The 56,596-nt window shown below is 55.5% G+C and carries 58 protein-coding genes (2 of these 58 only partly in view); 36 read left to right on the forward strand and 22 right to left on the reverse strand.

The window, feature by feature from the left end:
* From ugpB to ugpQ, 5 genes are all read left to right on the forward strand, one after another.
* Positions 1–95, forward strand: the 3' end of a protein-coding gene (gene ugpB / locus F3J31_RS20655) for a sn-glycerol-3-phosphate ABC transporter substrate-binding protein UgpB (RefSeq protein ID WP_008500103.1). The gene continues 1,222 nt to the left of window position 1, outside the view; only the last 95 of its 1,317 coding nucleotides appear in the window; its start codon lies beyond the left edge, outside the window; its stop codon occupies positions 93–95.
* Between the two features lie 127 nt (positions 96–222).
* Positions 223–1,110: a sn-glycerol-3-phosphate ABC transporter permease UgpA gene (gene ugpA / locus F3J31_RS20660; protein ID WP_167215050.1), complete on the forward strand. Its 888-nt coding sequence runs from the start codon at positions 223–225 to the stop codon at positions 1,108–1,110.
* Entirely contained in the window at positions 1,107–1,952 is an 846-nt protein-coding gene (gene ugpE, locus F3J31_RS20665; protein WP_167215054.1) for a sn-glycerol-3-phosphate ABC transporter permease UgpE, read from the forward strand. Before ugpA ends, ugpE begins: the two co-directional genes overlap by 4 nt.
* Before the next feature lies 1 nt (position 1,953).
* Entirely contained in the window at positions 1,954–3,024 is a 1,071-nt protein-coding gene (locus tag F3J31_RS20670; RefSeq protein WP_045909162.1) for a sn-glycerol-3-phosphate import ATP-binding protein UgpC, read from the forward strand.
* Positions 3,021–3,767, forward strand: a complete 747-nt coding sequence (gene ugpQ / locus F3J31_RS20675; protein ID WP_167215057.1) for a glycerophosphodiester phosphodiesterase — start codon at positions 3,021–3,023, stop codon at positions 3,765–3,767. Before F3J31_RS20670 ends, ugpQ begins: the two co-directional genes overlap by 4 nt.
* Here the strand turns inward: ugpQ and F3J31_RS20680 are convergent.
* Complete coding sequence (locus tag F3J31_RS20680; RefSeq protein WP_045328887.1) at positions 3,751–4,128, reverse strand: DUF2756 family protein; 378 nt, start codon at positions 4,126–4,128, stop codon at positions 3,751–3,753. The genes ugpQ and F3J31_RS20680 overlap by 17 nt on opposite strands.
* A gap of 123 nt (positions 4,129–4,251) precedes the next feature.
* Between F3J31_RS20680 and ggt the strand changes: the two genes are divergently transcribed.
* Positions 4,252–5,997, forward strand: coding sequence for a gamma-glutamyltransferase (gene ggt, locus F3J31_RS20685; RefSeq protein ID WP_175430170.1), 1,746 nt, complete (start codon positions 4,252–4,254; stop codon positions 5,995–5,997).
* Positions 5,998–6,103: 106 nt separating this feature from the next.
* Here the strand turns inward: ggt and yhhY are convergent, their stop codons facing one another.
* On the reverse strand, positions 6,104–6,592 hold the full coding sequence (yhhY, locus tag F3J31_RS20690; protein ID WP_041911548.1) for an N-acetyltransferase: 489 nt from the start codon (positions 6,590–6,592) through the stop codon (positions 6,104–6,106).
* A 256-nt stretch (positions 6,593–6,848) separates the two neighbouring features.
* Between yhhY and F3J31_RS20695 the strand changes: the two genes are divergently transcribed.
* From F3J31_RS20695 to gntU, 5 genes are all read left to right on the forward strand, one after another.
* Positions 6,849–7,886, forward strand: coding sequence for an oxidoreductase (locus F3J31_RS20695; protein WP_167215060.1), 1,038 nt, complete (start codon positions 6,849–6,851; stop codon positions 7,884–7,886).
* 123 nt (positions 7,887–8,009) lie between these two features.
* The gene (locus tag F3J31_RS20700) at positions 8,010–8,705 is read left to right on the forward strand and encodes a pirin family protein (RefSeq protein WP_021242746.1); all 696 of its coding nucleotides are present in this window, start codon (positions 8,010–8,012) and stop codon (positions 8,703–8,705) included.
* Positions 8,706–8,806: 101 nt separating this feature from the next.
* The gene (gntR, locus tag F3J31_RS20705) at positions 8,807–9,802 is read left to right on the forward strand and encodes a gluconate operon transcriptional repressor GntR (RefSeq protein WP_021242747.1); all 996 of its coding nucleotides are present in this window, start codon (positions 8,807–8,809) and stop codon (positions 9,800–9,802) included.
* Between the two features lie 126 nt (positions 9,803–9,928).
* Complete coding sequence (gntK, locus tag F3J31_RS20710; RefSeq protein ID WP_008503362.1) at positions 9,929–10,456, forward strand: gluconokinase; 528 nt, start codon at positions 9,929–9,931, stop codon at positions 10,454–10,456.
* A 3-nt stretch (positions 10,457–10,459) separates the two neighbouring features.
* Complete coding sequence (gntU, locus tag F3J31_RS20715; protein ID WP_014833577.1) at positions 10,460–11,800, forward strand: gluconate transporter; 1,341 nt, start codon at positions 10,460–10,462, stop codon at positions 11,798–11,800.
* 104 nt (positions 11,801–11,904) lie between these two features.
* Here the strand turns inward: gntU and plsB are convergent, their stop codons facing one another.
* On the reverse strand, positions 11,905–14,325 hold the full coding sequence (gene plsB / locus F3J31_RS20720) for a glycerol-3-phosphate 1-O-acyltransferase PlsB (RefSeq protein ID WP_021242749.1): 2,421 nt from the start codon (positions 14,323–14,325) through the stop codon (positions 11,905–11,907).
* A gap of 154 nt (positions 14,326–14,479) precedes the next feature.
* Here plsB and F3J31_RS20725 point away from each other — a divergent pair, with 154 nt between their 5' ends.
* The 4 genes from F3J31_RS20725 (at position 14,480) to F3J31_RS20740 (ending at position 17,296) form a co-directional block, all read left to right on the forward strand.
* Positions 14,480–14,848, forward strand: coding sequence for a diacylglycerol kinase (locus tag F3J31_RS20725; RefSeq protein WP_021242750.1), 369 nt, complete (start codon positions 14,480–14,482; stop codon positions 14,846–14,848).
* A gap of 108 nt (positions 14,849–14,956) precedes the next feature.
* Complete coding sequence (lexA, locus tag F3J31_RS20730; RefSeq protein ID WP_045909165.1) at positions 14,957–15,565, forward strand: transcriptional repressor LexA; 609 nt, start codon at positions 14,957–14,959, stop codon at positions 15,563–15,565.
* 63 nt (positions 15,566–15,628) lie between these two features.
* The gene (dinF, locus tag F3J31_RS20735; RefSeq protein WP_167215063.1) at positions 15,629–16,966 is read left to right on the forward strand and encodes an MATE family efflux transporter DinF; all 1,338 of its coding nucleotides are present in this window, start codon (positions 15,629–15,631) and stop codon (positions 16,964–16,966) included.
* Positions 16,967–17,086: 120 nt separating this feature from the next.
* Positions 17,087–17,296, forward strand: coding sequence for a CsbD family protein (locus F3J31_RS20740; RefSeq protein ID WP_014830284.1), 210 nt, complete (start codon positions 17,087–17,089; stop codon positions 17,294–17,296).
* Between the two features lie 47 nt (positions 17,297–17,343).
* On the opposite strand, the gene zur is transcribed toward F3J31_RS20740, so the two are convergent.
* On the reverse strand, positions 17,344–17,856 hold the full coding sequence (zur, locus tag F3J31_RS20745; protein WP_008503369.1) for a zinc uptake transcriptional repressor Zur: 513 nt from the start codon (positions 17,854–17,856) through the stop codon (positions 17,344–17,346).
* A 115-nt stretch (positions 17,857–17,971) separates the two neighbouring features.
* Here zur and F3J31_RS20750 point away from each other — a divergent pair, with 115 nt between their 5' ends.
* From F3J31_RS20750 to pspG, 4 genes are all read left to right on the forward strand, one after another.
* Positions 17,972–18,460 (forward strand): cupin domain-containing protein, encoded by a 489-nt coding sequence (locus F3J31_RS20750; RefSeq protein WP_045909167.1) that lies wholly within the window; start codon positions 17,972–17,974, stop codon positions 18,458–18,460.
* Positions 18,461–18,632: 172 nt separating this feature from the next.
* Entirely contained in the window at positions 18,633–19,943 is a 1,311-nt protein-coding gene (locus F3J31_RS20755; protein ID WP_167215066.1) for a conjugal transfer protein TraF, read from the forward strand.
* 82 nt (positions 19,944–20,025) lie between these two features.
* Entirely contained in the window at positions 20,026–21,021 is a 996-nt protein-coding gene (gene dusA, locus F3J31_RS20760) for a tRNA dihydrouridine(20/20a) synthase DusA (RefSeq protein WP_167215070.1), read from the forward strand.
* Positions 21,022–21,157: 136 nt separating this feature from the next.
* Positions 21,158–21,400, forward strand: coding sequence for an envelope stress response protein PspG (gene pspG / locus F3J31_RS20765; RefSeq protein ID WP_008503373.1), 243 nt, complete (start codon positions 21,158–21,160; stop codon positions 21,398–21,400).
* 185 nt (positions 21,401–21,585) lie between these two features.
* On the opposite strand, the gene F3J31_RS20770 is transcribed toward pspG, so the two are convergent.
* Positions 21,586–22,569: a quinone oxidoreductase gene (locus F3J31_RS20770; protein ID WP_048226446.1), complete on the reverse strand. Its 984-nt coding sequence runs from the start codon at positions 22,567–22,569 to the stop codon at positions 21,586–21,588.
* A 109-nt stretch (positions 22,570–22,678) separates the two neighbouring features.
* Between F3J31_RS20770 and dnaB the strand changes: the two genes are divergently transcribed.
* Together dnaB and alr are read left to right on the forward strand one after the other, a co-directional pair.
* Positions 22,679–24,091 (forward strand): replicative DNA helicase, encoded by a 1,413-nt coding sequence (gene dnaB / locus F3J31_RS20775; protein ID WP_008503375.1) that lies wholly within the window; start codon positions 22,679–22,681, stop codon positions 24,089–24,091.
* Positions 24,092–24,107: 16 nt separating this feature from the next.
* The gene (gene alr, locus F3J31_RS20780; protein WP_111967852.1) at positions 24,108–25,187 is read left to right on the forward strand and encodes an alanine racemase; all 1,080 of its coding nucleotides are present in this window, start codon (positions 24,108–24,110) and stop codon (positions 25,185–25,187) included.
* Positions 25,188–25,238: 51 nt separating this feature from the next.
* On the opposite strand, the gene F3J31_RS20785 is transcribed toward alr, so the two are convergent.
* Entirely contained in the window at positions 25,239–26,381 is a 1,143-nt protein-coding gene (locus tag F3J31_RS20785) for an ENY2 family protein (protein WP_240152779.1), read from the reverse strand.
* Positions 26,382–26,685: 304 nt separating this feature from the next.
* Between F3J31_RS20785 and F3J31_RS23475 the strand changes: the two genes are divergently transcribed.
* Complete coding sequence (locus F3J31_RS23475; protein ID WP_240152780.1) at positions 26,686–27,279, forward strand: response regulator transcription factor; 594 nt, start codon at positions 26,686–26,688, stop codon at positions 27,277–27,279.
* A gap of 80 nt (positions 27,280–27,359) precedes the next feature.
* Here the strand turns inward: F3J31_RS23475 and F3J31_RS20795 are convergent, their stop codons facing one another.
* The 6 genes from F3J31_RS20795 to F3J31_RS20820 form a co-directional block, all read right to left on the reverse strand.
* On the reverse strand, positions 27,360–27,650 hold the full coding sequence (locus F3J31_RS20795) for a hypothetical protein (protein ID WP_111967849.1): 291 nt from the start codon (positions 27,648–27,650) through the stop codon (positions 27,360–27,362).
* Entirely contained in the window at positions 27,651–28,058 is a 408-nt protein-coding gene (locus F3J31_RS20800) for a hypothetical protein (RefSeq protein ID WP_023334172.1), read from the reverse strand.
* A gap of 65 nt (positions 28,059–28,123) precedes the next feature.
* Positions 28,124–28,606 carry a ribonuclease domain-containing protein gene (locus F3J31_RS20805; RefSeq protein WP_167215073.1) on the reverse strand — a complete coding sequence of 161 codons (483 nt, stop codon included), beginning with the start codon at positions 28,604–28,606 and terminating at the stop codon, positions 28,124–28,126.
* A gap of 18 nt (positions 28,607–28,624) precedes the next feature.
* Positions 28,625–29,074 carry a lysozyme gene (locus F3J31_RS20810; RefSeq protein WP_167215076.1) on the reverse strand — a complete coding sequence of 150 codons (450 nt, stop codon included), beginning with the start codon at positions 29,072–29,074 and terminating at the stop codon, positions 28,625–28,627.
* Positions 29,074–29,676: a DUF2589 domain-containing protein gene (locus F3J31_RS20815; protein ID WP_167215079.1), complete on the reverse strand. Its 603-nt coding sequence runs from the start codon at positions 29,674–29,676 to the stop codon at positions 29,074–29,076. Before F3J31_RS20815 ends, F3J31_RS20810 begins: the two co-directional genes overlap by 1 nt.
* 75 nt (positions 29,677–29,751) lie before the next feature.
* Positions 29,752–30,309, reverse strand: coding sequence for a DUF2589 domain-containing protein (locus F3J31_RS20820; protein WP_045335167.1), 558 nt, complete (start codon positions 30,307–30,309; stop codon positions 29,752–29,754).
* Between the two features lie 206 nt (positions 30,310–30,515).
* On the opposite strand from F3J31_RS20820, the gene tyrB reads away from it, so the two are divergent.
* The 4 genes from tyrB to F3J31_RS20840 all read left to right on the forward strand — a co-directional run bounded on the left by tyrB (position 30,516) and on the right by F3J31_RS20840 (position 33,549).
* Entirely contained in the window at positions 30,516–31,709 is a 1,194-nt protein-coding gene (tyrB, locus tag F3J31_RS20825; protein WP_048226451.1) for an aromatic amino acid transaminase, read from the forward strand.
* A 240-nt stretch (positions 31,710–31,949) separates the two neighbouring features.
* A complete protein-coding gene (aphA, locus tag F3J31_RS20830; protein WP_111967844.1) occupies positions 31,950–32,663 on the forward strand; it encodes an acid phosphatase AphA in 714 nt (237 codons plus the stop codon).
* Positions 32,664–32,776: 113 nt separating this feature from the next.
* Positions 32,777–33,193 (forward strand): secondary thiamine-phosphate synthase enzyme YjbQ, encoded by a 417-nt coding sequence (locus F3J31_RS20835; protein ID WP_045909174.1) that lies wholly within the window; start codon positions 32,777–32,779, stop codon positions 33,191–33,193.
* A 2-nt stretch (positions 33,194–33,195) separates the two neighbouring features.
* Positions 33,196–33,549: an MmcQ/YjbR family DNA-binding protein gene (locus F3J31_RS20840; protein ID WP_008503382.1), complete on the forward strand. Its 354-nt coding sequence runs from the start codon at positions 33,196–33,198 to the stop codon at positions 33,547–33,549.
* A gap of 3 nt (positions 33,550–33,552) precedes the next feature.
* On the opposite strand, the gene uvrA is transcribed toward F3J31_RS20840, so the two are convergent.
* A complete protein-coding gene (uvrA, locus tag F3J31_RS20845) occupies positions 33,553–36,375 on the reverse strand; it encodes an excinuclease ABC subunit UvrA (RefSeq protein WP_167215082.1) in 2,823 nt (940 codons plus the stop codon).
* Between the two features lie 250 nt (positions 36,376–36,625).
* Between uvrA and ssb1 the strand changes: the two genes are divergently transcribed.
* Positions 36,626–37,150, forward strand: a complete 525-nt coding sequence (gene ssb1 / locus F3J31_RS20850; protein WP_008503384.1) for a single-stranded DNA-binding protein SSB1 — start codon at positions 36,626–36,628, stop codon at positions 37,148–37,150.
* 61 nt (positions 37,151–37,211) lie between these two features.
* Here the strand turns inward: ssb1 and F3J31_RS20855 are convergent, their stop codons facing one another.
* Positions 37,212–37,493 carry a YjcB family protein gene (locus F3J31_RS20855; protein ID WP_045261050.1) on the reverse strand — a complete coding sequence of 94 codons (282 nt, stop codon included), beginning with the start codon at positions 37,491–37,493 and terminating at the stop codon, positions 37,212–37,214.
* Positions 37,494–37,984: 491 nt separating this feature from the next.
* Here F3J31_RS20855 and F3J31_RS20860 point away from each other — a divergent pair, with 491 nt between their 5' ends.
* Both F3J31_RS20860 and F3J31_RS20865 read left to right on the forward strand, forming a co-directional pair.
* Positions 37,985–39,388, forward strand: coding sequence for a sensor domain-containing diguanylate cyclase (locus tag F3J31_RS20860; protein WP_045909176.1), 1,404 nt, complete (start codon positions 37,985–37,987; stop codon positions 39,386–39,388).
* Positions 39,389–39,727: 339 nt separating this feature from the next.
* Positions 39,728–41,293, forward strand: coding sequence for an EAL domain-containing protein (locus tag F3J31_RS20865; protein WP_048030238.1), 1,566 nt, complete (start codon positions 39,728–39,730; stop codon positions 41,291–41,293).
* Between the two features lie 6 nt (positions 41,294–41,299).
* Here F3J31_RS20865 and soxS read toward each other — a convergent pair whose 3' ends face one another.
* Complete coding sequence (soxS, locus tag F3J31_RS20870) at positions 41,300–41,626, reverse strand: superoxide response transcriptional regulator SoxS (RefSeq protein WP_008503387.1); 327 nt, start codon at positions 41,624–41,626, stop codon at positions 41,300–41,302.
* Between the two features lie 98 nt (positions 41,627–41,724).
* Between soxS and soxR the strand changes: the two genes are divergently transcribed.
* The 4 genes from soxR (at position 41,725) to F3J31_RS20890 (ending at position 46,660) form a co-directional block, all read left to right on the forward strand.
* Entirely contained in the window at positions 41,725–42,183 is a 459-nt protein-coding gene (soxR, locus tag F3J31_RS20875; RefSeq protein WP_008503388.1) for a redox-sensitive transcriptional activator SoxR, read from the forward strand.
* A gap of 364 nt (positions 42,184–42,547) precedes the next feature.
* Positions 42,548–43,219 (forward strand): glutathione S-transferase, encoded by a 672-nt coding sequence (locus tag F3J31_RS20880; protein WP_167215085.1) that lies wholly within the window; start codon positions 42,548–42,550, stop codon positions 43,217–43,219.
* A gap of 294 nt (positions 43,220–43,513) precedes the next feature.
* On the forward strand, positions 43,514–44,863 hold the full coding sequence (gene ghxP / locus F3J31_RS20885; protein WP_008503390.1) for a guanine/hypoxanthine transporter GhxP: 1,350 nt from the start codon (positions 43,514–43,516) through the stop codon (positions 44,861–44,863).
* 150 nt (positions 44,864–45,013) lie between these two features.
* Complete coding sequence (locus tag F3J31_RS20890) at positions 45,014–46,660, forward strand: Na+/H+ antiporter (RefSeq protein WP_008503391.1); 1,647 nt, start codon at positions 45,014–45,016, stop codon at positions 46,658–46,660.
* An 81-nt stretch (positions 46,661–46,741) separates the two neighbouring features.
* Here F3J31_RS20890 and F3J31_RS20895 read toward each other — a convergent pair whose 3' ends face one another.
* A complete protein-coding gene (locus tag F3J31_RS20895) occupies positions 46,742–47,629 on the reverse strand; it encodes a LysR family transcriptional regulator (protein WP_024906729.1) in 888 nt (295 codons plus the stop codon).
* 102 nt (positions 47,630–47,731) lie between these two features.
* On the opposite strand from F3J31_RS20895, the gene F3J31_RS20900 reads away from it, so the two are divergent.
* Both F3J31_RS20900 and F3J31_RS20905 read left to right on the forward strand, forming a co-directional pair.
* Complete coding sequence (locus tag F3J31_RS20900; protein WP_021242769.1) at positions 47,732–48,142, forward strand: CidA/LrgA family protein; 411 nt, start codon at positions 47,732–47,734, stop codon at positions 48,140–48,142.
* Positions 48,135–48,824: an LrgB family protein gene (locus F3J31_RS20905; protein ID WP_045909180.1), complete on the forward strand. Its 690-nt coding sequence runs from the start codon at positions 48,135–48,137 to the stop codon at positions 48,822–48,824. The genes F3J31_RS20900 and F3J31_RS20905 overlap by 8 nt, the downstream gene beginning before the upstream one ends.
* 32 nt (positions 48,825–48,856) lie before the next feature.
* Here F3J31_RS20905 and actP read toward each other — a convergent pair whose 3' ends face one another.
* The 3 genes from actP to acs form a co-directional block, all read right to left on the reverse strand.
* Complete coding sequence (gene actP, locus F3J31_RS20910) at positions 48,857–50,506, reverse strand: cation/acetate symporter ActP (RefSeq protein ID WP_045909181.1); 1,650 nt, start codon at positions 50,504–50,506, stop codon at positions 48,857–48,859.
* Positions 50,503–50,817 carry a DUF485 domain-containing protein gene (locus F3J31_RS20915; RefSeq protein ID WP_008503396.1) on the reverse strand — a complete coding sequence of 105 codons (315 nt, stop codon included), beginning with the start codon at positions 50,815–50,817 and terminating at the stop codon, positions 50,503–50,505. The genes actP and F3J31_RS20915 overlap by 4 nt, the downstream gene beginning before the upstream one ends.
* Before the next feature lie 130 nt (positions 50,818–50,947).
* Positions 50,948–52,906: an acetate--CoA ligase gene (gene acs / locus F3J31_RS20920; RefSeq protein WP_045909182.1), complete on the reverse strand. Its 1,959-nt coding sequence runs from the start codon at positions 52,904–52,906 to the stop codon at positions 50,948–50,950.
* Positions 52,907–53,329: 423 nt separating this feature from the next.
* Between acs and gltP the strand changes: the two genes are divergently transcribed.
* Entirely contained in the window at positions 53,330–54,643 is a 1,314-nt protein-coding gene (gene gltP, locus F3J31_RS20925; RefSeq protein ID WP_045909183.1) for a glutamate/aspartate:proton symporter GltP, read from the forward strand.
* A gap of 80 nt (positions 54,644–54,723) precedes the next feature.
* Here the strand turns inward: gltP and F3J31_RS20930 are convergent, their stop codons facing one another.
* From F3J31_RS20930 to fdhF, 3 genes are all read right to left on the reverse strand, one after another.
* A complete protein-coding gene (locus F3J31_RS20930) occupies positions 54,724–55,398 on the reverse strand; it encodes a tetratricopeptide repeat protein (protein ID WP_167215088.1) in 675 nt (224 codons plus the stop codon).
* A gap of 121 nt (positions 55,399–55,519) precedes the next feature.
* A complete protein-coding gene (locus tag F3J31_RS20935; RefSeq protein WP_045909184.1) occupies positions 55,520–55,672 on the reverse strand; it encodes a Hok/Gef family protein in 153 nt (50 codons plus the stop codon).
* A 321-nt stretch (positions 55,673–55,993) separates the two neighbouring features.
* Positions 55,994–56,596, reverse strand: the 3' portion of a protein-coding gene (gene fdhF / locus F3J31_RS20940; RefSeq protein WP_082087749.1) for a formate dehydrogenase subunit alpha. The gene runs 1,545 nt beyond the window's last position; the window shows 603 of its 2,148 coding nt (coding positions 1,546–2,148); the start codon falls outside the window, past its right edge; it ends in the stop codon at positions 55,994–55,996.

The following is a 56,596-nucleotide window of genomic DNA, read 5'->3' on the forward strand; positions in this document are numbered from 1 at the left end:
GGACCGGGAAGAAAACGCCACAGCAGGCGCTGGATTCCGCAGTAGAGCGCGGGAATCAGCTGCTGCGCCGCTTTGAGCAGTCGACGAAATCGTAATTCAAACCTGCCCCTCACCCCGGCCCTCTCCCCAAAGGGGCGAGGGAGAAAAGACGGCTCCGTGCAGTCCCCTCTCCCCTCTGGGGAGAGGGTTAGGGTGAGGGGTGAATACCTACAGAGCTAACCTATGTCATCATCCCGTCCGGTGTTCCGTTCCCGCTGGCTGCCGTACCTGTTGGTCGCGCCTCAGCTGGTCATCACCGTTATCTTCTTTATCTGGCCTGCGGGCGAAGCGCTGTGGTACTCGATACAAAGCGTCGATCCGTTTGGGCTTTCCAGCCAGTTTGTCGGGCTGGACAACTTTACCGCGCTGTTCCATGACAGCTACTACCTGGACGCCTTCTGGACGACGATGAAGTTCAGCGCGCTGGTCACCGTCAGCGGCCTTGTCGCCTCGCTGTTTTTCGCCGCGCTGGTGGACTACGTGGTGCGCGGCAGTCGTATTTATCAGACCCTGATGCTGCTGCCGTACGCCGTGGCACCCGCCGTCGCTGCCGTACTGTGGATTTTCCTGTTTAACCCCGGTCGCGGGCTGATTACCCATTTTCTGGCAGAGTTCGGCTACGACTGGAACCACGCCCAGAACAGCGGCCAGGCCATGTTCCTGGTGGTGTTTGCCTCGGTGTGGAAGCAGATCAGCTATAACTTCCTGTTCTTCTTCGCTGCGCTGCAGTCCATCCCGCGTTCGCTGGTGGAAGCCGCCGCGATTGACGGCGCTGGGCCAATTCGTCGCTTCTTCAGGCTGTCGCTGCCGCTGATCGCCCCGGTGAGCTTCTTCCTGCTGGTGGTTAACCTCGTGTACGCCTTCTTCGACACCTTCCCGGTGATCGATGCGGCCACCGCAGGCGGTCCGGTGCAGGCGACCACGACGCTTATCTACAAGATCTACCGCGAAGGTTTCGCCGGGCTGGATCTCTCCGCCTCCGCCGCGCAGTCGGTGGTGCTGATGTTCCTCGTCATCATCCTCACGGTGGTGCAGTTCCGTTATGTCGAAAGTAAGGTGCGCTACCAATGATTGAGAACCGTCGCGGGCTGACGATTTTCAGCCATACCATGCTGATTCTGGGGATTATCGTCATCCTGTTTCCGCTGTACGTGGCCTTTGTCGCCGCCACGCTGGACACCAAAGCGGTGTTCGATACGCCGATGACGCTCATCCCAGGCTCGCATCTTTTCGAGAACATGAAAACCATCTGGACCCAGGGCGTGGGCGCCAACAGCGCGCCGTTCTGGCTGATGATGCTCAACAGCTTCATCATGGCGTTCGGCATTACGGTCGGTAAAATTACGGTGTCGATGCTCTCGGCCTTCGCCATCGTCTGGTTTCGTTTTCCGCTGCGCAACCTGTTTTTCTGGATGATTTTTATCACCCTGATGTTGCCGGTGGAGGTGCGTATCTTCCCGACGGTGGAAGTGATCGCCAACCTCAAGATGCTCGACAGCTACGCGGGCTTGACCCTGCCGCTGATGGCCTCAGCGACCGCCACCTTCCTGTTCCGCCAGTTCTTTATGACCCTGCCGGATGAGCTCATTGAAGCGGCGCGCATTGATGGCGCATCGCCGATGCGCTTCTTCCGCGACATCGTGCTGCCGCTGTCGAAAACCAACCTTGCGGCGCTGTTTGTGATCACCTTTATCTACGGCTGGAACCAGTACCTGTGGCCGCTGCTGATTATTCAGGACATCAATCTCGGCACCGCCGTGGCGGGCATCAAAGGCATGATTGCCACCGGCGAAGGCACCACTCTCTGGAACCAGGTGATGGCGGCGATGCTGCTGACCCTTATCCCACCCGTAGTCATTGTTTTAGCCATGCAGCGCGCGTTTGTCCGCGGCCTGGTCGATAGCGAGAAATAAGATGGCAGGTTTAAAACTTCAGGCAGTAACCAAAAGCTGGGACGGCAAAACCCAGGTGATTCAGCCGCTCACGCTCGACGTGGCGGACGGGGAGTTTATCGTGATGGTCGGCCCGTCCGGCTGTGGCAAATCCACCCTGTTGCGCATGGTGGCGGGGCTGGAGCGCGTGACCTCCGGGGATATCTGGATTGACCGTCAGCGCGTCACCGAGATGGAGCCGAAAGACAGAGGCATCGCGATGGTCTTCCAGAACTACGCTCTCTATCCGCACATGAGCGTGGAAGAGAACATGGCCTGGGGGCTGAAAATCCGCGGTATGGGCAAAGGCCATATCGAGGAGCGCGTGAAAGAAGCCGCCCGTATTCTGGAACTGGACGGCCTGCTCAAGCGCCGCCCGCGCGAGCTCTCCGGCGGCCAGCGCCAGCGCGTAGCGATGGGGCGCGCCATCGTGCGCGACCCGGCGGTATTTCTGTTCGACGAGCCGCTCTCTAACCTCGACGCCAAGCTGCGCGTGCAGATGCGCCTTGAGCTGCAGCAATTGCACCGTCGTCTGAAAACCACGTCGCTGTACGTTACCCACGATCAGGTCGAAGCCATGACCCTCGCCCAGCGCGTGATGGTGATGAACAAAGGCGTTGCCGAGCAGATTGGTACCCCGGTGGAAGTCTACGAGAAACCGGCCACCCGTTTCGTGGCGAGCTTTATCGGCAGCCCGGCGATGAACCTGCTGGAAGGGCGCATCAGCAGTGCGGGCTCGCACTTTGAGCTGGAAAGCGGGATGGCATTGCCGATCAACTGGTACTATCGTGGCTACGCCGGGCGTAAGATGACGCTCGGTATCCGCCCGGAACATATCGGTTTAACCACTCAGGCGGAAGGCGGCGTGCCGCTGGTCATGGACACGCTGGAGATGTTGGGTGCAGATAACCTGGCGCACGGGCGCTGGGGCGAGCAAAAAATGGTGGTGCGGCTGGCACATCAGGAGCGCCCTAAAGCAGGCAGTACGCTGTGGCTACACCTGCCGGAAAATCATCTGCACCTGTTTGACGGTGAAACAGGACAACGAGTATGAGCAACTGGCCTTATCCCCATGTCGTCGCCCACCGGGGCGGCGGTAAGCTGGCGCCGGAGAATACCCTGGCGGCGATTGACGTTGGCGCGCGCTACGGCCACACGATGATCGAGTTCGACGCCAAGCTGTCGAAAGACGGCGAGATTTTCCTGCTGCATGACGATAACCTCGAACGCACCAGCAACGGCTGGGGCGTCGCGGGCGAGCTGCCGTGGCGCGATCTGCTGAAAGTCGACGCCGGAAGCTGGTACAGCGGCGAATTCAAAGGCGAACCGCTGCCGCTGCTGGCGGAAGTGGCCGATCGCTGTCGCCAGCATGGCATGATGGCCAATATCGAAATTAAACCGACCACCGGCACCGGGCCGCTGACGGGCAACGTCATTGCCCTTGCTGCGCGCGAGCTGTGGGAGGGAATGACCGCGCCGCTGCTGTCATCATTTGAAATCGATGCGCTGGAGGCCGCACAGGCCGCAGCGCCGGAACTGCCGCGCGGGCTGCTGCTGGACGAGTGGCGCGAGGACTGGCGTGAACTGACGACGCGCTTAGCGTGTGTCTCTATTCATCTTAATCACAAGCTGCTGGATGAGGCGCGGGTGAAGATGCTGAAAGACGCGGGCCTGCATATTCTGGTTTACACCGTCAATAAACCCCAGCGTGCGGCCGAACTGCTGCGCTGGGGCGTGGACAGCATCTGTACCGATGCGATTGACCTGATCGGCCCGGACTTTAGTTCTGCGGATTAAGCATACTGCCATTCGACTGCGGCGGCAGCATATGCTGCTGTCCGCTGCCTGACGAGGTCATTCCACCTAACATTCCGCCGTTTTTATTCGGCAGCGGCTGCTCGCGCACCTGACCCTGCTGCACGCGCTGGGTGTTGGCGTTCATCTGATTTTGTAGGCTTTGTTGCTGCATCTGGGTCTGCGTTCTCAGTTGCTGATTCAGCATCCCTTTTTGCTGCTGTTGCTGGCTCATCATCTCGGTCTGCATACGCTGCTGGCTCGGGATGACATACCCCTGCTGGTTCGGGTTATTCATGGTGTTGAGTGGCTGTGCGAGCGCGGCAAAGGGGATCAGCGCCGTAAGAATCAATAAGCGTTTCATTGTCATTTCCTCCTTTTGAGGTCTCTCTTAAGTTTACCCTGATTTCACCATGACGATGATTTTTTAGGAGTTGTGAACCAGGCTTAAGCGGGGAATATGGATCCCTTCACCTGGAGAACAATAATGATGAAACCAACGTTTTTGCGCTGGGTCGCCCTCGCCGCGCTGATGGCAGGCGGTACATTTAGCGTGGCGGCCAACCCGCCCGCGGCGCCTCCGGTCTCTTACGGCGTGGAGGAAGATGTTTTTCATCCCGTGCGGGCAACCCACGGCATGGTGGCATCCGTGGATGCGCTGGCGACCCGCGTGGGCGTCGATATTCTCAGGCAGGGCGGTAACGCGGTGGATGCGGCGGTCGCCGTCGGCTACGCGCTGGCGGTGACGCACCCGCAGGCGGGGAACCTGGGCGGCGGTGGCTTTATGATGCTGCGCACCAAAGACGGGAAAACCACAGCCATCGACTTCCGTGAAATGGCGCCTTCTCAGGCGTCACGGGACATGTTCCTCGATGACCAGGGGAACCCGGACAGTAAAAAATCCCTGACCTCGCATCTCGCGTCCGGCACGCCGGGCACCGTTGCGGGCTTCTCGCTGGCGCTGGAAAAATACGGCACGATGCCGCTGAATAAGGTGGTACAGCCTGCTATCAAGCTGGCGCGGGAGGGCTTTGTGGTGAATGACGCGCTGGCAGACGACCTCAAAACCTACGGCAGCGAAGTGATTCCGAATCACGAAAACAGCAAGGCCATCTTCTGGAAAGACGGCGAGCCGCTGAAGAAGGGCGATAAGCTGGTGCAGAAGAACCTCGCCAAAAGCCTGGAGCTGATTGCGGAGCACGGTCCTGACGCTTTCTACAAAGGGGCGATTGCCGACCAGATTGCACAAGAGATGCAGAAGAACGGCGGGCTCATCACCAAAGCGGATCTGGCGGACTACAAGGCGGTAGAGCGCGAGCCGATTAGCGGCACCTACCGCGGGTACGAGGTCTTCTCCATGCCGCCACCGTCTTCCGGGGGCATTCACATCGTGCAGATCCTCAACATTCTTGAAAACTTCGATATGCACAAGTTCGGCTTCGGCAGCGCGGATGCCATGCAGATAATGGCGGAAGCGGAAAAACGCGCCTACGCCGACCGCTCGGAATATCTCGGCGATCCGGACTTCGTGAAGGTGCCGTGGCAGGCGCTGACTAATAAAGCCTATGCCAAATCTATTGCCGATCAGATCGACATCAACAAGGCTAAGCCGTCGAGCGAGATCCGCCCCGGCAAGCTGGCGCCGTATGAAAGCAACCAGACCACCCACTTCTCGGTGGTGGATAAAGACGGTAACGCGGTGGCGGTGACCTATACGCTCAACACGACCTTCGGCACCGGGATTGTGGCGGGTAACAGCGGCATTCTGCTGAATAATGAGATGGATGACTTCTCTGCCAAGCCGGGCGTGCCGAACGTCTACGGGCTGGTCGGCGGCGATGCGAACGCGGTAGGGCCGAAGAAACGTCCGCTGTCGTCCATGTCGCCCACCATCGTGGTGAAAGAGGGCAAAACCTGGCTGGTAACCGGTAGCCCGGGCGGCAGCCGGATTATCACCACCGTATTGCAGATGGTGGTGAACAGCATCGACTTTGGGATGAACGTCGCCGAAGCCACCAACGCCCCGCGATTCCACCACCAGTGGTTGCCGGACGAGCTGCGCGTCGAGAAGGGCTTTAGCCCGGACACCATTAAACTGCTTGAGCAGCGTGGGCAGAAGGTGGCGGTGAAAGAGGCGATGGGCAGCACCCAGAGCATTATGGTGGGGCCGGACGGAGCGCTGTTTGGCGCATCAGATCCGCGTTCGGTGGATGATTTGACGGCGGGGTATTGATTATTCCCCTCACCCTAACCCTCTCCCCATAGGGGAGAGGGGATTGCACGGTGCGGTCTTTTCTCCCTCGCCCCTATGGGGAGAGGGCCGGGGTGAGGGGTGTGTGTCACTTCATTCTCGCCATGTAGTACGCGTCCACATACTCGCCGTTGCGCAGGGCAAATTTCCTGCCGGTCCCTTCGATTTCAAAACCAAATTTCCGGTACAGCGCCAGTGCAGCAGGGTTATCGGCAAACACCGTCAATTCAATCCGTTCAACGCGCATCCAGTTATCGCACAGGTTGATCATCTCGCGCATCAGCGCACTGCCCACACCGCGTCCCTGTGCATGCGCTGCCACGCTAATACCGAACGTGGCCACATGGCTGCGTCGCGGGCTGGGTTCCACGTGGAACGCAAGGTCACCGACAATGTTCTCGTCAATGCAGGCAACCAGCCGTTTTAGGCCGGGTTTAGGCGTAAGCCGTTCCTGCCACATTTCAAGGGAAGGATGAGGTAGCTGTAGCGTGTCGTGATACACCCCCGGATGCATATAGTTCTGGCGTAAGGCTTCAGCATCTTTCGGTTCCGCATGGCGTATCACTATCTCACTCATTCCTTGTTCCTCAGTCAGTTAAAAGTCCCTTCCAACATCAATGACTTTAAAATTTGAGTCAACCGCTATTTTTTGCAAAAAGTATTGGACAAGTGCGAATGAGAATGATTATTATTGCTCTGCATTCAGGAAGACCCCTACGGGAACCTGAAAGCACGACATTGCTCACATTGCTTCCAGTATTACTTTAGCCAGCTTTTAGCTGGCTTTTTTTTTGTTATGGTTAGACTCAGTAACCTTCCAAAAGGACTGAGCTATGACACTACATTGCGCATTTATTGGATTTGGTAAAAGTACGACCCGCTATCACCTGCCGTATGTTCTTAACCGCAAAGACAGCTGGCATGTGGCCCATATCTACCGCCGCCGCGCGAAGCCGGAAGAGCAATCTCCGCAGTATTCCCACATCCACTTCACCAGCGATCTCGATGAGGTGCTTAACGACCCGCAGGTGAAGCTGGTGGTTGTCTGCACCCACGCCGACAGCCATTTTGACTATGCCAAATGCGCGCTCAATGCGGGTAAAAACGTGCTGGTAGAAAAGCCGTTCACCCCGACTATTGCCGAAGCGAAAGAGCTGTTCGCGCTGGCGAAAAGCAAAGGCCTGACCGTCACGCCGTATCAGAACCGTCGCTTTGACAGCTGCTTCCTGACGGCGAAAAAAGCGATTGAAAGCGGCAAGCTCGGCAACATCGTGGAAATCGAAAGTCACTTCGATTACTACCGTCCGGTGGCGGAAACGCAACCCGGACTGCCGCAGGATGGTTCGTTCTACGGGCTGGGCGTGCACACCATGGACCAGATCATCTCCCTGTTTGGCCGCCCGGACCACGTGGCGTATGACATTCGCAGCCTGCGCAACAAAGCCAACCCGGACGATACCTTCGAAGCCCAGTTGTTCTACGGCGACCTGAAGGCCATCGTCAAAACCAGCCACCTGGTGAAGATCGACTACCCGAAATTTATCGTTCACGGCACTAAAGGTTCGTTTATCAAATACGGTATCGACCGGCAGGAGACCAGCCTGAAGGCCAATATCATGCCGGGTGAACCAGGCTTTGCCGCGGACGATTCCGTGGGCGTGCTGGAGTATGTGAACGACGAGGGCGTGACGGTCAAAGAAACGCTGAAGCCGGAAACCGGCGACTATGGCCGCGTCTATGATGCGCTGTTTGAGACCCTCACAAACGGCACGGCGAATTACGTCAAGGAATCTGACGTTCTGACCAACCTCGAAATCCTTGAATGGGCCTTCGAACAGGCTTCTCCTGCCACGATAACCCTCGCAAAATAAGCAAAAACGGCTCCTCTGCACTTGTTCACAATTTTTGAACAGAGGAGTCAATTTTCACCCTCTATGATCCCAGACCGTTTGCGTCCACACTTACTCCATCGAAACGAACTGAGGGTGAAAACAATGATCTACTTACGCAAAGCAAACGAACGTGGTCACGCGAATCATGGCTGGCTGGACTCATGGCATTCATTCTCGTTTGCCGACTACTACGACCCGAACTTCATGGGCTTCTCCGCACTGCGCGTGATTAACGACGACGTGATTGATGCAGGCCAGGGCTTTGGTACCCACCCGCACAAAGACATGGAAATCCTGACCTATGTGCTGGAAGGCGCGGTTGAGCACCAGGACAGCATGGGCAACAAAGAGCAGGTTCCGGCGGGCGAGTTCCAGATTATGAGCGCGGGTACCGGGGTGCGTCACTCTGAGTACAACCCAAGCAAAACGGAAAAACTGCACCTGTATCAAATCTGGATCATTCCAGAAGAGACCGGCATCACGCCGCGCTACGAGCAGCGCCGCTTCGACGCGAAACAGGGTAAACAGCTGGTGCTCTCCCCGGATGCGCGTGAAGGCTCCCTGAAAGTGCATCAGGATATGGAGCTGTACCGCTGGGCGCTGGCGAAAGATGAACAGTCCGTGCATCAGATTGCCGCTAACCGCCGCGTCTGGATCCAGGTGGTGAAAGGCGACGTGTCCATCAACGGGACCAAAGCGACAACCGCCGATGGTCTGGCCATCTGGGACGAGCAGGCGATCTCCGTGCACGCCGACAGCGAAAGCGAAATTCTGCTGTTTGACCTGCCGCCGGTGTAATAAAACATAAATAAATCCCCATCCTTCCCTTTCACAGGGGAAGGATGGGCTTTGTCCGTGGTAAACTGAGCAAATCTCTCACTTCAAGATTTCTCAGGACGATGAAAAAGAAACGCCCCGTACTTCAGGATGTCGCCGATCGCGTCGGTGTGACCAAAATGACGGTCAGCCGTTTTTTACGTAACCCGGAACAGGTTTCCGTGGCGTTACGTGGCAAGATTGCCGCTGCCCTTGATGAACTGGGTTACATCCCCAACCGTGCACCCGATATTCTCTCGAATGCGACCAGCCGCGCGGTGGGCGTTCTGCTTCCTTCTTTGACCAACCAGGTTTTCGCCGAAGTATTACGTGGAATCGAAAGCGTTACCGATGCGTTTGGCTACCAGACCATGCTCGCCCACTACGGGTACAAGCCGGAACTCGAAGAGGAACGTCTTGAATCGATGCTTTCCTGGAACATTGACGGCCTGATTTTAACCGAACGAACCCACACTGCCCGCACGCTCAAAATGATTGAAGTGGCCGGTATCCCAGTCGTGGAGCTGATGGACAGCCAGTCGCCGTGCCTCGACATCGCCGTGGGGTTTGATAACTTCGAAGCGGCGCGTCAGATGACGGCGGCCATCATCGCCCGTGGGCATCGTCATATCGCCTATCTGGGTGCGCGTCTTGATGAACGTACTATCATCAAACAGAAGGGATACGAGCAGGCGATGCTCGACGCGAACTTAACCCCGTACAGCGTGATGGTGGAGCAGTCCTCTTCCTATACGTCGGGTATTGAGCTGATGCGTCAGGCGCGACGCGAGTATCCGCAACTGGACGGTATTTTCTGTACCAACGATGACCTTGCGGTCGGCGCAGCATTTGAGTGTCAGCGTCTGGGGCTGAAGATCCCTGATGATATGGCGATCGCCGGTTTCCACGGCCACGATATTGGCCAGGTGATGGAGCCGCGTCTGGCGAGCGTCCTGACGCCGCGTGAACGTATGGGCCGTATTGGCGCAGAACGCCTGCTGGCGCGCATTCGTGGCGAGACGGTGACCCCGAAAATGTTAGATTTAGGTTTCACCTTGTCACCGGGTGGATCTATTTGAACTGACAAATTTGAAGTAGCTCACACTTATTCACTTCGCGCACGTTTGGATATTGCTTCTCTTTTGCCCCAGCAGGACAATGTTACCGATAACTGTTACCCGTAACAATTGACTGAGGGACACCCTTTGAGCACGACTAATCACGATCACCACGTCTACGTCCTGATGGGCGTTTCCGGTAGCGGGAAATCAGCCGTGGCCAGCGAAGTGGCGCATCAACTCCAGGCTGCGTTTCTTGATGGCGACTTCCTCCATCCGCGCAGCAACATCATGAAAATGGCCTCCGGCGAGCCGCTGAACGACGACGACCGCAAACCGTGGTTGCAGGCGCTGAATGACGCCGCGTTCGCGATGCAGCGCACCAACAAAGTCTCCCTGATCGTCTGCTCCGCGCTGAAAAAAACCTATCGCGATCTGCTGCGTGACGGCAATCCGAACCTCTCTTTCATCTACCTGAAAGGGGATTTCGAGGTGATTGAAAGCCGCCTGAAGGCGCGTAAAGGTCACTTCTTCAAAACCCAGATGCTGGTAACGCAGTTCGAAGCGCTGCAGGAGCCGGGTGAAGACGAGAAAGACGTCTTAGTGGTTGATATCGATCAGTCACTGGAGGGTGTTGTTGCCAGCACCATCGAGGTCATTAATAAAAGGCAGTAAGTTTTGAGTACATTAACGCTAGTTTTGACAGCAGTGGGTTCGGTATTGCTGCTGCTGTTTTTAGTGATGAAGGCGCGTATGCACGCCTTTGTTGCTTTGATGGTGGTTTCTATTGGTGCAGGTCTCTTTTCCGGTATGCCGCTCGACAAGATCGCCGCGACGATGGAAAAAGGGATGGGCGGTACGCTGGGCTTCCTGGCGATTGTGGTCGCGCTGGGCGCGATGTTTGGCAAGATTTTGCACGAGACGGGTGCGGTCGACCAGATTGCCGTCAAGATGCTGAAATCCTTTGGCCACAGCCGTGCGCACTACGCGATTGGTCTGGCCGGTCTGATTTGCGCGCTGCCGCTGTTCTTCGAAGTGGCCGTTGTGCTGCTGATAAGCGTCGCATTCTCCATGGCGCGCCATACCGGTACTAACCTCGTGAAGCTGGTCATTCCGCTGTTTGCGGGCGTGGCGGCGGCGGCGGCGTTTCTGCTGCCGGGACCCGCCCCGATGCTGCTGGCCTCCCAGATGCACGCCGATTTTGGCTGGATGATTCTGATTGGCCTGTGCGCGGCAATCCCGGGGATGATCATCGCCGGCCCGCTGTGGGGCAATTTCATCAGCCGTTACGTTGAGCTGCATATTCCGGATGACATCACCGAGCCGCACCTGGGCGAGGGCAAAATGCCATCCTTCGGCTTCAGCCTGTCGCTGATCCTGCTGCCGCTGGTGCTGGTGGGTCTGAAAACCATCGCTGCGCGCTTTGTGCCGGTGGGGTCCACTGCCTACGAGTGGTTTGAGTTCATCGGTCACCCGTTCACGGCGATCCTGGTGGCGTGTCTGGTGGCGATTTACGGCCTGGCGATGCGTCAGGGGATGCCAAAAGATCGGGTGATGGAGATCTGCGGTGCGGCGCTGCAGCCTGCGGGGATTATCCTGCTGGTGATCGGTGCAGGCGGCGTGTTCAAGCAGGTGCTGGTGGATTCCGGCGTGGGCCCGGCTCTGGGTGAAGCGCTGACCGGGATGGGCCTGCCGATTGCGGTGACCTGCTTTGTGCTGGCTGCGGCGGTACGTATCATCCAGGGTTCTGCTACCGTGGCGTGTTTAACCGCCGTGGGTCTGGTGATGCCGGTGATTGAACAGCTGAACTACTCCGGTGCCCAGATGGCCGCGCTTTCTATTTGTATCGCGGGTGGTTCGATTGTGGTCTCTCACGTTAACGACGCCGGCTTCTGGCTGTTCGGTAAGTTTACCGGCGCCACCGAAGCGCAAACCCTGAAAACCTGGACGCTGATGGAAACCATTCTCGGCACGACGGGTGCAATTGTCGGGATGATTGCCTTTACGCTGCTCAGCTAAATGCGGTGATTTAACAAGGCTAAAAATAAGGCCCGGTAGCGTCAGCGCTTACCGGGCCTTTTTATTATCCAGGGCGTCAGGCCGGGCCATAACCCGGCATTGTGTTACTCGCCCTGCGTGGCGCTCTCAATCGTCAAGCGCACGTCCGAGGTAATCAGCTCTGCCAGCATCTGGTACACCTTCAGCGTCTCTTCCGGCTCGGCATCACCCGTATCGCTGATGAAGCCTTCATCACGCAGCGTCAGCACCAGGGAACTGAAGACCGCTTTGTCGAAGAATTCAGGGGCGTTAATGCCGTGCAGAACGGACAGGCGCTGGGCCAGCGTCCGGCTCTCTTTCTCCAGCGTACCGCGGTTGATAGACGGATTCGCGCTCAGCAGCCAGAACGTAATGGCGTAGCGCTGCAGCGTTTCGCGCGCACCGGCCGCCAGCAACTGCAGGGTGCGGGAGCGTGACGGATTGATGTGCAGCTCGTCGTTGTTCAGGGTAATCAGCCCCTGGCGACGCATCTCTTCCGTCATCTTATCCAGTTCTGTCGCCAGCTCATCCTTACTCCAGCGCAGGAACAACTCCGCTTTCAGCATCGGATAGATGGTCTCAAGATGGCGCAATAGCTCCTGACGGGAGATATGACGATGCTGGGTAATAATGGCGGCCATGAGCGACGGCAGCATCAGCATATGCGTGATGTTGTTGCGGTAGTAGGTCATCAGCACTGCCTGCTCGCGCGGCAGAATGATGATGTCGCCGATCGTGTCCTTTTCGACCTCAAACTTGTTCATCTGCAACGCGTGATCGATAAGTTCACTGGCGGTTGCAGAAGGCACGGTCGAATCAACCGAGTACGGCACGTTACGCATCATATCCAGATAGCAATCCAGCTGCTCCGTGAGCTGTTCACGGGTCAGCGAGCGCTGACGTGAAGCCAGAAGTGCCGTACAGCACAGGTTCATGGCGTTAGCCGCACCGGCGTTGTTAATGCGCACCATCAGCTCGGATGCGATGCCGTTAACCGTTGGCGTCAGCCAGGCCGGACGCACCGCTTCGATAGGATCGATGGACTCGCGCCACTCCGGAACGTGATGGTTCAGGTACGTCATCAGCGGCATCGGCTCACCGAAGTTCACGTAGCCCTGACCGAGATTACGCAGCTTGCTCAAGCCGCGCAGCATCTGCGGCAGGCTCTCTTTCTCTTTGGTCGCACCACGCAGCTCTTTCGCATATGTGCCCACTTCCATCACGTGCTCGTAGCCGATGTAGATAGGCACCAGCGTGATCGGACGGGTACCTCCGCGCAGCATCGCCTGGATGGTCATCGATAGCGTGCCGGTCTTCGGATCGAGCAGACGTCCGGTACGGGAACGACCGCCCTCCACGAAGTACTCCACGGAATAGCCGCGGCTGAACAGCTCGCCCAGATACTCGCGGAACACGGTGGAATAGAGCTTGTTGCCCTTGAAGGTACGACGAATAAAGAACGCGCCCAGGCGGCGGAAAATCGGACCTGCTGGCCAGAAGTTCAGGTTGATACCGGCTGCGATGTGCGGTGGTACCAGCCCCTGATGATAGAGCACGTAGGAAAGGAGCAGGTAGTCCATGTGGCTGCGGTGGCAGGGGACATAGACAATCTCATGGCCATCATGCGCCAGCTGACGCACGCGCTCGGCGTTATGGACGTTGATGCCCTGATAGAGGCGGTTCCACGTAAAGCCGAGAATACGATCGGACAGGCGAATCATCTCGTAAGAGAAGTTCGCTGCAATCTCTTCCATCAGCGCAATGGCGTTCTGCTGGGCTTTCTCATGCGAAATTTTCTTGCTGCGCGCTTCATCTTCAACGGCGCGGGCAATCGCTTTGGAGGCCAACAGCTTGTTGAACAGATCCTGACGCGCCGGGAGGCGTGGTCCTACGGCAGCCAGGCGCTGACGGGCGAAGTGCATACGCGCCACGCGCGCCAGTTTTTGCGCGATGATCTTGTCGGTGCCGTGCTCGTCCGCCATGCGACGCAGCGAAACGGAAGGGGAGAAACGCACAAAGCTGTCGCGTCCCAGCCAGGAGACCGCGAAGAACTTCTGGATGCCGTTAAGCATGCGCAATGGCGGATTCTCTTCGCCTTTTTCACGGCCCGGACGACGACCAAACATCACCGATACCGGCACCATCTGCACATCCAGGTCGGGATTGCTGCGGTGCAGGTCGAGATAGTCATGGAACAGCTTGATGGACTCTTCTTTTGGCGTGTAATAGGTAAACACGCGTGGTCCACCGTGAATGAACACGTAGCGCGGCAGCAGCGTACCGTCAACTTCCAGCGGTTCAAGCGGGTCAGGTAAGTCATGCGCCAGACACTGGGCGCGAAGCGTCAGTAAGTCAGCCTTCGAGTTATAAGGCAAAACGTACATAATGGGGCGTGACGTATCGAGCCCCAATTCCAGCGCGGGTTCTGCTGGGATAGACTTGCTTTTTACCAGGATGCTTAATGGTAAATTAAGTAATTTGTAGTAAATTCGTGGCCAGCCGGACATAAACGATGTAAAGCCTCTGGTTAATAATGCAATTGCGGCGCAAGGATAACAGAAAGCGCGCAAAATTTCTGTTGTTACCCGTCATACTTCAGGCTGAAGCGAAACGCGCTACGGCTCCTGTTACTGACGCTCTTTTTTAAAAAAGGTTCTTTTAATGGCCAATAATACCACTGGGTTAACACGTATCATCAAAGCCGCCGGCTATTCATGGAAAGGTTTCCGTGCCGCATGGGTCAACGAAGCCGCCTTTCGCCAGGAGGGCGTCGCCGCTATCATCGCGGTGATCGTCGCCTGTTTCCTTGATGTTGATGCGATTACCCGCGTACTGCTTATCGGTTCCGTTCTTCTGGTGATGATAGTGGAAATTCTTAATAGCGCTATTGAGGCCGTTGTGGATCGCATTGGTTCCGATTTCCATGAGCTTTCTGGCCGTGCAAAAGACATGGGCTCTGCTGCCGTGTTGCTGGCGATTATCACTGCCGTTATCACCTGGGTCACGCTGCTTTGGTCACATTTCCGATGAGCCTCGAGGAATAATTAAGTCCCTGGTTTTTTGTGCAGTTTTTGGTTCCAAAATCGCCTTTGACTGTATATACTCACAGCATAACTGTATATACACCCAGGGGGCGGAATGAAAGCGTTAACGACCAGGCAGCAAGAGGTGTTTGATCTCATCCGGGATCATATCGGCCAGACGGGTATGCCACCCACGCGTGCGGAAATCGCGCAGCGTCTGGGTTTCCGTTCTCCAAATGCTGCCGAAGAACACCTGAAAGCGCTGGCGCGTAAGGGCGTGATTGAGATTGTCTCGGGCGCGTCACGGGGTATCCGCCTGCTGGTGGAAGAAGAGACGGGCATTCCGCTGATAGGGCGTGTTGCTGCCGGTGAGCCTTTACTGGCTCAGCAGCATATTGAAGGCCATTACCAGGTCGATCCTGGCATGTTCAAACCGAGTGCTGACTTCCTGCTGCGCGTCAGCGGCATGTCGATGAAAGACATCGGTATTCTTGATGGCGATCTGCTTGCGGTGCATAAAACACAGGATGTGCGAAACGGCCAGGTGGTGGTGGCGCGCATTGATGACGAAGTGACCGTTAAGCGTCTGAAAAAACAGGGTAACAGCGTACAGTTGCTGCCTGAAAACAGCGAGTTTTCACCCATTGTGGTCGATCTCCGCGAACAGAACTTCTCTATCGAAGGACTGGCGGTCGGGGTGATTCGCAACGGTGAATGGCTGTAACCTCTTCCTGACAGGCTATGGCACCGCTGTAGCCTGATTCATTCCCCACTCCCGGTATCTTTCATGTCACTGCTGACGGCATCTGATAAGGCATTGTGGCGTCTTGCTCTGCCGATGATTTTCTCTAATATTACCGTGCCCTTGCTGGGTCTGGTCGATACTGCCGTTATAGGCCATCTTGATTCACCGGTTTATCTTGGCGGCGTGGCGATTGGCGCGACGGCAACCAGCTTCCTGTTTATGCTGCTGCTCTTTTTGCGCATGAGCACCACCGGTCTTACCGCACAGGCTTATGGCGCGAAAGATCCGCTGCGTCTGGCGCGCGCGCTGGTGCAGCCGCTGATCCTCGCGCTTGGCGCGGGTGCGTTCATCGTTTTATTGCGGGCACCCCTGATCGATCTTGCGCTTCATATTGTTGGCGGCAGCGAGGCGGTATTAGAGCAGGCGCGACGTTTCCTTGAAATCCGCTGGCTCAGCGCGCCCGCGTCGCTGGCTAACCTGGTTCTGCTGGGGTGGCTACTGGGCGTGCAGTACGCCCGTGCGCCCGTGATTTTGCTGGTGGTGGGTAACCTGCTCAACATTGTTCTGGATGTCTGGCTGGTCATGGGTCTGCATATGAACGTGCAGGGCGCGGCGCTGGCAACGGCGATTGCCGAATACGGGACCTTTATCATTGGCTTATGGATGGTCTGGCGGGTACTGGCCATGCGCGGGATCTCTCTGGCGCTGCTCAAAACCGCTTGGCGCGGCAATATCCGTAAGCTGCTGGCCCTCAACCGTGACATCATGCTGCGCTCGCTTCTTCTCCAGCTTTGCTTCGGGGCACTGACGGTTTTCGGAGCTCGACTGGGGCCAGACATCGTCGCGGTCAACGCAGTATTGATGACGTTGCTGACGTTTACCGCCTACGCGCTGGACGGTTTTGCCTATGCGGTTGAAGCGCATTCCGGGCAGGCGTACGGGGCGCGCGAAAGCGGTCAGCTTCGGGAGGTCTGGCGGGCTGCCTGCCGTCAGTCGGGACTGGTGGCGCTGGCCTTTGGTCTGGTTTACGCCTGCTTCGGTGAGCAGATCGTTGCATTGCTTACCTCTCTCCCTGCGCTGCGTGAGCTGGCGAGCCACTATCTCATCTGGCAAGTCGTCTTACCGGTGGTTGGCGTCTGGTGTTATCTGCTGGACGGCATGTTTATTGGTGCGACGCGCGGGGCCGAAATGCGCAACAGTATGGCCGTCGCGGCGGCTGGGTTTGGTCTGACGCTGCTGACGCTCCCCTGGCTGGGTAATCATGGTTTGTGGCTGGCCCTGGCCGTCTTCCTCTCACTGCGCGGGTTATCGCTGGCGTTTATCTGGCATCGACACTGGCAAAACAATACCTGGTTTCCCCCGCGCCACGATATATCGTGACGGTTAAAGATTCCGAATATGAAATTAACCACGGAATCCTTAACTACAATAATTATCACGTCCAGCAGAAAAGAACGTAACGGACGTTACGACCCGACGCTTAACGAAGAGGACACGATGATGAATAAAGACGAAATCGGCGGCAACTGGAAGCAGTTCAAAGGTAAAGCGAAAGAACAGTGGGGTAAGCTGACGGATGACGACATGACCGTCATCGAAGGTAAACGCGATCAGCTTGTCGGTAAAATTCAGGAACGTTACGGCTACGCAAAAGACCAGGCGGAAAAAGAAGTGGGCGACTGGGAAAAACGCAACGACTACCGCTGGTAACGCTGAATAACCCACAGGGCGGCTTTAAGCCGCCTTTTCTTTTGCCGTTAACGCGGCTTTTTCTTCACCAGAATAGAGTGGTCGTGCTGACACGCGTCCTGATGACGACAGGCTTCCACCTCCACGCACGCGGAACAGAGCCCGTGCGCCTCAATTACGTTATGACGCAGGGCAAAACCCATTTTCGCTGCCAGTGTATGCATAATATCTTCCACGCCTTCCGCAGCCTCTTCTTTCACCACGCCGCAGCGGTCACAGATAAACATCGCCGATGTGTGGGTGGGCTGATCGAACAGATGGCACAGCACATAGCTGTTGGTGGATTCCACCTTGTGCACAAAACCTTGTTCAAGCAGGAAATCCAGTGCGCGATAGACCGTCGGCGGCTTTGCCTGTGGTTCGCTTTCGCGGAGCAGATCCAGCAGATCGTAGGCGCTGATGGCACCCTGCTGCAGGCTCATCAGACGTAAGACTTCAAGGCGCTGCGGAGTCAGGCGCACATTGCGTTGCGCACACAGCTTTTCGGCCTGCGCTAACAGCTCTTTTGTGGACTTATCCATGTAGCACCCCGGATGTTATAGGACGGAAAACCCTCACTTTATCATGTTCTGCTAAAAACACCGAGATCCGCCAGTCTGTGCTATACCTGACCCATCGCAAACCGGGAGATGCATAATGAAAAGACCTGACTGTATTCGGCACTGGCGCGACGTGGAAGGCGCGGATGACTCGACCTACCCCGACAGCGATGAGCTGTTCTCTATCGGCGCACCGCTGGCTCGCAAGCTTGGGCTCGGGCGTATTGGCATCCATCATGAGCGCCTGCCGCCTGGGCGCAGAACGTCCTATCCGCATGCGGAGAGTGACGAAGAAGAGTTTATTTACGTGCTCGAAGGTTACCCTGAAGCCTGGATTAACGGCTACTTGTGGAAGCTGGAGCCTGGCGACAGTGTAGGTTTTCCCGCCGGAACCGGCATCTGTCATACCTTTATCAACAACACGAACGACGAGGTTCGGTTACTGGTCGTTGGCGAGGCCAACAAGAAGCACAACCGCATCTACTATCCGCTCAACCCTGAGTATGCCGCCACGCGGGAAGATCGCTGGGTAGACCATCCCCCACAGTTTTTTGGGCCGCATGATGGAAAACCTGGGAAAAAATAATTTCCTCTTCTATAAATATTGAGGGCCGTCACAAAATATAACAGGCCGTAAGGGAGTTTTACTTAGGGAAAGAAATAGCGGGTCTTTTACTACTTATTCACAGCAATAGTTCGTTCCTGTTTGGGTGATAACAGACAGGGGTTATTTCATAACAGACTATAACGGGCATACTGTGAAAAAAAATTTTAAATTTTCGGTGGTTAGCATTGCTGTCTCCTTATTTATGGCAAATCAGGCGGGAGCAGCCAATACCTGGACAGAATCACGCAGCGACGCCATGGGTGGCACCGGCGTGGCGTCGGGAAGCTATGGCAGTGGGGCGTTAATCAACCCGGCGCTGCTGGCAAAGGCAAAACCGGACGATGATGTGACGGTCATCTTGCCAGCCGTTGGGGTGCAGGTGACGGATGAAGACAATCTTCAGGACGAGATTGATAACATCAACGACAAAATCAATCACTACAAGGATGTGGTTGATAATCTCACGCCACGAGAAATTATCACCAATCCGTTAGGTTCCATTAATCAATTCCAGGGCGCGGCCAAAGATCTGGCCGATGAGCTGGACTATCTCAAAGGCAAAACCGCACGCGCAACGGCTGGTGCAGGGCTTGCGGTGAGTATCCCTAACGATGTCCTTTCCGTCGCCTTCATGGCGAAAGGCTATGCCCATGGCCGGGTGAGCTCGTCTATCGATCAGCAAGACATTGATTATCTGCGTGGTATTCAACGAAGTAATGTGGTGGCGGCCGGTGTTGCGCTGGATGCTGCGCTGAACGGTACGGATCAGATCACCAAGAACCTCAACTCAACGGCGTCCGGCCGGGCGGCGATTGTCTCCGACTACGGTGTTGCCGTTGCCCGTCAGTTTGATCTCGGCGGCGTCCCGGTTTCCGTGGGCGTAACACCAAAACTGCAAAAAACCTGGGTCTATAACTACACCACGTCAATCTACGATTACGACAGTAACAAGTGGAACGATAGCCGCTACCGTACTGACGATACGGGCTTCAACGTGGATGCCGGTATTGCGGCCGATTTCGGCGAACACTGGACCGTTGGCGTGAGCGGACAAAACCTGATGTCGCGTGATATCGACACCAAAGATATCCGTATCCGCAATGGCCGTACGGGAGAAGTGGTAAGCTATAAAGACACCTACCAGATCCGTCCGCTGGTGACCGCCGGTGCCGCCTGGCACAACGATCTGGTGACGCTGACCGCCGATGGCGATCTGACGGAAACCAAAGGCTTCAAGAGCGAAGATACGTCGCAGTACGTGGGTGTCGGTGCCGAGGTGACGCCGCTGAGCTGGCTGGCGGTGCGTGCGGGTTATCGTGCCGACGTGAAGGGTAACGACAGCAATGTCTTTACCGGCGGTGTCGGTTTCGCGCCGTTTAGCACCGTGCATGTTGACCTGATGGGCCTGTACGGTGAAGACGAAACCTGGGGCGCAGGGGCTCAGCTGAGCATGACGTTCTAAAGTCAACCGGAGGCGCTGCGCCTCCGGCTTTTCTTTGTGCTATAGTAGCGCCCCTTTTCCACCAGATGCTTAAAACTTCGCCATGTCGTCAGAATTACAGACCGCTTTCCCTGCACACCGTTTTTCCATTGCGCCGATGCTCGACTGGACGGACAGACACTGCCGCTATTTCCTGCGCCAGCTCTCCCGCCATACGCTGCTGTACACCGAAATGGTGACCACGGGCGCAATCATCCACGGGAAGGGCGACTATCTGGCCTATAGCGAAGAAGAGCATCCGGTTGCCCTGCAGCTGGGCGGCAGCGATCCGGCCGCGCTGGCGCAGTGTGCGAAGCTGGCAGAAGCGCGCGGCTACGACGAGATCAACCTGAACGTTGGCTGTCCGTCCGACCGTGTGCAAAACGGTATGTTCGGTGCCTGCCTGATGGGGAATGCCCAACTGGTGGCGGACTGTATCAAGGCGATGCGTGATGTCGTTTCCATTCCGGTGACGGTCAAAACCCGTATCGGGATTGACGACCAGGACAGCTACGAATTCCTGTGCGATTTCATCAATACGGTCTCCGGAAAGGGTGAATGCGAGATGTTCATCATCCATGCGCGAAAGGCCTGGCTCTCCGGCCTGAGCCCGAAAGAGAACCGTGAAATCCCGCCGCTGGACTACCCGCGTGTGTATCAGCTGAAGCGTGACTTCCCGCACCTGACCATGTCCATTAACGGCGGCATCAAGTCGCTGGAAGAGGCCAACGCGCACCTTGAACATATGGATGGGGTGATGGTTGGGCGCGAGGCGTATCAGAATCCGGGCATTCTGGCGACGGTCGATCGCGAAATCTTTGGCATCGAAGGTGCAGACACCGATCCGGTTGCCGTCGTGCGGGCGATGTATCCTTACATTGAGCGCGAGCTGAGCAACGGTACGTATCTCGGCCATATCACCCGCCATATGCTTGGGCTGTTCCAGGGCATTCCGGGCGCGCGTCAGTGGCGTCGCTACCTGAGCGAAAACGCACATAAAGCCGGTGCCGATATCGAGGTGCTGGAACATGCGCTGCGACTGGTGGCAGACAAGCGATAACTTTCGCTAAAAGTTCGTCAAATTCACCACGCCCTGCGAATTCTCGCGGGGCGTTTTGCTTTAAGAACAACACGTTATGTCTGGCATGATTCTTGTAATGTTTGCAGCATCATTCGGGAACTCGTGGGAGAGCACCATGCTGGAACTACTTTTTGTGATTGGCTTTTTTGTCATGCTGTTAGCAACGGGCATTTCGCTGCTCGGCATTCTGGCGGCTATCGTGGTGGCGACGGTCGTCATGTTTATTGGCGGATTGTTTGCGCTGACGATCAAACTGCTGCCGTGGCTACTGCTGGCCGTGGCGGTGGTGTGGGTGATACGGGCGATTAAATCGCCAAAAGTGCCCAGTTATCAGCGCAATAACCGCTTCCGTTACTAAGGTATTGAGGGGTTCGTCACAGAGTTGTAACTTTTCCGGCAGCATGGCTTAGAACAGAATAGGATTTACTTATCGAATCTGTCACTATGACTGCCGTTAAAGAATTCATCGCGCTGTACCCTACATACAGCCGAACTTAAAAAAAGAAAGGGCTTCCCACGGGAAGCCCAATTTCTTTTTGGGGCTCAGGGAATCAACAAACTCGACCCCTGCGTTGCCCGGCTCTCCAGCACCTCATGCGCACGCTGCGCATCGGCTAGCGGGTATTTCTGCGCTTCTGCCACATCCACCTTAATGACGCCGCTGGCGATCAGAGAGAACAGCTCATTGCTGGCTTCCTCAAGTTCTTCCCGGTTGGTGATGTAACCCTGCAGGGAAGGGCGCGTGACGTACAGCGAGCCTTTCTGGTTCAGGATGCCGAGATTCACGCCGGTGACAGCACCTGAGGCGTTTCCGAAGCTCACCATCAGCCCACGACGCTGCAGGCAGTCCAGCGATGCCTCCCAGGTGTCTTTCCCAACCGAGTCATACACGACACGCACCTTTTTGCCGCTGGTGATCTCCTTCAGCCGTTCGACAATGCTCTCTTCACGGTAGTTAATCACCTGCCAGGCGCCCGCCTGCAGTGCGCGCTGCGCTTTTTGGGCATTGCCCACGGTGCCGATCAGTTTTGCGCCCAGCGCTTTTGCCCACTGACAGGCGATGAGCCCGACGCCACCCGCCGCGGCATGAAACAGGAACTGCTCATCGGGTTTAATTTCATAGGTTTTACGCAGCAGGTAGTAAACGGTTAACCCTTTCAGGAAGGAGGCTGCCGCCTGCTCAAAGGAGATGGCATTCGGCAGCAGGGCGGCTTTATCCGCCGGGACGTTGTGGACGGAGCTGTAAGCGCCCAGCGCAGATTGCGCATACACCACGCGGTCACCCTCTTTAAGATGCTTAACCGCGCTGCCCACTTTGATGACGACACCGGCTGCCTCGGTGCCCAGTCCGCTCGGCATCGACGGAGGCGGGTAGAGCCCGCCGCGAATATAGGTGTCGATGTAGTTTATGCCGATGGCTTTGTTTTCAACCTGCACTTCGTTTTCGCCAGGCGCGGTGGGGGTGAACTCCACCGCGTTGAGTACGTCAGGGCCACCATGCTTGTGAAATTCAATACGTGTTGCCATGATTTCTCCAGAAAGAAATTTAACTGGGGTGACATTAGGGTCGGGTGTCATAATTCAACTTGTATGATAATCTTTCGACCCACTCTTTATCTCGGTAACTCCATTCACTATGGCAGGAAACAAACCCTTCAACAAACAGACTGAACCTCGCGAGCGTGATTTCCAGGTCGCAGGGTTAAAAGTCCCGCCGCACTCGATTGAAGCGGAACAGTCGGTGTTGGGCGGTTTAATGCTGGATAACGAACGCTGGGACGACGTCGCCGAGCGCGTGGTGTCTGAGGATTTCTACACCCGTCCGCACCGTCATATCTTTACCGAAATGGCGCGCCTGCAGGAGTCGGGTAGCCCAATTGACCTGATCACGCTCGCGGAATCGCTGGAGCGTCAGGGACAGCTGGACAGCGTCGGCGGGTTTGCCTATCTGGCAGAACTGTCAAAAAACACGCCAAGTGCGGCAAACATCAGTGCTTATGCCGACATCGTGCGTGAACGTGCCGTTGTCCGCGAGATGATCTCGGTGGCGAATGAGATCGCCGAAGCCGGTTTTGATCCGCAGGGGCGCACCAGTGAAGACCTGCTCGACCTTGCCGAGTCCCGCGTCTTCAAAATCGCTGAAAGCCGCGCCAACAAAGACGAAGGCCCCAAAAATATCGCCGACGTCCTCGACGCCACCGTTGCCCGTATCGAACAGCTGTTCCAGCAGCCGCACGACGGTGTGACTGGGGTGAACACCGGTTATGACGATCTCAACAAGAAAACCGCCGGTCTGCAGCCGTCGGATTTGATTATCGTCGCGGCGCGTCCATCGATGGGTAAAACGACCTTTGCGATGAACCTCGTCGAAAACGCGGCGATGTTGCAGGATAAGCCGGTACTCATTTTCAGTCTTGAGATGCCCTCTGAGCAGATCATGATGCGTTCTCTGGCATCGCTGTCGCGCGTGGACCAGACCCGTATCCGTACCGGCCAGCTCGACGATGAGGACTGGGCGCGCATCTCCGGCACCATGGGCATTCTGCTGGAAAAACGTAACATCTATATTGATGACTCTTCCGGCTTGACGCCGACGGAAGTCCGTTCCCGCGCGCGTCGTATCGCCCGTGAACACGGCGGTATCGGCCTTATCATGATCGACTACCTTCAGCTGATGCGCGTCCCGTCGCTCTCCGACAACCGTACGCTGGAGATCGCCGAAATTTCCCGCTCGCTCAAGGCGTTAGCCAAAGAGTTGCACGTGCCGGTGGTGGCGCTGTCGCAGCTTAACCGTTCTCTGGAACAACGTGCTGACAAGCGCCCGGTCAACTCCGACCTGCGTGAATCCGGATCCATCGAGCAGGATGCCGACTTAATCATGTTTATCTACCGTGATGAGGTTTATCACGAGAACAGCGACCTGAAAGGGATCGCCGAAATTATTATTGGTAAACAACGTAACGGCCCGATCGGGACGGTACGTCTGACCTTTAACGGACAGTGGTCGCGTTTCGACAACTATGCCGGTCCTCAATATGATGATGAGTAATTTCTAAGGAATTCAAATGCAAGCGGCAACTGTTGTGATTAACCGCCGCGCTCTGCGACACAACCTGCAACGTCTGCGTGAACTGGCACCCGCCAGCAAGCTCGTTGCAGTCGTGAAAGCGAACGCTTACGGGCACGGTCTTCTTGAGACCGCGCGAACGCTCCCCGATGCCGACGCCTTTGGCGTCGCCCGTCTTGAAGAAGCCCTCCGCCTGCGCGCGGGGGGGATTACCCAACCGATTCTGCTCCTCGAAGGCTTTTTCGAAGCCACCGATCTGCCAACCATCGCAGATCAGCATCTGCACACGGCGGTACACAACGAAGAACAGCTGGCCGCACTGGAAACCGCTGAGCTGAGCGAGCCGGTGACCGTGTGGATGAAGCTTGATACGGGCATGCATCGTCTGGGCGTGCGTCCGGAAAATGCGGAAGCGTTTTATCAGCGTTTATGCCGGTGTAAAAACGTGCGCCAGCCGGTGAATATTGTCAGCCACTTCGCCCGTGCCGATGAGCCCGAGTGCGGTGCGACCGAGCGGCAGCTGGATATCTTTAATACCTTCTGCGAAGGCAAGCCGGGGATGCGTTCGATCGCCGCATCCGGCGGGATCCTGCTGTGGCCGCAGTCGCATTTCGACTGGGCGCGACCGGGCATCATTCTTTACGGCGTGTCGCCGCTGGAGAATAAACCCTGGGGGCCGGACATGGGTTTTCAGCCAGTCATGTCTCTGGTGTCTACTCTGATTGCCGTGCGCGAACACAAAGCCGGTGAGCCGGTGGGCTACGGCGGCACCTGGATCAGCGAGCGCGACACCCGCCTCGGCGTCGTGGCGATGGGCTATGGCGACGGCTATCCGCGCGCTGCACCCACGGGTACGCCGGTGCTGGTCAACGGTCGCGAAGTGAAGATCGTTGGCCGCGTGGCGATGGACATGATTTGTGTCGATCTGGGTCCTGAAGCCCAGGATAAACCCGGCGACGATGTGGTAATGTGGGGGGAAGGTTTACCCGTTGAACGTATTGCTGAAATCACGAAAGTAAGTGCTTACGAACTTATTACCCGCCTGACGTCTCGGGTGGCGATGAAGTACGTCGACTGAAACGTGTACATAATAGTCCAACGGCATACGCTGCCGTTGGACAAGTAACGCTTATTTCAACACGTTATAAATCGCCTGATTCGTTAAATAATCTGACGCCAGCCCTGACTCTGGACTGAAGCGCGCGCCCTGGATGGATGAGAAGCGTTTTCCTGTGCTGCCCAGTGAGACATAGCGTTCTCCCCCATCGTTTTCCGAAATGGTGTACACCGTTTTCTGCATTTCGGCGAACAGCGGAGCGTTACGCTGAATGGCCTGATGCAATTCCAGCAGCTGCACACCATCAAGATTGAGCTTTTTATCCAGCGTGACCCCCCATCTTTGCAGGCAAACTTCGGCAAAATGACGCACGATCGTGCCGGGTTCATGCACCACTTTTTCCCCGCTATTCCCATTAGCCGACGCATTTCCCACCAGCGTAGCGTGACGACCAGACATAGGATAAATATGTACCTTTGTCGTGCTATCGGTCTGTGGAATGACACACGAGAAACCTTTTGAACGCTCGTGTCGGGCATAGAAAGCCACATACTCCTTCACGTTGCTGCCCAGAGTGACTTTTTCCGCCTGGAAATTACCCATGCCCGGAACCGGATCAACAGCAAAAATATTCACCGGAATTGTCGTCAAAAGGGGATCGGCCAGCATCGCATTCGCAAGCATATGGCAGCTAATTCCGCCCCGGCTCCATCCCACAAGGTTCACCTGAGTGGGCAGAATCTGGCCCTGACGGAAGGTTTTAATGATTTGCTGCTGCAGCGCCTGCTGGGTAACTTTACGGTCACCATAATCATACTTGCGCCACCAAAACGATCCGGTAACCTCAACGTCCTGAATCGGCACGCCCGCCTTTTTGAGCTGCTCATAGTTCTCTTTTGTGAGCTTTTCTCGCTGCCAGTCAACGTGCCCTTTAATAATATTGATCGCGTGCTGAACATTTTCATTCCAGCCGCTGCCCAGAAGCTGGGCCCGAAGCTGAGAATATTCTCCGCTTTTGACCCAAAGTTCATCGCTTTGAAGATTACCGCTTCCCGGGCCATCAAGAATGACCCATTCGGCGAACTCTTTACCCTTGTTATTGGCGGCCAGAGAAGAAATGAGCTCGCCGTTCCAGTAATTAGCATGAGACTCATCAAACTTATTAGAACCAGTACCACAGAAATACACTGTTAGTATTGTCATAAATGACCTCATTGAAATATTAATATGTAGGTGGATGGCACGCGTGCAGTTAAATAATACGTGTCGGCAATATTTCGAGGAATATGCTATTAAGCCCAGGGTATTTTTGATAGCGATAAGTTCGTTCTTAATTAAATATGGCTATGTTTAATGTGTAGCACTGCTTAACTTTTTGCTTAGGCATATGACATTTGCCTTATGCCGAATGCTGTTTTTACAGTTCTGCAATAGCACGCATACTTAATTTCGGAATAAGTTAGTTGAATAATCAAAGAAAATAGATTTCACACGGGGTTATGCTACAATGAACATATTAATGATCGATGAATTACCGATCTTCATTCACGGTATGAAAACAGAGCTGGAACGCGTAATGCCGGAATGCACTGTTTTTTCAGCGAACAACTTTGAAGATGCACACGCAATTTTAACCTCTATGCCAGTCAGCATTATTTTGCTGGATGGTGAAATGAAATGCCGTGATTTTATCACAAGTTTGATGTCAAACTGGCCTGAGCTACCGATCGTGGTAATGTTACGAAAAACGACGGATAAGATATTCAACTTCTACATTCGTCAAAGCATTAAGGGCATTTTTACTAAGGATCTTCCCGCCGAGAAAATCAGCCAGATACTTAGCATGGTTTCCTCGGGTGTTGTCTGCTTTCCGGAGCAGGCCGTGATTCAGCGAGAACAACCCACTGGCGGTTTACCGATTCATACTCTGAGTCGTCGGCAGAAGGAAGTGCTCAAGCTGCTGGCGAATGGAGGAACAAATAAGCAGATCAGCAGACAACTGAATATCAGTGCTGGTACGGTCAAAGTTCATCTGGAATCCATTTTTCACCGATTGCAGGTCAACAATCGAACACAGGCTGCAATGCTCTATTTTAAATATATGGGCAATTAGGCCGTTTTTGTAAGACGCAGGATTGGTATCAAACTATGTTTAGTGAAAAGCGCGACAGGCTGAATACTGTCGCGCTTTTTTTAATGATACTGAGATTTGAAATAGTATATCACGACCACCAGCGTTCCAAAGTCCTGCAATAGCCAGAAGGGAAAACTGTCACTCAGTATATCAGCCCCAGTAAGGATAAATTTCATGTTTAAACTGCTCTCACCAAAAAAGCCAAAGGCGAGGGCAGCTAAGCCGACTTTACACATTACCGGCAGAGCATGGACTCTTCGACTATAGGCTGCAAACAAAATGAGCAGCGAGGTGACAAGGTCGACGAGGATAATAAAGGGAAGAACCCAGCCATTCATTATGTTAAGCATTTACTCTCCATCGGGTTTGTTATGGGTTAAATCAGGCGGAGAAAGTGACTCGTGCCGGACTTTGCTTTTGATGACGCTGGCGACATCAAAAATATCGCGTTGTTCGTGCCGGCGGAAAAAGTTTGCCAGCCAGACGATCAGACCATTACTCATTGCCCCGAGGATATAACCTAAACCAAGTGTGATATCGGCCTGGTTAAGGTCTATCTTTAACCAGCGGGCTGATAAGCCACCCAATGCGACGGCCGCACCCATGCTGATTCCGCCAAAAATAATGCCTGCCATAAATCGGCTGTGCTGATGCAGCCGCTGCGGTTGCCAGAAAAACGAGATACTGACGCCGCCAAATAAGCCTGAAAATGCCAGCAAGGCTTCGCTGATGAGGGTCGGGAGATAGATGTCAGACATACATTCATCCTCTGCAAGGATAAACCCCCTCGTAAAAGGGGATTTATTATCGTAACGGGCGCTTATTATTGGCAGGGATCCAGCTCAACAATATGCTGATACTTATCGGTAGTGATAAAGCGCTGTTGCCCTGACAGGCTGTAAATCAAACGTTCAGGAGAGCGATACCCCTTTACGACATCCACATCCGCGCTAAGCCAGGGCTGACCGGCAGGAAGAGCGCTATGGCTGTATTTGTCGCCTCCGATCCATTTTTGATGAGTGAGTTTCAGCCCCCAAAGTGATTCGCTTTCACTCCCCGACCAGCCTAGGCGTTTGGCTTCTTCCGACGTGATATAGCGGTCGGGCAGGCGACCAAAATTTTTGATATGACGAAGGGTTGTCGCCAGCTCGGTCACATTATTGACGGGCGGTACACCCTGAGAAGATAAAAAGGCGTTAGCTTCCTTTATTTCATCTTCGCAGGTTGGCATGGCGGCAGTAGCCTGTAAAACGGCGAATAAGGAAGCAGAAAGAACGGCCATTTTCACTTTGAATAATGATTTCATTGTGTTTTTCCTGTCGAGTTAACTGAGAAATAACTTCATTTCCGCCTCGCGGCGACGCGTCAGACCGGCCAATACCTTCCCGCCTGCCTTATTCCAGCTTTTGAACTGCAGTGCGGCACCCTGAACATCGCCCGCGTTGAATTTTTTGAGCAGCGTTGATTTCTTTAAATTGCCAACGCCGAGGTTGAAGGCGAAGGAAACCAGCGCGTCGAATTGCGCCTGCGTTGCTGGCTGGTTCAGCAGCTTTTTCACGCCGTCCTCGGTGCGTTTCAGATCTTTGCGCAGCAGATCTTTGGCTTCACCGGTAGTAATTTTGGTGAGCTTTTCCATCTCCTCTTTGAGGATCAAATGGCCATAGCCGATGGTCCATAAACCTACGGCATCGCGATATCGCTCCAGCTTCAGCCCTTCAAACTGGCAAATCAGCTGAATACCCTTGTCACCTGTACGTTCTGGTTGTTTGTGCATTACGGAGTCTCCTCTGCTTTCGGACGGGGAATCACCTTGTTGGTGTATTCGTCAATCAAGCGCATAACGCTTTCCGGTGGCTCAAGCGCGGTAAACTGCATCTCCACATCGACGTGGCGGCTGTCACGCCCGCCTTTGTTATCGCTGGAAGGCGAAAGGCTGACGTGAAAGCGACCAAATTCGTTTTCACCGGACTGGCGGGAAGGTGCCTGCATGCCTTCCGTGCGGATAGTCAGGTTGACCTTCATTTTCTCCAGCATCAGCCCGCGCGGCGTTGAGAGCGCGACCAAGGGCAGGTCAAAGTAGTGCTTTTCATCCAGTGCAAGCTGTACCGTGCGTGGAACCAACGAACCGTCCTCAGCAGGTTCGAAAAAGGGATCCAGCGCTTTCATATACTGCTGAGCAATCAGTTCGTTGGCCGCCGTGGCCGCGTACTGCATCCCGCGCGTGATATCTTCAAGCGAGATCGGCACGCCGGGAATATCGGCTGGCGGCGTAGGGGGCGTGTTTTCCTGTACCGGCGGCGTGCCTTCATCCCCTTTGCCCGTCCTGTTTTCCGGCTCTTCATCCTTGCCGCCGCGCAGCCATTTTTTAAAAGACATATTTCGCTCCTGGAAAAGGGGCTACCCGGGTAGCCCCTGCGTTACGGAATCGCACGTATGTCGCGGCGTGGAAGATTATTGCGCGGCGACAGGCTTGGTTTTGGCGTTGGTCAGGTAGTCAATTACGCGCTGCAGAGCTTCTGGTGGCTCCTGGCGTTTGATCTGGGTATGAATGGAGTATTTCGCGCGTGTATCGGTCGAACGGGTCTGCTCCGATTTATGGGAGACCTTGCCGGTCATTTTGGCTTTAAAGACACCCCAGCCGACGGACGCTTCCACGGAGGCCTCCGCTTCGGTACTGCTGGAACTGGCTTCGCTCTGGCTCACTTCCAGCTCAAAGTCGATGGTGCCGTCTTCGATACAGATGATAGGGTGCGTGATCGCCGCCAGCAGCGGAATGCTCATCTTGCGGGTCACGCTGCCTTTGTTCACGCCTTGTTCGTCTACCACGGTTTCGTCGTAGTCGAACTCGATCGCGACGGCTTTGCCGTCTTTAATGCAGACAGAGAGCAGGAAGTCGGTATAGGACTTGCTCGCCTGAACCTGTGCTTTGATCATCGCCTGCAGCGGACCGCCGATCATATGCTCCAGCGGCAGGGCGTTAATAACTGAACCAATAAATTGTGAATCCATGATGTGAACTCCTTGAATCAGTGAATGCGCGGTTGCGCAGGAGTCACATTACGGAAAGCGAGAAGGGGAAAATATTGGGTAAATGTCATGGCTAAAGGACGCAAAAAACCTATGCCGATCGCAGGATAATCTTAAGGGGTGGTGTTGCGTGATATTCCGGTTTATTGTTGAAATCCCTGCCTCATCGAATTCCGGAGAACCATCGCGTGTTTCAGAAAGTTGACGCCTATGCCGGCGACCCTATCCTCTCCTTAATGGAGCGTTTCAAAGAAGATCCTCGCAGCGACAAAGTGAACCTCAGCATCGGTCTGTATTACAACGAGGATGGCATTATTCCTCAATTAAAAGCCGTAGCTGAAGCCGAAGCGCGTCTGAACGCTGTTCCACACGGCGCTTCTCTGTATCTGCCGATGGAAGGGCTAAATGCTTATCGCAACACCATCGCACCGCTGCTGTTCGGCGCCGATCACGCGGTGCTCGCGCAAAAACGCGTGGCGACCATCCAGACGCTGGGCGGCTCGGGTGCGCTGAAAGTAGGCGCAGACTTCCTGAAAAAATATTTCCCGGATTCAGGCGTGTGGGTCAGCGACCCGACGTGGGAAAACCACGTAGCGATCTTCGAGGGCGCGGGCTTTAAGGTGGCGACCTATCCGTGGTTTGACAGTGAAACTAACGGCGTGCGCGTTGATGCGCTGCTGGAAAAACTGAACACCCTGCCGGAGCGCAGTATTGTGCTGCTGCATCCGTGCTGCCATAACCCGACCGGTGCCGATCTCACCAATGCCCAGTGGGATGCGGTGATCGAGGTGCTGAAGGCCCGTAACCTGATCCCATTCCTCGATATTGCCTATCAGGGCTTTGGCGCGGGTATGGAAGAAGACGCCTATGCCATTCGCGCCGCTGCCAGCGCCGGGCTGCCTGTTCTGGTGAGTAACTCCTTCTCTAAAATCTTCTCCCTGTACGGTGAACGCGTTGGTGGTCTTTCCGTGGTATGTGAAGACGCCGAAGCAGCCAGCCGCGTGCTGGGTCAGCTGAAAGCGACGGTGCGCCGTATCTACTCCAGCCCGCCAAACTTTGGTGCGCAGGTGGTGGCAACGGTTCTCGGTGACGAAACGCTGAAAGCGTCCTGGCTTGGCGAAGTGGAGGCGATGCGTAAGCGCATCCTGTCGATGCGTCAGGAGTTGGTTAATGTCCTGAAAGAAGCTGTGCCAGGGCATAACTTTGATTATCTGCTCAAGCAGCGCGGGATGTTCAGCTATACCGGACTGAGCGCGGCGCAGGTCGATCGCCTGCGCGAAGAGTTCGGCGTCTACCTGATCGCCAGCGGCCGTATGTGCGTGGCGGGCCTGAATGCCGGCAACGTTCATCGCGTGGCGCAGGCGTTTGCCTCCGTAATGTAAGTATTCACTTACTTGCATGCTATATGTAGGCCGGGTAAGGCGCAGCCGCCACCCGGCTTTTTTGTTCGCGCCGGTGCCAGTCATTGCCCGGTGGCGCTGCGCTTTGTGATCGTCTTCTTTTTATTCCGCTTCATAAGCAAAAACTCCTTCCCTTCACCTCCCGCTGGGGTTATGGTCGGATAGTTTTTTGACCATTCACTCAAAATAAAACGATAACAAGCTGAATATTCAGGGGAAAATATGCGCAAGATCACACTGGCGCTCAGCGCCGCCTGCTTATTGTTCTCACTTAACAGCGCCGTCGTCGCGCGAGCTTCCGCCCCGACGCCGCTTTACACCGGCACTACCGCCGCCATTCTCGCCGAGCAGGCACCCATTCACTGGGTTTCCGTGGCCCAAATCGAAAACAGCCTGATGGGGCGCCCACCAATGGCCGTGGGCTTCGATATTGACGATACCGTCTTGTTCTCAAGCCCGGGATTTTGGCGCGGCAAAAAAATGTATTCTCCCGACAGCGAAGCGTATCTGAAGAACCCGGAGTTCTGGGAAAAAATGAATAACGGCTGGGACGAGTACAGCATTCCGAAAGAGGTCGCCCGGGCGGTAATTGCTATGCATGTTAAGCGTGGCGACAGTATTTATTTCGTCACCGGTCGTAGCCAGACCAAAACGGAAACCGTCTCCAGAACCCTGCAGGACGATTTCCAGATCCCGGCAGCCAACATGAACCCGGTCATTTTTGCCGGTGACAAAGAGGGGCAAAACACCAAAACCCAGTGGCTGGAAAAGAAAAACATCAAAGTGTTTTATGGCGATTCGGATAACGACATTACCGCCGCGCAGGATGCAGGAGCCAGAGGGATCAGGGTGTTACGCGCGTCTAACTCTACCTATCGACCGCTGCCGATGGCCGGAAAGTTTGGCGAAGAGGTGATCGTCAACTCGGAGTACTGAGTCCCTGGCAGCGAGTTTGACTCTTTTTTAATCAAATCTCGCTGCTGCGGGTTTTACCTTTCGTCTTCTTGCTGCACACTTAGAAAGATTCATCTTTCATCACGGAGCAGCCTATGTGGTACCAACAGACCCTGACCTTAAGCGCGAAGCCACGCGGATTTCACCTGGTGACGGATGAAGTCATCGGGCAACTCCGCGACCTGTCGCGCGTCAGAACGGGTTTGCTGCATCTGCTGCTTCAGCATACGTCTGCCTCTCTGACGCTGAATGAAAATTGCGATCCCACCGTCCGGTCTGACATGGAGCGGCATTTTCTGAAGAGCGTCCCGGACAACGCCCCTTACGAGCATGACTATGAGGGGGCAGACGATATGCCTTCGCATATTAAGTCCTCTTTGCTGGGCGTATCGTTGATGCTGCCGGTCCACAACGGGCGGCTGCTGTTGGGAACGTGGCAGGGGATCTGGCTGGGAGAGCATCGCATTCACGGTGGTTCGCGTAAAATTATCGCCACGCTACAAGGGGAATAAAGATGACAATTTCGGAGATACTTCAGTACTGCATGAGCAAGCCCGGCGCGGAGCAGAGCGTCCACAGCGACTGGAAGGCCACGCAGGTTAAGGTGGGGGATGTGCTGTTTGCGATGGTGAAAGAGGTAGAAGGCCGTCCGGCGGCGTCGCTGAAAACCAGCCCTGAACTGGCCGATTTACTCCGTCAGCAGCATGATGACGTGAGGCCGAGCCAGCACCTCAATAAGGCGCACTGGAGCACCGTCTATCTGGATGGATCGATTCCAGGCTCACAAATTTACTACCTGGTGGACGCATCCTATCAGCAGGCGGTTGAGCTGCTGCCGGAAACGACCCGACAGCAGCTCTCCGTGTGACAATTACAGCAACGGTTTAAGGAAGCGCGCGGTGTGCGAGGCTTCGCACTCTGCAACGGTCTCTGGCGTACCGGAGACGAGGATTTCACCGCCGCCGCTGCCGCCTTCCGGGCCGAGATCGACAATCCAGTCCGCGGTTTTAATCACGTCCAGGTTATGTTCGATGACCACGATAGTGTTGCCCTGATCGCGCAGTTGATGCAGCACGTCCAGCAGCTGCTGGATGTCGGCAAAGTGCAGACCGGTGGTCGGCTCATCCAGGATATACAGCGTCTGGCCTGTACCGCGTTTTGACAGCTCGCGCGCCAGCTTCACGCGCTGCGCTTCACCGCCGGACAGCGTCGTTGCGGACTGACCCAGACGAATGTAGGTCAGGCCGACGTCCATCAGCGTCTGCAGCTTACGCGCCAGCGCCGGAACGGCGTCAAAGAACTCGCGCGCCTCTTCGATGGTCATGTCCAGCACTTCGTGGATGGTCTTGCCCTTGTACTTAATCTCCAGCGTTTCGCGGTTATAGCGTTTGCCTTTGCACTGGTCGCACGGCACGTAGATATCCGGCAGGAAGTGCATCTCAACCTTGATCACGCCATCGCCCTGGCACGCTTCGCAGCGGCCGCCGCGTACGTTAAAGCTGAAACGTCCTGGCGTATACCCGCGTGAGCGCGCCTCCGGCACACCGGCAAACAGTTCACGTACGGGCGTGAAAACGCCGGTATAGGTTGCCGGGTTAGAGCGCGGCGTACGGCCAATCGGGCTCTGGTCGATATCGATAACTTTATCGAAATGCTCCAGCCCCTGAATGTCGCGGTACGGTGCCGGCTCTGCCAGCGTCGCACCGTTAAGCGCGGTCTGTGCAATCGGGAACAGCGTATCGTTGATCAGCGTCGATTTACCGGAGCCGGACACGCCGGTGACACAGGTAAACAGCCCGACGGGCAGGGTCAGGGTGACGTCTTTCAGGTTGTTGCCGCGCGCGCCGGTCAGCTTCAGCACTTTTTCCGGATCCGCTGCTACGCGCTGTTTGGGGACGTCAATCTTGCGCTTGCCGCTCATGTACTGGCCGGTCAGCGACTCGGGCACCGCCATAATGTCTTTCAGCGTCCCTTCCGCCACCACCTGGCCACCGTGGACGCCGGCACCCGGGCCGATGTCGATCACGTGGTCAGCGGCGCGAATGGCATCTTCGTCGTGCTCGACCACAATCACCGTGTTACCGAGATTGCGCAGGTGGATCAGGGTGCCGAGCAGACGTTCGTTATCGCGCTGGTGCAGGCCGATTGACGGCTCGTCCAGCACGTACATCACGCCCACCAGGCCCGCACCAATCTGGCTCGCCAGACGAATACGTTGGGCTTCACCGCCGGAGAGCGTTTCTGCCGAGCGGGAAAGCGTCAGGTAGTTCAGGCCGACGTTCACCAGGAACTTCAGGCGATCGCCAATCTCTTTCAGGACTTTTTCAGCGATTTTCGCGCGCTGGCCAGAGAGCTTCAGGTTATTGAAGAAGTCCATCGCGTGGCCGATACTCATGTCTGAGATGGTCGGCAGCGCCGTATTTTCCACAAACACGTGGCGCGCTTCGCGACGCAGGCGCGTGCCCTCGCAGGTGGCGCAGGAGCGGTTGCTGATGAACTTCGCCAGCTCTTCGCGCACCGCGCTGGATTCGGTCTCTTTGTAGCGGCGCTCCATATTGTGCAGCACCCCTTCGAACGGGTGGCGACGCACGGAGGTATCACCGCGATCGTTCATGTATTTGAACTCGATGTTCTCTTTGCCAGAGCCGAACAGGATCACTTTGTGTACGTTCTGGCTCAGGCTGGCCCACGGCGCTTCCACGTCGAACTTGTAGTGCTCTGCCAGCGACTTCAGCATCTGGAAGTAATAGAAGTTACGCTTGTCCCAGCCGCGAATGGCGCCGCCGGCCAACGAAAGCTCCGGATTCTGGATCACGCGGTCCGGATCGAAATACTGCTGCACGCCCAGGCCGTCACACGTCGGGCAGGCGCCCGCCGGGTTGTTGAACGAGAACAGACGCGGTTCCAGCTCGCGCATGCTGTAGCCGCAAATCGGGCAGGCAAAGTTGGCGGAAAAGAGCAGCTCTTCCGCTTTCGGGTCGTCCATGTCGGAGACCACGGCCGTGCCGCCGGAGAGTTCCAGCGCCGTTTCAAACGATTCTGCGAGACGCGTGGCGAGATCGTCACGCACCTTAAAGCGATCAATCACCACCTCGATGGTGTGCTTCTTCTGCAGTTCCAGCTTGGGCGGATCGGACAGGTCGCACACTTCGCCGTCAATACGGGCGCGGATATAGCCCTGGCTTGCCAGGTTTTCCAGCGTTTTGGTGTGCTCACCCTTACGCTCTTTGATGATCGGCGCCAGCAGCATCAGGCGCTTGCCTTCCGGCTGCGACAGGACGTTGTCCACCATCTGGCTGACGGTCTGTGCCGCCAGCGGGACGTCGTGGTCCGGGCAGCGCGGCTCACCCACGCGGGCATACAGCAGACGCAGGTAGTCATGGATTTCAGTAATGGTACCGACCGTTGAACGCGGGTTATGCGAGGTGGATTTCTGCTCAATAGAGATAGCAGGGGACAACCCTTCAATATGGTCGACATCCGGTTTTTCCATCAGCGACAGGAACTGACGCGCGTACGCAGAGAGTGATTCAACGTAACGACGCTGTCCTTCGGCATACAGGGTGTCGAAAGCCAGTGAGGATTTGCCAGACCCCGACAGCCCGGTCACGACAATCAGCTTGTCGCGAGGGATTATCAGGTTGATATTCTTGAGATTGTGGGTGCGGGCGCCCCGAACTTCGATCTTATCCATTCACCTTTCCCGGTTGGAACACGGATTGCCTGGTTTGTTTGAAGGACAAACGGCTGTCAGAAACGGCTAATTATGACACAATTTGACCTGTTTGAATATACAGTATTGGAATGCATTTTCTGATTCGCTGTGTAACAATGTCGAGTTGCGGGAGAACTCTGGAACGTGCTACGCAACTATCAAAGTGCAGCATGGAAATGGTACACTCGCGCGTTTACACTATTAAGAAACGTATTCAGGAGACACGAACATGGCCAGCAGAGGCGTAAACAAGGTGATTCTCGTCGGTAATCTGGGCCAGGACCCGGAAGTACGCTACATGCCGAGTGGTGGCGCAGTTGCCAACATTACGCTGGCTACTTCCGAATCCTGGCGTGATAAAGCGACCGGTGAGATGAAAGAGCAGACCGAATGGCACCGCGTTGTGCTGTTTGGCAAACTGGCCGAAGTGGCCGGTGAGTATCTGCGTAAAGGTTCTCAGGTCTATATCGAAGGCCAGCTGCGCACCCGCAAATGGACCGATCAGTCCGGTGCTGAGAAGTACACGACGGAAGTGGTGGTTAACGTCGGCGGCACCATGCAGATGCTAGGTGGCCGTCAGGGCGGTGGCGCACCAGCAGGTGGCGGCCAGCAGCAAGGCGGTTGGGGTCAGCCTCAGCAGCCGCAGGGTGGCAACCAGTTCAGCGGCGGCGCGCAGTCTCGCCCGCAGCAGCAGTCTGCTCCTGCACCGTCTAACGAACCGCCAATGGATTTCGACGACGACATTCCGTTCTGATTTCCGCGTTCCCCAAACAAAAAACCCAGACATTGTCTGGGTTTTTTTATTCCATAAGGGATCAGGTAATCACCATCGGCCAGTCTGGTGGTGTGTGGCTCATCGCCTCAACCATCACCACTTTGATATTTTCCCAGACAGCGGCCATATCCAGCAGGGTAATGCCAAGCAGACCCGTTGCAAACCAGCAGGCAGCCCCCAGCCCCAACAGCGTGCTGATGACAGCGAGACCCGCGTAGTCAGATTTACGAAACTGAATGTTCAGCGTGCTGGCCAAAAACATCAGTACCGCACTCAACAAAGGCCAGCGCAGGAGTACCATGCTGGTAGTAATGGTTGCCATAAAACCCATCCTCTATAAAACAGACGAACTGAATGAAACAGAGTGTTTTCGTTACATAAGTTGTGTGAACTATATCACGTTTGCTGTTTTATTCGCCAGTCCCGGGATGATGAAAAACGAGTGAATCATAGTTGCCGAGAATTAGTGGGTGCCTGAGTGAAAATATATCTTTGCTGGCTAAGTTCCCCAGTTCCCGCACTCTTTATAATGAATTCATTAAGATAGCAAAACTGATGCAAAAGGACGCACTCTGTACAATGTTTACAGCAATAACCCTATGGCTTATGCTTGAGTGGACAATTAATTTTACTCGCAGCTAACCTTTCAGGTTTTTGAATTTCATTATTTTTTTATTTATTTGTACGTTTTTAATTACACACAACGTTGTTTTTAATTCGCTACGCTGAGATTCAGCCTGCGCGTTGGTTTGTCGATTTTTCGAATCTGAAGAAAGTTGCGTCCGGTTTATCGCCTGATAATCAGCGAAAAAAATGAAAGAAAACCGACGTGAGATTGTTAATGACAGCATGCAGGCATTGCATGCGCTGGCTAAGTTAATGCCCCAGCTTCATGCTCAATGTTCTCTGGCCGACATGCTGGCGACCATCAGTCGCGCGCTGGGCGCAAGCCTTGCCTGGGTCAGCGTTAACGGAGATGACGGGCTGAAGCGCGTGGTATCCGCTGGGGAGATGACCTGCCATCCCCTCGACGTGGCCGATTTCCTGGCGAACACGCTGCTCCAGCGGCATCATCGATCGTGGCGGGTGGTCTACTGGAAAGAGAATATTGGCCGCACGTTATTTCCTCCTCAGCACCCGGGCTATGCGCAACTGCAAAGCGGTGTGCTGTGCAAGCTTTCAACTCAAAACTGGCACTGCAGCGGCTATTTCTTTTTAGCGTTCGAAGAAAGGCTTTCTTCTTTGCCGATCCTGAAAAATATCGTCGTGGTGCTGGTCGAAAAATTAAAAGACTATTTCGCGGAAATTATTGCCCGAGAAAAAACGGCGCAGGAAATGCAGCGCGTCGTGACGCAATATAAGACGCTCTTTGAACGCGCCCCGGTTTTAATGAACTCTTTCGACAAATTTAACCGCTGCGTGCTGTGGAATGCCGAATGTGAAAAAGTATTCGGCTGGACGATGGCGGAGATCGCGGAACATGCCGATCCGCTTTCGCTGTTTTATCCCGATCCTGAAGAGCGGCGGCGGGTAAGAGAGTCGGTCAATGTCTCGCCGCTGAAGGATATGTATGAATGGCATCCGCTACGCAAAGATGGCACCCCCCTGACGGTGCTGTGGTCAAACATTCTGTTGCCGGACAACTCTATCCTCAATATTGGGCTGGATATCACTGAGCGGAAAAAAGCCGAACAGCAGCTCGAAGTTAAAGCCACCACTGACGATCTCACCGGCTGCTTTAACCGGTCGGCGATTTTGCAGCAGCTGGAGCTTGCGCTGGCTTCCAGTGCCAGGCAGGAGGCCAACAGTCATTTTTGCGTTCTGATGTTTGACCTGGATTTTTTCAAACAGATCAACGACGAGTGGGGACACCCGGTGGGCGATGCGGCGCTTCTTCACTTCTGTAATGCTATCCGTGAGTTGGCCCCTTCAGGCTCCGCACTAGGGCGCGTGGGAGGGGAGGAATTTTTGCTCCTGCTGGCGCAAACTGACGGCAATGGCGCTGCGCAACTGTCCGCCAGGTTGCGCACCGTTTTGCAAACTCATCCACTGATAGTGGGCGAGAGAACGCTGTCGCTGTCGTTTAGCGCAGGGGTCGTGGAAGTCCGCGGGGGACAGCGGGATACTTCAGCCTTGCTAAGGCGTGCTGATAAAGCGTTATATGAGGCTAAGCATTTGGGGCGAGGAAAAACGGTGGTGGCGGCTGATTATTTATAAATCAGTGAACACAATACACCCGATCAAATAGCATAAAACGTCATGATGACGGTGTGCTTTTTTCATGCTGCCAGAAGTTTGGCTTAATCAACAATCGTCTGTTGTGTTATCTTCCCACCGCCCTTACGGGCTGGATAATTATTTTCCTTAATTGAAACGGAACGAATACTTACAGTTTCACTTACGGGAAAATATTATCGTCATAACGAAATTTAAGATTTTTAATACGAAAAGTCAGTTGCTAACTTCGCATGATTCATGCAACGTAATCACCTGTTTAACACAGCATCCGGCCTTCATTACTACAGGCGTACAACATGCAGGGATATAGGGCGGGAAATGAATCGTAGCGCGCAGCGCAAGATGCTCAGGGTGGTAGGGATCATCATGGTAGTTATGCTGCCGGTGATGCTTGCGCTATGGTTTGCCCAGCTAAGAGCCGTGTCTGAAACAAGCGCCCAGCTACGGACATTTGCTGAACTAGCTTTAGACAAAACAGAGCTGGTTATACAGCAGGTTGATCTGGCCCGGGACGAGGCGGAAAAATATCGGGGCGAGCTTTGCACCCCGGGACACCGTCAATATATGTTGAACGTTGTTCGTGGCCGCCTGTTTGTTGCCGATTTAATTTATGCTGAAGGTCAGAATTTTCTTTGTTCGACCGTTTTTACACCGGATCGTCCCTACGCTATTCCCGTCGCTAATTACACGCGTAAACCTGACGTCGCTATCTATTATTATCGCGACACCCCATTTTATACTGGTTATAAAATGACATATATGCAGCGTGGAAATTATGTGGTGGTCGTTAATCCACTTTCATACAGCGAAGTCATGTCTGCGGATCATTCTCTCTCGTGGGGGGTATACGACACGGTAACCAATGCTTTCTTTTCCGTCAGTCAGAAAGCCAATGTTTCTTTATTAAATTCGATGATTCGGGATAAGGAATCGGTATTTCAAAAAGATAACCGCTTTTATACGATCGTCACATCCCCCAAAAGACCGATTGCGGCCATCGTGTCGACATCGAATAAACGCTTTTATGAAACGCTTTACCATCAGGCGACATTAACGCTGCCGCTGGGAATGATTTGCAGCATTATTATTTTGCTGGTCTGGTCCCGCACCCATCGAGAGCTCAATTCGCCGGGGCGTTTACTGCACAGGGCGCTGAACAAACGCCAGCTTTGCGTGCACTATCAGCCGATTATTGATATCAAGAACAACCGGTGTGTGGGCGCGGAGGCGTTATTACGCTGGCCTGGTTTTAACGGGCAGGTGATGAGCCCGGCTGAGTTTATTCCGCTGGCTGAAAATGAGGGGATGAGCGAGCGGATTACGGATTATGTCGTTGAGGAAGTGTTCAGTGATTTGGGCCATTTCCTGGCTGAGCATCCGCATCTCTATATTTCGATTAACCTGTCGGCGACGGATTTCCACTCCTCGCGGCTGATCGCCATGATTTCTGAGAAGGCCCGCCACTATGCCGTCCGCGCGCAGCAAATCAAAATTGAAGTGACGGAACGCGGTTTTATCGACGTGCCTAAAACCACGCCGGTGATTCAGGCTTTTCGTCAGGCGGGGTATGAAGTGGCGATCGATGATTTCGGTACCGGCTACTCGAACCTGCACAATCTGTACTCGCTGAACGTCGATATTCTGAAAATCGACAAATCGTTTATCGATACCTTAACGACCAACAGCACCAGCCACCTGATCGCCGAGCATATTATCGAGATGGCGCAAAGCCTGCGACTGAAAACCATTGCGGAAGGGGTTGAGACGGCAGAGCAGGTGAGCTGGCTGTTGAAGCGCGGCGTCCAGTTTTGTCAGGGATGGCACTTCGCGAAAGCGATGCCGCCCCAGGAATTTATGACCTGGCAGCAGCAACCTTTGCACTGAGCGTGATTAATTCAACTGGTGGCGATAGTCGCTCGGCGTGCGGTCAAACTCGCGGCGAAACACGCGGGAAAAGGTTTGTTGCGACACATAGCCAAGATCCATCGCGATATCAAAAATCGGCCGCTGCGTTGAGCGTAGCGCCTGCGCCGCCAGCAGCAGTCTGCGCTGACGAATGTACTCACCCAGCGTTTGATGCATGACCGTACGGAACATTCTCTGTAAATACCATTTCGAATAGCCCGACTTTTTCGCGACCACATCAATGTTCAACGGTTGGTCGATATGGTCATCAATCCATTCAATAAGCGTCTGAATAATCTGCTGATGCGACATAAGGTTGCCCCTCTGTAGATACAACTATCTCGGTTAATTCGTCGTTTTCTCTGCGGGGGAGTATAATTCCTCAAGTTAACTTGAGGTAAAGAGGTTTTATGGAAAAGAGATTGCCGCGCATTAAAGCGCTGTTAACCCCCGGCGAAGTGGCAAAGCGAAGCGGCGTGGCGGTATCGGCGCTCCACTTCTATGAAAGCAAAGGGTTAATCAAGAGCATCCGCAACGGGGGCAACCAGCGTCGCTATACCCGCGACGTGCTCCGCTACGTGGCGATTATCAAAATTGCGCAACGAATCGGAATTCCCCTGGCCACGATCGGCGAGGCATTTGGCGTGCTGCCGGAAGGGCACACGCTGAGCCCGAAAGAGTGGAAAGAGCTGTCGTCCCAGTGGCGTGAAGAGCTGGACAGGCGTATTCATACGCTGGTCGCGCTGCGTGACGAACTGGATGGCTGTATTGGCTGCGGCTGCCTGTCGCGCAGCGACTGCCCGCTGCGTAACCCCGGCGACAAACTGGGCGAGCAGGGGACGGGAGCGCGGTTGCTGGAAGAGGATTGAGATCGGTTTGCCGGGTGGCGCTTCGCTTACCCGGCCTACCAAACCGTCAAATGTAGGCCGGGTAAGGCGTAGCCGCCACCCGGCAAAACCCCACATACATAAAGAACTAAAGCGCCACAAAGGGCGCTTTAGTTTTTCCCGGTCTTTGTCTTTCTCTCTATCCCGCTGGTTCACGGGAGGGTTTCCCCCGACATCAGCACCCCTCGTGTCGAGCTGGTTGGGGAGGTTCCGGATTGTGCTGACACTTTAATTCTATGCAAGGCCCGTTTTTTCGCCAGCGACGCTGACCGGTTTTTAGCCGAATTTTTTTCGCGGTGTTGTTCAATTTTCTATAGTTAAAAAGTATGAATAACAGGAGAAAGCCATGCTCACGGTACACCACCTAAACCAGTCGCGCTCGCACCGCGTAATCTGGGCGCTGGAAGAACTCGGTCTGCCTTATGAGATCGTTCACTATCAGCGCGAAAAGAACATGCTGGCACCTGAGGCGCTCAAAAAGGTGCATCCGTTGGGCAAATCACCGGTTATCGAAGATAACGGACTGATCCTCGCAGAGTCAGGCGCCATTCTGGAGTATCTGCAGGAGACGTACGATGCTGAGTCGCGGCTTAAGCCTTTAGATCCGGCGCATAAGGTGCAGTACCGCTTCTGGCTGCACTACGCGGAAGGATCGCTGATGCCTCTATTGTTAATGAAGCTGGTCTTCAACAGCCTCGGCAAGCCGCCCGTGCCGTTTGGTATCCGAACCCTGGGGAAAGCGCTGGGGCAGGGGGTGCAGAAAGCGTATCTCAACCGCCAGCTGGAAACCCATGCACGCTTTATTGAGTCGCACCTTGCTAAAAACAGCTGGTTTGCCGGGGATTCGCTCAGCATGGCCGACATCCAGATGAGTTTCCCGATCTTTGCCCTGCTGGCGCGCGGCGGTATTAATAACCTGCCGCATAGTCAGGCATGGAAAACGAAGGTTGAAAACAGCCCTGGCTGGCAACGAACCCTGGCACAAGGGGGGCTGTTATCCATCCCAGGGGAGGATTGAAATGTAAACAAATTGCGCATAGACGATAACGTTTGCGCATCCTCTGTTTATTTCTTCAGCGTCATAAGTGAATTTTAGCGAAAAACGATAAAGTTCAGTTGAAAAGGGCGGGGATTAGGCTAGATAATCGTTTGCCTTAATTTGACCACCCGTTTGTAAGCGCGGAGCTAAACGTTTGCTTTTTCTGTGACGCCCTTTCGTCGCAAACGCAACACAAGGATTTGACGTTTAGCTGGCAGTGGCGTCTCCACCTCGCTTACGGACTTCCTAAAAAACTCTCAGGGGATGTTTTCTATGTCTACGCCATCTGCGCGTACTGGCGGTTCACTTGACGCCATGTTTAAAATTTCGGCCCGCGGCAGCACCGTGCGCCAGGAAATCGTTGCCGGTTTGACAACGTTTCTGGCGATGGTTTATTCCGTCATCGTTGTGCCGGGCATGCTGGGGAAAGCGGGCTTCCCGCCAGCAGCTGTCTTTGTAGCGACCTGCCTTGTGGCCGGCGTGGGCTCTATCGTGATGGGCCTGTGGGCGAACCTGCCGCTGGCGATTGGTTGCGCCATCTCCCTGACCGCGTTTACCGCGTTCAGCCTGGTGCTGGGCCAGCACATCAGCGTACCGGTTGCGCTGGGCGCCGTGTTCCTGATGGGTGTGCTGTTTACCGTTATTTCAGCGACCGGCATCCGTAGCTGGATCTTGCGCAACCTGCCGCAGGGCGTGGCGCACGGTACCGGCATCGGCATCGGCCTGTTCCTGCTGCTGATCGCCGCCAACGGCGTCGGTCTGGTCATCAAGAACCCGCTGGACGGTCTGCCGGTGGCGCTCGGCCATTTCGCCAGCTTCCCGGTGATCATGTCGCTGATCGGCCTGGCGGTGATTATCGGTCTGGAAAAACTGAAAGTCCCGGGCGGCATCCTGCTGACCATTATCGGCGTTTCCATTGTCGGCCTGATTTTCGATCCGAACGTCCATTTCTCCGGCATTTTCGCCATGCCGTCGCTGAGCGATGACAAAGGCAACTCTCTGATTGGCAGCCTGGATATCGTTGGCGCGCTGAACCCGGTCATCCTGCCAAGCGTGCTGGCGCTGGTAATGACCGCGGTGTTTGACGCGACCGGGACCATTCGTGCGGTGGCCGGTCAGGCGAACCTGCTGGATAAAGACGGTCAGATTATTGACGGTGGCAAAGCGCTGACGACGGACTCCCTGAGCAGCGTCTTCTCAGGCCTGGTGGGCGCAGCGCCTGCGGCGGTGTACATCGAGTCTGCAGCGGGTACGGCGGCAGGCGGTAAAACCGGCCTGACGGCGATCACCGTGGGCGTGCTGTTCATGCTGATCCTGTTCCTCTCTCCGCTCTCCTACCTGGTTCCGGCGTACGCGACCGCACCAGCGCTGATGTACGTTGGCCTGCTGATGCTGAGCAACGTGGCGAAAATCGACTTTGCGGATTTCGTGGACGCGATGTCTGGCCTGATTACCGCGGTCTTTATCGTGCTGACCTGTAACATCGTGACCGGCATTATGATCGGTTTCGCGTCGCTGGTGATTGGTCGTCTGGTCTCAGGGGAGTGGCGCAAGCTGAACGTTGGCACCGTTGTGATTGCCGTTGCGCTGGTGGCGTTTTACGCGGGCGGCTGGGCAATCTAAATTGGCCTTTGATGCGAAAACGGGTGGCTCAGGCCGCCCGTTTTTATTTTCAGGACTCATCCTGTTGCCTTTTGCGTTACTCTGGGGAAGATAGAATAAAAGGCACGACGCCTTCCGGAGTACATAAGCAACACAGCAAACAGGGAACGCATGGAAATCTTCTTCACAATACTCATCATGACCCTTGTGGTCTCGCTATCCGGGGTGGTTACACGCGTACTGCCCTTTCAGGTCCCCCTGCCATTAATGCAAATTGCCATCGGCGCGCTGCTGGCGTGGCCGACGTTTGGCCTGCACGTGGAATTTGACCCAGAACTGTTCCTCGTGCTGTTCATTCCGCCACTGCTGTTTGCGGATGGCTGGAAAACGCCCACGCGCGAATTCCTTGAGCACGGGCGAGAGATCTTCGGCCTGGCGCTGGCGCTGGTGGTGGTCACCGTCGTCGGGATTGGTTTTCTGATCTACTGGACGGTACCGGGCATTCCGTTAATACCGGCTTTTGCGCTGGCCGCCGTACTGTCGCCAACCGATGCCGTGGCGCTGTCCGGCATTGTGGGTGAAGGTCGTATTCCGAAGAAAATTATGGGGATTTTACAGGGGGAGGCGCTGATGAACGACGCCTCCGGCCTGGTTGCCCTGAAGTTTGCCGTGGCCGTTGCGATGGGCACTATGGTCTTTACCGTCGGCGGCGCGACGCTGGAGTTCTTCAAGGTGGCGATTGGCGGTATTCTCGCGGGCTTCGTGGTGAGCTGGCTGTATGGCCGCTCGCTGCGCTTCCTCAGCCGCTGGGGCGGCGATGAACCCGCTACGCAGATCGTACTGCTGTTCCTGCTGCCGTTCGCCTCTTATCTGATTGCCGAACATATCGGCGTGTCGGGCATTCTGGCGGCAGTGGCGGCAGGGATGACCATTACCCGCTCCGGCGTGATGCGCCGCGCGCCGCTTGCCATGCGTCTGCGTGCAAACAGCACCTGGGCCATGCTGGAGTTTGTCTTTAACGGCATGGTGTTCCTGCTGTTGGGCCTGCAGCTGCCGGGCATTATGGAATCCTCGTTGGTGGCGGCCGAAGCCGATCCGAACGTTGAAGTCTGGATGCTGTTTACCGACATCGTGCTGATCTACCTGGCGCTGATGCTGGTGCGTTTCGGCTGGCTGTGGACGATGAAAAACTTCAGCGTCCGCTTCCTGAAGAAAAAGCCGATGGAGTTTGGTTCGTGGACAACGCGTGAACTGCTGATTGCCTCTTTTGCGGGCGTACGCGGGGCGATCACCCTTGCCGGTGTCCTCTCCATTCCGCTGCTGCTGCCGACGGGCGACGTCTTCCCGGCGCGTTACGAGCTGGTGTTCCTGGCGGCGGGCGTCATTCTGTTCTCACTGTTTGTCGGCGTGATTATGCTGCCGATTTTACTCCAGCATATTGATGTCGGTGATTCGACCCAGCAGCACAAGGAAGAGCGTATTGCGCGTGCAGCGACCGCCGAAGTGGCGATTGTCGCCATCCAGAAAATGGAAGAGCGCCTGGCCGCGGATGCGGAAGAGAACATCGATAATCAGCTGCTGACGGAGGTGAGTTCCCGCGTAATTGGTAACCTTCGCCGCCGCGCGGACGGGCGTAACGATGTGGAAAGCTCGCTGCAGGAGGAGAACCTGGAACGCCGGTTCCGTCTGGCAGCGCTGCGCTCAGAGCGTGCCGAACTGTACCACCTGCGCGCCACGCGCCAGATCAGCAACGAGACGCTGCAAAAGCTGCTGCACGATCTGGACCTGCTGGAAGCGCTGTTGATAGAGAATCAGTAGCGCTGTTTTGCCGGGTGGCGGCTTCGCCTTACCCGGCCTACGGTTCGAACGTAGGCCCGGTAAGCGCAGCGCCACCGGGCACTATTCAGACCGTACCCAAAACCCCTCACAACACTGCAGCCACGCCTGCGCGCTCTGCGACAAATAGACCCCTTCACGCCAGATCATCCCTAACTGCCAGTGCAGATCGCTCTCCAGCGGGATCCAGCGCAGCGTGTTTTTATCCAGACGCTCGCAAATCGGCTGCGGCAGAATGGCAATCCCCACGCCCGCCTGCACCATCGCGGCCAGGAAATCCCATTGTCCGCTGCGTACCGCAATGCGCGGCTTGACGTTATGCTGGTTAAACAGCGTCATCAGCTGGCGGCTGAGGGCGAAGTCTTCGTTGTAGATCAGCAGAGGGTGCTCGCCGAGCAGTTCAGGCTTCACCGACTCCCTCTTTAGCCAGTCGCCGGAGCGGGGCACCAGCACGCACAGCGGGTGGCTAAAGAGCGGAAGCGTCGCCAGGCCGCTCTCTTCCTCAACGGGGAGGGCGGTCATTGCCACGTCGAGCTCGCCGTTAGTGACCGCTTGTTGGACGGTTAACCCACCAAACTCCGAAATCTTCAGCTCTACGCCGGGATAACGCTGGCGAAACAGGCTAATCGGTCCGGCCATCATCATGCCGACCATCGGGGGAATGCCGAGGCGAAGCACCCCTTTGGTCAGATGATTAATATCGTCCAGCTCTGCTTCCAGCTGGCGGAACTCCGCCAGAATCGCCAGCCCGCGTTCGAACACCACGCGTCCGGTGTCGGTCAGCAGCAGCTTGCGCCCGTCGCGGATCAGCAGGGTACAGTTCAGTTCATCTTCGAGGTTTTTCAGCATCTTGCTGATGGTGGGCTGGGTAACAAACAACTTCTCCGCTGCGCGGGTAAAACTTTGCTGACGAACCACTTCGACAAAATAGCGCAGCGTTCTTATGTCCATGATTATTCCTCGAAACTATACCTTTGATGATTTTAATTCATTTCAGTCCACACCGTGCGCTCACTATACTGGCGCCTCGTCTCATTTTTGAGGAAAACCCCCATGGCCGTGGCGTTAAGCCGTGTTACGCCTGCCGTTGTACAACGACTCCAGGTCCCGGTTCAGGTACTGCTCTACGCGGGACTGTTTGTTTTCGCCGAATATCTTGTCGGCTGGCTCCACCTACCGCTGCCTGCCAACCTGGTGGGGATGCTGTTGATGCTGACGCTTATCCTCTGTCGCGTGATCCCCCTTAACTGGGTGCGCGCCGGGGCGCGCTGGCTGCTGGCGGAGATGCTGCTGTTCTTTGTCCCTGCCGTGGTGGCGGTGGTGAACTATGCGCAACTGCTGATGGTGGACGGCTGGCGAATCTTTGCGGTGATCGCGCTGAGTACGTTGATGGTGCTGGGGGCGACCGCCTGGGTCGTGGATAAAGTCTACCGGTTTGAAATCAGCAGGCACAAACATGACTAACTTTCAGATCAGCGTCTTGTGCCTGATCGCGACGCTCGGGATCTACTTCGCCAACAAGCGGCTGTATCGCCGGTTTCATGCGCTGCCGCTGATGCCGCTGGTCTTCACGCCGATCCTGCTGGTGCTGATGCTGGTCTTCGGCCATATCTCCTGGCAGAACTACATTGGTGAATCCCACTGGCTGCTGTGGCTGCTCGGCCCGGCGACCATCGCCTTTGCCGTACCCGTTTATGACAACCTGGCGATTATCAGGCGCCACTGGATGTCGCTCAGCGCAGGCGTGATCACCGCCACGGTGGTCGCGGTCTGTAGCTCCGTCTGGCTGGCGAGACTGTTTACGCTGCCCGATGAAATTCAGCGCAGCCTGGCCGTGCGCTCGGTGACCACGCCGTTTGCGCTGGCGGCGGCTAAACCCCTCGGCGGACAGCCGGACCTGGTGGCGCTGTTTGTGGTGGTGACGGGTGTCTTTGGGATGGCGGTGGGCGATATGCTCTTTCTGCGGCTTTCTATTCGGGAAGGAATGGCCAAAGGCGCGGGATTTGGCGCGGCGTCGCACGGCGCGGGCACGGCACGTTCCTATGAGCTGGGCCAGCAGGAGGGCGTTGTCGCGAGCCTGGTGATGATGCTGTCGGGCGTGGTGATGGTGCTGGTTGCACCGCTGGTGGCGTGGGTGATGTTTTAAGCTCCCCGGCCAGAATGGCCGGGGAGTAAGGTTTAGTGCGCGCGGCCCTGCTCAACGCCAAGACCGGTTTGTGAACGAATAAACTGGGCGCGGAATTTCTCGCGCTCCAGGTTACCCTCCGGCGAATTGTCGGTGGCCGAGAAGACCCAGATACCGATAAACGCCACAGCAATGGAGAACAGCGCCGGGTATTCATACGGGAAGATGGCGCTGGCGTGACCGAGAATCTGCACCCAGATCGTCGGGCCCAGAATCATCAGGATCACCGCCGTCAGCAGCCCCAGCCAGCCGCCAATCATCGCGCCACGGGTGGTCAGTTTCGACCAGTACATGGAGAGCAGGATGATCGGGAAGTTACAGCTTGCCGCGATGGAGAAGGCCAGCCCCACCATAAAGGCGATGTTTTGCTTCTCGAACAGGATGCCCAGCAGGATCGCCACAACGCCCAGCACCAGCACGGTGATTTTGGAGACCTTCAGCTCATCGCGCTCGCTCGCGCCTTTGCGGAAGACGTTGGCGTAGAGGTCATGCGAAACCGCCGACGCCCCGGCCAGCGTTAAACCCGCAACCACCGCAAGAATGGTGGCGAAGGCCACGGCAGAGATAAAGCCGAGGAACAGGTTGCCGCCCACCGCGTCGGCCAGATGCACCGCCGCCATGTTATTGCCGCCAATCAGCGCGCCCGCGGCATCTTTAAACGCCGGGTTTGCACCCACCAGCATGATCGCGCCAAAGCCGATGATAAAGGTCAGGATATAGAAGTAGCCCATGAAGCCGGTAGCGTAGAAGACGCTCTTGCGCGCTTCACGCGCATCGCTCACGGTGAAGAAGCGCATCAGAATGTGCGGTAGACCTGCGGTACCAAACATCAGGCCCAGACCGAGCGACAGGGCAGAAATCGGGTCTTTTACCAGCCCGCCCGGGCTCATAATGGCTTCCCCTTTCGGGTGGACCGCCATGGCTTCGGTAAACAGGTTATTGAAGCTGAACCCGACGTGCTTCATCACCATAAAGGCCATAAAGCTGGCGCCGAACAGCAGCAATACCGCTTTGATGATTTGCACCCAGGTGGTGGCCAGCATGCCGCCGAACAGGACGTACATCACCATCAGCACGCCCACCAGTACCACCGCGATGTGGTAGTTCAGGCCGAACAGCAGTTCGATCAATTTACCCGCGCCCACCATCTGTGCGATCAGATACAGCGCCACCACCACCAGCGAACCGCAAGCGGAGAGGGTGCGAATCGGCCCCTGCTTCAGGCGATACGAGGCCACGTCGGCGAAGGTATAGCGGCCCAGGTTGCGCAGGCGCTCGGCAATCAGGAACAGAATGATCGGCCAGCCGACGAGGAAGCCGAGGGAGTAAATCAGGCCGTCATAGCCGGAGGTGTAGACCAGCGCGGAGATCCCGAGGAACGAGGCGGCGGACATAAAGTCACCCGCAATCGCCAGGCCGTTCTGGAAGCCGGTAATGTTGCCGCCTGCGGTGTAGTAGTCGTTACGGGAGCGCACGCGTTTCGACGCCCAGTACGTAATGTACAGCGTCAGCACCACGAAAATCAGGAACATGATAATCGCCTGCCAGTTGGTTGGCTGGCGCTGTACCTCGCCGGTAATGGCATCCGCCGCGTGGGCGGCAAAGGGAAGTGTGGCGGCTAGCGCCGTCAGGACTCGCTTCATGATGCTTTTACCTCTTGCAGTACCGCTTTATTAAGACGATCGAATTCACCGTTCGCGCGCCAGACGTAGACGCCGGTGAGCACAAATGAAATCACGATCACGCCAATGCCAATGGGAATACCGCGCGTCACGCTGGTCCCCTCGTGTAACGGGGTGCCCAGCCAGTGCGGCGCAAAGGCGATCAGCAGAATAAAGCCGACATAGATAATCAGCATGATGATGGAAAGGGTGAAGGCAAACCGTTGCCGCTTATCGACGAGCTCCCTGTAGTGCGCACTATTCTCTATCTGCTGACAAATATGGTCATTCATCACAGAGTCTCCAAAGGTAAGGTTTGTTTTTATCCCCTCTCCCCTATGGGGAGAGGGTGAGGATGAGGGGAGGAAGGTGCGGTCTGATGCCCTCACCCCGGCCCTCTCCCACGGGGAGAGGGAGAAAAGATTACGATGGCATTGCGATGGCCTGCTTCTCTTCGAGCAGTTTTTCCACCACGCCAGGATCCGCGAGCGTTGAGGTATCACCGAGGTTGCTGGTGTCCCCTGCCGCGATTTTGCGCAAGATACGACGCATAATTTTGCCGGAGCGGGTTTTCGGCAGCGAGTCGGTCCAGTGCAGCACGTCCGGCGTGGCCAGCGGGCCAATCTCTTTACGCACCCAGTTGCGCACTTCTGTATAAAGCTCTGGCGACGGCTCTTCCCCGTGGTTCAGAGTGACATAGGCGTAAATCGCCTGGCCTTTAATGTTGTGCGGAATACCGACAACGGCCGCTTCGGCAATCTTCGGATGCGACACCAGCGCCGATTCAATCTCCGCGGTGCCCAGACGGTGGCCGGAGACGTTCAGCACGTCGTCCACGCGTCCGGTGATCCAGTAATAACCGTCTTCATCACGGCGGGCGCCGTCGCCGCTGAAGTACATGTTTTTAAAGGTCGAGAAGTAGGTCTGCTCGAAGCGATCGTGATCGCCGAACAGGGTACGCGCCTGACCCGGCCACGAGTCCGTGATCACCAGGTTGCCTTCGGTGGCGCCTTCCAGTGGGTTGCCTTCGTTATCCACCAGCGCAGGCTGCACGCCGAAGAACGGACGGGTTGCCGAGCCTGCTTTCAGCTGCGTGGCGCCCGGCATCGGGGTGATCATGAAACCGCCGGTTTCGGTCTGCCACCAGGTATCCATGACCGGGCATTTCTCGTTGCCGATTTTCTTCCAGTACCACTCCCAGGCTTCCGGGTTAATCGGCTCGCCCACGGAACCAAGGATGCGCAATGAAGAGCGGTCGGTGCCTTCGATGGCTTTATCGCCTTCCGCCATTAAGGCGCGGATCGCCGTAGGCGCGGTGTAAAGAATATTGACCTGATGCTTGTCGACCACCTGGCACATACGCGCCGGGGTCGGCCAGTTGGGTACGCCTTCAAACATCAGCGTTGTTGCGCCACAGGCCAGCGGGCCGTACAGCAGGTAGCTGTGCCCGGTGACCCAGCCCACGTCGGCGGTACACCAGTAGATGTCGCCCGGGTGGTAGTCGAAGACGTATTTAAAGGTGGTGGCCGCGTAGACCAGATAGCCGCCGGTGGTGTGCAGCACGCCTTTCGGTTTGCCGGTTGAGCCAGAGGTGTAAAGAATGAAGAGCGGATCTTCCGCATTCATCTCTTCAGGCTGATGCTGGTCGCTCGCTTTTTCAATCAGGTCGCTCCACCACAGGTCGCGCCCCTCGTGCCAGTCGATTTTGCCGCCGGTACGCTTAAGGACGATGACGTTGCTGACCGTTTTGACGTTCGGGTTTTTCAGCGCTTCGTCGACGTTTTTCTTGAGTGGGATACCGCGTCCTGCACGCACGCCTTCATCGGCGGTGATCACCAGTTTTGAGCTTGAATCGACAATACGACCCGCAACCGCCTCTGGCGAGAACCCACCAAAGATAACCGAGTGAATGGCGCCGATACGCGCGCAGGCCAGCATGGCCACCGCCGCTTCCGGCACCATCGGCATATAGATTGCGACCACGTCGCCTTTTTTAATGCCTTTTTCCAGCAGGACGTTGGCAAAGCGGCACACGTCGCGGTGCAGTTCTTTATAAGTAATGTGTTTGCTCTGCGAGGCATCATCGCCTTCCCAGATAATCGCCGTCTCGTTCCCGCGCGCGGCAAGGTGACGGTCAAGGCAGTTCGCCGCCAGGTTCAGCGTGCCATCTTCATACCATTTAATGGAGACGTTACCGGGCGCAAAGGAGGTGTTCTTCACCTTCTGATAAGGTTTGATCCAGTCCAGGATATGACCCTGCTCACCCCAGAAGGTGTCCGGGGCGGTGATAGATTGCTGATATTTCTCGTGGTACTGCTCCGGGTTGATCAGGCAACGGTCCGCAATGTTTGCGGGAATGTCATGTTTGTGTATTTGGCTCATGGCTTTTTTTCTCCTTGTAAGATGTTAATAATATGTCGCAAAAACGTTAATAGTAGGGGCTTTACAAGCTTTGTTTATTATTTGGGCTACAGATCACGCATTGTTTGAACAGGTTGAAAAATGAGCGAATGAAACTTTGAAGGAAAATAATTTATGCTGACGATTATTCACATTTATGTTTAAAAAAGCGTTTTTATAACAAAAGGTTATTTATTAGAAACAGGAGAAACTCCCGTCACGGACGCTTTTACGAGTGAAATGCGTCGTTCTTTAAGGCTTGCGCAACAGGCCGCGCAAATGATACTCATACGCCGCGTTAAAAAATCCCATAAATCGACGCAACACAATTCATACCCTATCAGTATGTCCCCCTATTCATGCAGTTTGAGTGAATAAGGCGCTTCATTGAGGAAGTCAGTTTCTATGAAAAACGTTAAAGTCAGCCTGGCCTGGCAGATCTTAATTGCCCTTGTGCTGGGCATCCTGCTGGGCAGTTACCTCCACTATCACAGCGACAGCCGCGACTGGCTGATTGCGAACCTGCTTTCACCGGCAGGGGATATCTTTATTCATCTGATCAAGATGATTGTGGTACCAATTGTGATCTCGACGCTGGTGGTGGGTATTGCGGGCGTCGGCGATGCGAAGCAGTTAGGTCGTATTGGTGCGAAAACCATTATCTATTTCGAAGTGATCACTACGGTTGCGATCATTCTCGGTATCACCCTGGCGAACGTGTTCCAGCCGGGTTCCGGGATTGATATGTCGCAGTTGGCTACGGTGGATATTTCGAAATACCAAAGTACAACCGCTGACGTGCAGAGCCATGCGCACGGCCTGATGGGCACTATCCTTTCTCTGGTACCGACCAACATCGTGGCATCGATGGCGAAGGGCGAGATGTTGCCTATTATCTTCTTCTCGGTCCTGTTTGGTCTGGGGCTCTCCTCTCTGCCCGCGACGCACCGCGAACCGCTGGTAACCGTGTTCCGCTCTATCTCCGAGACCATGTTTAAAGTGACCCACATGGTGATGCGTTACGCGCCGGTAGGGGTGTTTGCGCTTATTGCCGTCACCGTGGCGAACTTCGGTTTTGCCTCCCTCTGGCCGCTGGCGAAGCTGGTGATTCTGGTGCACTTCGCGATCCTGTTCTTTGCGCTGGTGGTGCTGGGCATCGTGGCGCGTCTGTGCGGGCTGAGCATCTGGATCCTGATCCGTATCCTGAAAGATGAGCTGATTCTGGCCTACTCCACGGCAAGCTCTGAGAGCGTGCTGCCGCGTATTATTGAGAAGATGGAAGCCTACGGCGCGCCAGCGTCGATCACCAGCTTCGTGGTGCCGACCGGTTACTCCTTTAACCTGGATGGTTCCACGCTGTACCAGAGTATCGCCGCTATCTTTATTGCCCAGCTGTACGGCATTGACCTGTCGCTGTGGCAGGAGATCGTCCTGGTGCTGACGCTGATGGTGACCTCTAAAGGTATCGCAGGCGTACCGGGCGTGTCGTTCGTGGTGCTGCTGGCGACGCTGGGCAGCGTCGGTATTCCGCTGGAAGGTTTGGCCTTTATTGCCGGTGTGGACCGTATCCTCGACATGGCGCGTACGGCGCTGAACGTGGTGGGTAATGCACTGGCGGTGCTGGTTATCGCCAAGTGGGAACACAAATTCGATCGTAAAAAGGCGCTGGCGTATGAACGCGAGGTGCTGGGTCGTTTTGATAAGACTGCCGATCGCTAACCTCTTAAGCCCGGTGGCGCTGCGCTTACCGGGCCTACGGGTCTTGTAGGCCGGGTAAGGCGAAACCGCCACCCGGCACTTTACTCCTCGCTCAACGCATCAAACTCTTCACATCCCGTATCAAACCCTTCCGTACAGCTCAGGTTCAACCAGTACAGTGCTTTCTGCTTATTTGGCGTGATAAAGCCTTTCTCACCCTGCCTGAACAACATCCCTGCCCAGTACTCGGCGTAGCCCGTACGCGAAAGGGCTGAACTTCGCTTGAACCACGAGGCAGCCTGCACGTCATCCTGCGCCACCTCTACGCCGTTGGCATAAATCAACCCCAGCAACAGCTGCGCATCGACCGCAGAGTCACTGTCGATATCTTCGGTTGCCGTTTGCAGCAGTCTGATAGCCTGCGGATAGTCCGTTTTCCCCGCCTGAGTATTTACCAGAATGCGCGCCAGCATGATCGCGCCGCGTTTGCTGCCAGCAATGTTTGCCTGTTGGGCCAGGGCTTTGGCCTGTGCGTAATCGCCCTGTGTAAAGAGGATTTGCGAGAGCAACCCCATGGCGTCGACATCACCGCCTTTCGCGGCTTTCTCGGCCCACAGCGCGGCCTGCTTGCTGTCGCCGGAGCTGAAGTACGTATCGGCAAGATAATACTGGGCACGCGCATCACCGGCTTCCGCCTGTTTCCGATACTGGCTGCCTATCTCATCCGCGCGGACGAAGGACGTTAAAAACACTAACAACAGAAAAATGGCTTTCATGGATTCTTATCATCTGAGTACACGCCGCGCAGTATAATCGCGGGCGCAAAAGAAAAAAATGGGTGCATTAAGACCTCAGCATCCTACAAGCCGGGCGGAACCGTTGTTCCGCCCATAGAGGTTAGCCTGGGTTGCAGGCTAATTTAGCCGCCACCTCCTGATGTTCACTCTTTATTGAAAACTCGCAGAGCTTACCGCGAGTAATAAAGGTAAAGATCACTATCGTCAGGCAAACAATAAAGACGATGCCTAACGCAGTTTTTAATGGCGTCATGCCTTTTACTCCTTGTCAAAAAAAGAATAAGAGGCTACTCTCAACTTGTTGGAGTTGAGGGAGTAGCCTCGGGTAAATGAAAATTTCCCGGGGCTTTCTACTTTCTGTCCCTCAACAATGCTCAAGACAGAAAGTCTTAAGCACCCGCCGTATATCTTATCCCTCTGAATTAAAATGCAAAGATGTAATTCTTTTTCGCGAAAATTACATTATTTCTGCGAGCCGATTTCCAGAATAGTAATTTATATTTCTTATGAATTAATCGGAAATAAAAAGGGAGTGAATATTTCACTCCCTTTATTCATCGATGAATTAACGGCTTCAACCCATTGCGCTTTCGCGCAGTCGGGCTTTCAGCTTGTTATATTCGTCGATCACGTACTGTTCCGCCGCGTGCTGATCCGCAATCGGCTCAACGTTGACGGCGCAGTATTTATACTCCGGCGTTTTGGTTATCGGGCTTAAGTTCTCCGTTACCAGCTCGTTGCAGGCACCAATCCACCACTGATAGGTCATATAGACCGCCCCTTTGTTTGGACGATCGCTGACCTGCGCACGGGTGATGATCCGCCCTTTGCGCGAATTCACCCACACCAGCGCCTCGTCCTCAATACCAAGGCGTTCCGCATCGGCGGTGTTGATTTGCGCATAGCCCGGTTCGTCCGCCAGCGCGGCCAGCGCGGCGCAGTTGCCGGTCATCGAACGACAGGAGTAGTGGCCCACTTCACGTACGGTGGAGAGCACCATTGGATACTCATCGGTGAGTTTATCAATGGGCGCGACCCAGTCGCAGGTGAAGAATTGCGCCAGCCCGTTCGGGGTGTCGAATTTCTCCTTAAAGAGATAGGACGTGCCTTGATCGGCCTCCGACTCATCCCGGCACGGCCACTGGATGTATCCCAGCTCACCCATTTTTTCATAGGT

This window comes from Enterobacter sp. Acro-832, assembly GCF_011752745.1.
GTDB lineage: Bacteria > Pseudomonadota > Gammaproteobacteria > Enterobacterales > Enterobacteriaceae > Enterobacter > Enterobacter quasiroggenkampii.

Bases quoted from the DNA above. Each gene is read 5' to 3' on its own strand.
- ugpA (WP_167215050.1), top strand. From the start codon at position 223: ATGTCATCATCCCGTCCGGTGTTCCGTTCCCGCTGGCTGCCGTACCTG.
- ugpE (WP_167215054.1), top strand. From the start codon at position 1,107: ATGATTGAGAACCGTCGCGGGCTGACGATTTTCAGCCATACCATGCTG.
- F3J31_RS20670 (WP_045909162.1), top strand. From the start codon at position 1,954: ATGGCAGGTTTAAAACTTCAGGCAGTAACCAAAAGCTGGGACGGCAAA.
- ugpQ (WP_167215057.1), top strand. From the start codon at position 3,021: ATGAGCAACTGGCCTTATCCCCATGTCGTCGCCCACCGGGGCGGCGGT.
- F3J31_RS20680 (WP_045328887.1), bottom strand. From the start codon at position 4,128: ATGAAACGCTTATTGATTCTTACGGCGCTGATCCCCTTTGCCGCGCTC.
- ggt (WP_175430170.1), top strand. From the start codon at position 4,252: ATGATGAAACCAACGTTTTTGCGCTGGGTCGCCCTCGCCGCGCTGATG.
- yhhY (WP_041911548.1), bottom strand. From the start codon at position 6,592: ATGAGTGAGATAGTGATACGCCATGCGGAACCGAAAGATGCTGAAGCC.
- F3J31_RS20695 (WP_167215060.1), top strand. From the start codon at position 6,849: ATGACACTACATTGCGCATTTATTGGATTTGGTAAAAGTACGACCCGC.
- F3J31_RS20700 (WP_021242746.1), top strand. From the start codon at position 8,010: ATGATCTACTTACGCAAAGCAAACGAACGTGGTCACGCGAATCATGGC.
- gntR (WP_021242747.1), top strand. From the start codon at position 8,807: ATGAAAAAGAAACGCCCCGTACTTCAGGATGTCGCCGATCGCGTCGGT.
- plsB (WP_021242749.1), bottom strand. From the start codon at position 14,325: ATGTCCGGCTGGCCACGAATTTACTACAAATTACTTAATTTACCATTA.
- F3J31_RS20725 (WP_021242750.1), top strand. From the start codon at position 14,480: ATGGCCAATAATACCACTGGGTTAACACGTATCATCAAAGCCGCCGGC.
- lexA (WP_045909165.1), top strand. From the start codon at position 14,957: ATGAAAGCGTTAACGACCAGGCAGCAAGAGGTGTTTGATCTCATCCGG.
- dinF (WP_167215063.1), top strand. From the start codon at position 15,629: ATGTCACTGCTGACGGCATCTGATAAGGCATTGTGGCGTCTTGCTCTG.
- F3J31_RS20740 (WP_014830284.1), top strand. From the start codon at position 17,087: ATGAATAAAGACGAAATCGGCGGCAACTGGAAGCAGTTCAAAGGTAAA.
- zur (WP_008503369.1), bottom strand. From the start codon at position 17,856: ATGGATAAGTCCACAAAAGAGCTGTTAGCGCAGGCCGAAAAGCTGTGT.
- F3J31_RS20750 (WP_045909167.1), top strand. From the start codon at position 17,972: ATGAAAAGACCTGACTGTATTCGGCACTGGCGCGACGTGGAAGGCGCG.
- dusA (WP_167215070.1), top strand. From the start codon at position 20,026: ATGTCGTCAGAATTACAGACCGCTTTCCCTGCACACCGTTTTTCCATT.
- pspG (WP_008503373.1), top strand. From the start codon at position 21,158: ATGCTGGAACTACTTTTTGTGATTGGCTTTTTTGTCATGCTGTTAGCA.
- F3J31_RS20770 (WP_048226446.1), bottom strand. From the start codon at position 22,569: ATGGCAACACGTATTGAATTTCACAAGCATGGTGGCCCTGACGTACTC.
- dnaB (WP_008503375.1), top strand. From the start codon at position 22,679: ATGGCAGGAAACAAACCCTTCAACAAACAGACTGAACCTCGCGAGCGT.
- alr (WP_111967852.1), top strand. From the start codon at position 24,108: ATGCAAGCGGCAACTGTTGTGATTAACCGCCGCGCTCTGCGACACAAC.
- F3J31_RS20785 (WP_240152779.1), bottom strand. From the start codon at position 26,381: ATGAGGTCATTTATGACAATACTAACAGTGTATTTCTGTGGTACTGGT.
- F3J31_RS23475 (WP_240152780.1), top strand. From the start codon at position 26,686: ATGATCGATGAATTACCGATCTTCATTCACGGTATGAAAACAGAGCTG.
- F3J31_RS20795 (WP_111967849.1), bottom strand. From the start codon at position 27,650: ATGCTTAACATAATGAATGGCTGGGTTCTTCCCTTTATTATCCTCGTC.
- F3J31_RS20800 (WP_023334172.1), bottom strand. From the start codon at position 28,058: ATGTCTGACATCTATCTCCCGACCCTCATCAGCGAAGCCTTGCTGGCA.
- F3J31_RS20805 (WP_167215073.1), bottom strand. From the start codon at position 28,606: ATGAAATCATTATTCAAAGTGAAAATGGCCGTTCTTTCTGCTTCCTTA.
- F3J31_RS20810 (WP_167215076.1), bottom strand. From the start codon at position 29,074: ATGCACAAACAACCAGAACGTACAGGTGACAAGGGTATTCAGCTGATT.
- F3J31_RS20815 (WP_167215079.1), bottom strand. From the start codon at position 29,676: ATGTCTTTTAAAAAATGGCTGCGCGGCGGCAAGGATGAAGAGCCGGAA.
- F3J31_RS20820 (WP_045335167.1), bottom strand. From the start codon at position 30,309: ATGGATTCACAATTTATTGGTTCAGTTATTAACGCCCTGCCGCTGGAG.
- aphA (WP_111967844.1), top strand. From the start codon at position 31,950: ATGCGCAAGATCACACTGGCGCTCAGCGCCGCCTGCTTATTGTTCTCA.
- F3J31_RS20835 (WP_045909174.1), top strand. From the start codon at position 32,777: ATGTGGTACCAACAGACCCTGACCTTAAGCGCGAAGCCACGCGGATTT.
- F3J31_RS20840 (WP_008503382.1), top strand. From the start codon at position 33,196: ATGACAATTTCGGAGATACTTCAGTACTGCATGAGCAAGCCCGGCGCG.
- uvrA (WP_167215082.1), bottom strand. From the start codon at position 36,375: ATGGATAAGATCGAAGTTCGGGGCGCCCGCACCCACAATCTCAAGAAT.
- ssb1 (WP_008503384.1), top strand. From the start codon at position 36,626: ATGGCCAGCAGAGGCGTAAACAAGGTGATTCTCGTCGGTAATCTGGGC.
- F3J31_RS20855 (WP_045261050.1), bottom strand. From the start codon at position 37,493: ATGGCAACCATTACTACCAGCATGGTACTCCTGCGCTGGCCTTTGTTG.
- F3J31_RS20860 (WP_045909176.1), top strand. From the start codon at position 37,985: ATGAAAGAAAACCGACGTGAGATTGTTAATGACAGCATGCAGGCATTG.
- F3J31_RS20865 (WP_048030238.1), top strand. From the start codon at position 39,728: ATGAATCGTAGCGCGCAGCGCAAGATGCTCAGGGTGGTAGGGATCATC.
- soxS (WP_008503387.1), bottom strand. From the start codon at position 41,626: ATGTCGCATCAGCAGATTATTCAGACGCTTATTGAATGGATTGATGAC.
- soxR (WP_008503388.1), top strand. From the start codon at position 41,725: ATGGAAAAGAGATTGCCGCGCATTAAAGCGCTGTTAACCCCCGGCGAA.
- F3J31_RS20880 (WP_167215085.1), top strand. From the start codon at position 42,548: ATGCTCACGGTACACCACCTAAACCAGTCGCGCTCGCACCGCGTAATC.
- ghxP (WP_008503390.1), top strand. From the start codon at position 43,514: ATGTCTACGCCATCTGCGCGTACTGGCGGTTCACTTGACGCCATGTTT.
- F3J31_RS20890 (WP_008503391.1), top strand. From the start codon at position 45,014: ATGGAAATCTTCTTCACAATACTCATCATGACCCTTGTGGTCTCGCTA.
- F3J31_RS20895 (WP_024906729.1), bottom strand. From the start codon at position 47,629: ATGGACATAAGAACGCTGCGCTATTTTGTCGAAGTGGTTCGTCAGCAA.
- F3J31_RS20900 (WP_021242769.1), top strand. From the start codon at position 47,732: ATGGCCGTGGCGTTAAGCCGTGTTACGCCTGCCGTTGTACAACGACTC.
- F3J31_RS20905 (WP_045909180.1), top strand. From the start codon at position 48,135: ATGACTAACTTTCAGATCAGCGTCTTGTGCCTGATCGCGACGCTCGGG.
- actP (WP_045909181.1), bottom strand. From the start codon at position 50,506: ATGAAGCGAGTCCTGACGGCGCTAGCCGCCACACTTCCCTTTGCCGCC.
- F3J31_RS20915 (WP_008503396.1), bottom strand. From the start codon at position 50,817: ATGAATGACCATATTTGTCAGCAGATAGAGAATAGTGCGCACTACAGG.
- acs (WP_045909182.1), bottom strand. From the start codon at position 52,906: ATGAGCCAAATACACAAACATGACATTCCCGCAAACATTGCGGACCGT.
- gltP (WP_045909183.1), top strand. From the start codon at position 53,330: ATGAAAAACGTTAAAGTCAGCCTGGCCTGGCAGATCTTAATTGCCCTT.
- F3J31_RS20930 (WP_167215088.1), bottom strand. From the start codon at position 55,398: ATGAAAGCCATTTTTCTGTTGTTAGTGTTTTTAACGTCCTTCGTCCGC.
- F3J31_RS20935 (WP_045909184.1), bottom strand. From the start codon at position 55,672: ATGACGCCATTAAAAACTGCGTTAGGCATCGTCTTTATTGTTTGCCTG.